53 protein-coding genes and 2 pseudogenes are annotated in these 56,758 nt (G+C 66.8%); 38 read left to right on the top strand and 17 right to left on the bottom strand.

Going from position 1 to position 56,758, the window contains the following annotated elements; genetic code table 11:
• A pseudogene (locus ON44_RS10650) lies at positions 1–340 on the top strand (LLM class flavin-dependent oxidoreductase); the annotation flags it as partial.
• 112 nt (positions 341–452) lie between these two features.
• On the opposite strand, the gene ON44_RS10645 reads toward ON44_RS10650, so the two are convergent.
• On the bottom strand, positions 453–1,514 hold the full coding sequence (locus ON44_RS10645) for a methylenetetrahydrofolate reductase (RefSeq protein ID WP_051181860.1): 1,062 nt from the start codon (positions 1,512–1,514) through the stop codon (positions 453–455).
• A gap of 175 nt (positions 1,515–1,689) precedes the next feature.
• Between ON44_RS10645 and ON44_RS10640 the strand changes: the two genes are divergently transcribed.
• From ON44_RS10640 to ON44_RS10625, 4 genes are all read left to right on the top strand, one after another.
• Positions 1,690–2,832, top strand: a complete 1,143-nt coding sequence (locus tag ON44_RS10640; protein ID WP_040688582.1) for a polyprenyl synthetase family protein — start codon at positions 1,690–1,692, stop codon at positions 2,830–2,832.
• A gap of 24 nt (positions 2,833–2,856) precedes the next feature.
• Positions 2,857–4,440 carry a phytoene desaturase family protein gene (gene crtI / locus ON44_RS10635; RefSeq protein ID WP_040688581.1) on the top strand — a complete coding sequence of 528 codons (1,584 nt, stop codon included), beginning with the start codon at positions 2,857–2,859 and terminating at the stop codon, positions 4,438–4,440.
• Between the two features lie 79 nt (positions 4,441–4,519).
• Complete coding sequence (locus ON44_RS10630) at positions 4,520–6,223, top strand: alpha-(1->6)-mannopyranosyltransferase A (RefSeq protein WP_051181859.1); 1,704 nt, start codon at positions 4,520–4,522, stop codon at positions 6,221–6,223.
• A complete protein-coding gene (locus ON44_RS10625; protein ID WP_040688579.1) occupies positions 6,220–7,161 on the top strand; it encodes a phytoene/squalene synthase family protein in 942 nt (313 codons plus the stop codon). Before ON44_RS10630 ends, ON44_RS10625 begins: the two co-directional genes overlap by 4 nt.
• Before the next feature lies 1 nt (position 7,162).
• On the opposite strand, the gene ON44_RS10620 is transcribed toward ON44_RS10625, so the two are convergent.
• Positions 7,163–7,531, bottom strand: coding sequence for an Rv2175c family DNA-binding protein (locus ON44_RS10620; protein WP_040688576.1), 369 nt, complete (start codon positions 7,529–7,531; stop codon positions 7,163–7,165).
• A 501-nt stretch (positions 7,532–8,032) separates the two neighbouring features.
• On the opposite strand from ON44_RS10620, the gene pknB reads away from it, so the two are divergent.
• Complete coding sequence (gene pknB / locus ON44_RS10615) at positions 8,033–9,991, top strand: Stk1 family PASTA domain-containing Ser/Thr kinase (protein ID WP_245567097.1); 1,959 nt, start codon at positions 8,033–8,035, stop codon at positions 9,989–9,991.
• A gap of 48 nt (positions 9,992–10,039) precedes the next feature.
• Here the strand turns inward: pknB and ON44_RS10610 are convergent, their stop codons facing one another.
• A complete protein-coding gene (locus ON44_RS10610) occupies positions 10,040–11,425 on the bottom strand; it encodes a class II 3-deoxy-7-phosphoheptulonate synthase (protein WP_040688572.1) in 1,386 nt (461 codons plus the stop codon).
• 107 nt (positions 11,426–11,532) lie between these two features.
• Here ON44_RS10610 and ON44_RS10605 point away from each other — a divergent pair, with 107 nt between their 5' ends.
• Positions 11,533–12,051, top strand: coding sequence for a polyadenylate-specific 3'-exoribonuclease AS (locus ON44_RS10605; RefSeq protein ID WP_245567096.1), 519 nt, complete (start codon positions 11,533–11,535; stop codon positions 12,049–12,051).
• A gap of 48 nt (positions 12,052–12,099) precedes the next feature.
• Here ON44_RS10605 and qcrB (ON44_RS10600) read toward each other — a convergent pair whose 3' ends face one another.
• From qcrB (ON44_RS10600) to ctaE, 4 genes are all read right to left on the bottom strand, one after another.
• Positions 12,100–13,725, bottom strand: coding sequence for a cytochrome bc1 complex cytochrome b subunit (gene qcrB, locus ON44_RS10600; protein WP_040688569.1), 1,626 nt, complete (start codon positions 13,723–13,725; stop codon positions 12,100–12,102).
• A gap of 73 nt (positions 13,726–13,798) precedes the next feature.
• Positions 13,799–14,974 carry a cytochrome bc1 complex Rieske iron-sulfur subunit gene (qcrA, locus tag ON44_RS10595; protein WP_051181858.1) on the bottom strand — a complete coding sequence of 392 codons (1,176 nt, stop codon included), beginning with the start codon at positions 14,972–14,974 and terminating at the stop codon, positions 13,799–13,801.
• A gap of 103 nt (positions 14,975–15,077) precedes the next feature.
• Positions 15,078–15,941 carry a cytochrome bc1 complex diheme cytochrome c subunit gene (gene qcrC / locus ON44_RS10590; protein ID WP_040688566.1) on the bottom strand — a complete coding sequence of 288 codons (864 nt, stop codon included), beginning with the start codon at positions 15,939–15,941 and terminating at the stop codon, positions 15,078–15,080.
• A gap of 61 nt (positions 15,942–16,002) precedes the next feature.
• Positions 16,003–16,614, bottom strand: a complete 612-nt coding sequence (ctaE, locus tag ON44_RS10585; protein ID WP_040688563.1) for an aa3-type cytochrome oxidase subunit III — start codon at positions 16,612–16,614, stop codon at positions 16,003–16,005.
• Positions 16,615–16,965: 351 nt separating this feature from the next.
• Between ctaE and ON44_RS10580 the strand changes: the two genes are divergently transcribed.
• The 3 genes from ON44_RS10580 to ON44_RS10570 all read left to right on the top strand — a co-directional run bounded on the left by ON44_RS10580 (position 16,966) and on the right by ON44_RS10570 (position 18,981).
• On the top strand, positions 16,966–17,385 hold the full coding sequence (locus ON44_RS10580; RefSeq protein ID WP_040688560.1) for a membrane protein: 420 nt from the start codon (positions 16,966–16,968) through the stop codon (positions 17,383–17,385).
• A gap of 70 nt (positions 17,386–17,455) precedes the next feature.
• On the top strand, positions 17,456–18,511 hold the full coding sequence (gene trpD / locus ON44_RS10575; RefSeq protein WP_051181864.1) for an anthranilate phosphoribosyltransferase: 1,056 nt from the start codon (positions 17,456–17,458) through the stop codon (positions 18,509–18,511).
• 206 nt (positions 18,512–18,717) lie between these two features.
• The gene (locus ON44_RS10570) at positions 18,718–18,981 is read left to right on the top strand and encodes a hypothetical protein (protein WP_051181856.1); all 264 of its coding nucleotides are present in this window, start codon (positions 18,718–18,720) and stop codon (positions 18,979–18,981) included.
• Positions 18,982–18,988: 7 nt separating this feature from the next.
• Here the strand turns inward: ON44_RS10570 and ON44_RS10565 are convergent, their stop codons facing one another.
• Both ON44_RS10565 and ON44_RS10560 read right to left on the bottom strand, forming a co-directional pair.
• The gene (locus ON44_RS10565; protein WP_040688558.1) at positions 18,989–19,264 is read right to left on the bottom strand and encodes an Lrp/AsnC family transcriptional regulator; all 276 of its coding nucleotides are present in this window, start codon (positions 19,262–19,264) and stop codon (positions 18,989–18,991) included.
• Between the two features lie 5 nt (positions 19,265–19,269).
• Complete coding sequence (locus tag ON44_RS10560) at positions 19,270–21,039, bottom strand: DEDD exonuclease domain-containing protein (RefSeq protein WP_040688556.1); 1,770 nt, start codon at positions 21,037–21,039, stop codon at positions 19,270–19,272.
• Between the two features lie 607 nt (positions 21,040–21,646).
• Between ON44_RS10560 and ON44_RS10555 the strand changes: the two genes are divergently transcribed.
• From ON44_RS10555 to ON44_RS10470, 18 genes are all read left to right on the top strand, one after another.
• Entirely contained in the window at positions 21,647–22,216 is a 570-nt protein-coding gene (locus tag ON44_RS10555; protein ID WP_040688554.1) for a C40 family peptidase, read from the top strand.
• 279 nt (positions 22,217–22,495) lie between these two features.
• Positions 22,496–23,521, top strand: coding sequence for an NlpC/P60 family protein (locus ON44_RS10550; RefSeq protein WP_051181855.1), 1,026 nt, complete (start codon positions 22,496–22,498; stop codon positions 23,519–23,521).
• 6 nt (positions 23,522–23,527) lie between these two features.
• The gene (locus tag ON44_RS10545) at positions 23,528–24,526 is read left to right on the top strand and encodes a hypothetical protein (RefSeq protein ID WP_040688551.1); all 999 of its coding nucleotides are present in this window, start codon (positions 23,528–23,530) and stop codon (positions 24,524–24,526) included.
• A 303-nt stretch (positions 24,527–24,829) separates the two neighbouring features.
• Positions 24,830–25,957, top strand: coding sequence for a glycosyltransferase family 4 protein (locus ON44_RS10540; protein WP_040688549.1), 1,128 nt, complete (start codon positions 24,830–24,832; stop codon positions 25,955–25,957).
• Positions 25,958–26,074: 117 nt separating this feature from the next.
• Entirely contained in the window at positions 26,075–26,464 is a 390-nt protein-coding gene (locus ON44_RS10535; protein WP_040688547.1) for a hypothetical protein, read from the top strand.
• Positions 26,465–26,509: 45 nt separating this feature from the next.
• Positions 26,510–26,947, top strand: coding sequence for an SRPBCC family protein (locus tag ON44_RS10530; RefSeq protein ID WP_040688545.1), 438 nt, complete (start codon positions 26,510–26,512; stop codon positions 26,945–26,947).
• A 2-nt stretch (positions 26,948–26,949) separates the two neighbouring features.
• Positions 26,950–28,239, top strand: a complete 1,290-nt coding sequence (locus ON44_RS10525; protein WP_040688543.1) for an ArsA family ATPase — start codon at positions 26,950–26,952, stop codon at positions 28,237–28,239.
• Positions 28,240–28,303: 64 nt separating this feature from the next.
• Positions 28,304–28,768, top strand: a complete 465-nt coding sequence (locus ON44_RS51640; protein ID WP_174415035.1) for a hypothetical protein — start codon at positions 28,304–28,306, stop codon at positions 28,766–28,768.
• Complete coding sequence (locus ON44_RS10515; protein ID WP_040688542.1) at positions 28,765–29,778, top strand: ROK family protein; 1,014 nt, start codon at positions 28,765–28,767, stop codon at positions 29,776–29,778. The genes ON44_RS51640 and ON44_RS10515 overlap by 4 nt, the downstream gene beginning before the upstream one ends.
• 134 nt (positions 29,779–29,912) lie before the next feature.
• Complete coding sequence (locus tag ON44_RS10510; RefSeq protein WP_040688540.1) at positions 29,913–30,638, top strand: lysophospholipid acyltransferase family protein; 726 nt, start codon at positions 29,913–29,915, stop codon at positions 30,636–30,638.
• A gap of 87 nt (positions 30,639–30,725) precedes the next feature.
• On the top strand, positions 30,726–31,406 hold the full coding sequence (locus tag ON44_RS10505) for a phosphoribosylanthranilate isomerase (RefSeq protein ID WP_083897778.1): 681 nt from the start codon (positions 30,726–30,728) through the stop codon (positions 31,404–31,406).
• Between the two features lie 287 nt (positions 31,407–31,693).
• Positions 31,694–32,569 carry a hypothetical protein gene (locus tag ON44_RS10500; protein WP_157187102.1) on the top strand — a complete coding sequence of 292 codons (876 nt, stop codon included), beginning with the start codon at positions 31,694–31,696 and terminating at the stop codon, positions 32,567–32,569.
• 164 nt (positions 32,570–32,733) lie between these two features.
• Complete coding sequence (gene qcrB, locus ON44_RS10495; protein WP_040688538.1) at positions 32,734–34,356, top strand: cytochrome bc1 complex cytochrome b subunit; 1,623 nt, start codon at positions 32,734–32,736, stop codon at positions 34,354–34,356.
• Entirely contained in the window at positions 34,353–34,580 is a 228-nt protein-coding gene (locus ON44_RS10490; protein WP_245567095.1) for a hypothetical protein, read from the top strand. The genes qcrB (ON44_RS10495) and ON44_RS10490 overlap by 4 nt, the downstream gene beginning before the upstream one ends.
• A 128-nt stretch (positions 34,581–34,708) precedes the next feature.
• The gene (locus ON44_RS10485; protein ID WP_245567094.1) at positions 34,709–35,173 is read left to right on the top strand and encodes a nitroreductase/quinone reductase family protein; all 465 of its coding nucleotides are present in this window, start codon (positions 34,709–34,711) and stop codon (positions 35,171–35,173) included.
• Between the two features lie 73 nt (positions 35,174–35,246).
• Positions 35,247–36,806, top strand: a complete 1,560-nt coding sequence (locus ON44_RS10480) for an alkaline phosphatase D family protein (protein ID WP_040688601.1) — start codon at positions 35,247–35,249, stop codon at positions 36,804–36,806.
• Between the two features lie 52 nt (positions 36,807–36,858).
• Entirely contained in the window at positions 36,859–38,136 is a 1,278-nt protein-coding gene (locus ON44_RS10475) for an FAD-binding oxidoreductase (protein ID WP_040688534.1), read from the top strand.
• 147 nt (positions 38,137–38,283) lie between these two features.
• Positions 38,284–39,108, top strand: coding sequence for an SDR family NAD(P)-dependent oxidoreductase (locus tag ON44_RS10470; protein WP_063721544.1), 825 nt, complete (start codon positions 38,284–38,286; stop codon positions 39,106–39,108).
• Positions 39,109–39,194: 86 nt separating this feature from the next.
• Here the strand turns inward: ON44_RS10470 and ON44_RS10465 are convergent, their stop codons facing one another.
• Together ON44_RS10465 and ctaC are read right to left on the bottom strand one after the other, a co-directional pair.
• A complete protein-coding gene (locus ON44_RS10465) occupies positions 39,195–39,611 on the bottom strand; it encodes a cytochrome c oxidase subunit 4 (protein ID WP_040688533.1) in 417 nt (138 codons plus the stop codon).
• 13 nt (positions 39,612–39,624) lie between these two features.
• A complete protein-coding gene (gene ctaC, locus ON44_RS10460; protein WP_245567093.1) occupies positions 39,625–40,611 on the bottom strand; it encodes an aa3-type cytochrome oxidase subunit II in 987 nt (328 codons plus the stop codon).
• Between the two features lie 602 nt (positions 40,612–41,213).
• On the opposite strand from ctaC, the gene asnB reads away from it, so the two are divergent.
• Together asnB and ON44_RS50080 are read left to right on the top strand one after the other, a co-directional pair.
• Positions 41,214–43,199, top strand: a complete 1,986-nt coding sequence (gene asnB, locus ON44_RS10450) for an asparagine synthase (glutamine-hydrolyzing) (protein ID WP_040688529.1) — start codon at positions 41,214–41,216, stop codon at positions 43,197–43,199.
• Positions 43,200–43,264: 65 nt separating this feature from the next.
• The gene (locus ON44_RS50080) at positions 43,265–43,579 is read left to right on the top strand and encodes a hypothetical protein (protein ID WP_157187101.1); all 315 of its coding nucleotides are present in this window, start codon (positions 43,265–43,267) and stop codon (positions 43,577–43,579) included.
• 83 nt (positions 43,580–43,662) lie between these two features.
• On the opposite strand, the gene ON44_RS10445 is transcribed toward ON44_RS50080, so the two are convergent.
• Together ON44_RS10445 and ON44_RS10440 are read right to left on the bottom strand one after the other, a co-directional pair.
• Positions 43,663–44,631, bottom strand: coding sequence for a carbohydrate kinase family protein (locus tag ON44_RS10445; RefSeq protein WP_040688527.1), 969 nt, complete (start codon positions 44,629–44,631; stop codon positions 43,663–43,665).
• A 260-nt stretch (positions 44,632–44,891) separates the two neighbouring features.
• A complete protein-coding gene (locus tag ON44_RS10440) occupies positions 44,892–45,242 on the bottom strand; it encodes a HesB/IscA family protein (RefSeq protein ID WP_040688522.1) in 351 nt (116 codons plus the stop codon).
• A 173-nt stretch (positions 45,243–45,415) separates the two neighbouring features.
• On the opposite strand from ON44_RS10440, the gene ON44_RS10435 reads away from it, so the two are divergent.
• Complete coding sequence (locus tag ON44_RS10435; protein WP_040688519.1) at positions 45,416–46,087, top strand: DUF3043 domain-containing protein; 672 nt, start codon at positions 45,416–45,418, stop codon at positions 46,085–46,087.
• A gap of 190 nt (positions 46,088–46,277) precedes the next feature.
• On the opposite strand, the gene ON44_RS50075 is transcribed toward ON44_RS10435, so the two are convergent.
• Positions 46,278–46,436, bottom strand: coding sequence for a hypothetical protein (locus ON44_RS50075; RefSeq protein WP_157187100.1), 159 nt, complete (start codon positions 46,434–46,436; stop codon positions 46,278–46,280).
• 86 nt (positions 46,437–46,522) lie between these two features.
• On the opposite strand from ON44_RS50075, the gene ON44_RS10430 reads away from it, so the two are divergent.
• The 5 genes and pseudogenes from ON44_RS10430 to ON44_RS10410 all read left to right on the top strand — a co-directional run bounded on the left by ON44_RS10430 (position 46,523) and on the right by ON44_RS10410 (position 51,778).
• Positions 46,523–47,497: a helix-turn-helix domain-containing protein gene (locus ON44_RS10430; protein WP_040688517.1), complete on the top strand. Its 975-nt coding sequence runs from the start codon at positions 46,523–46,525 to the stop codon at positions 47,495–47,497.
• 12 nt (positions 47,498–47,509) lie between these two features.
• The gene (cobU, locus tag ON44_RS10425; protein ID WP_051181853.1) at positions 47,510–48,064 is read left to right on the top strand and encodes a bifunctional adenosylcobinamide kinase/adenosylcobinamide-phosphate guanylyltransferase; all 555 of its coding nucleotides are present in this window, start codon (positions 47,510–47,512) and stop codon (positions 48,062–48,064) included.
• Positions 48,065–48,523: 459 nt separating this feature from the next.
• Positions 48,524–49,600 (top strand): annotated as a pseudogene (gene cobT, locus ON44_RS10420) (nicotinate-nucleotide--dimethylbenzimidazole phosphoribosyltransferase); the annotation flags it as partial.
• A gap of 374 nt (positions 49,601–49,974) precedes the next feature.
• A complete protein-coding gene (locus ON44_RS10415; protein WP_040688516.1) occupies positions 49,975–50,724 on the top strand; it encodes an adenosylcobinamide-GDP ribazoletransferase in 750 nt (249 codons plus the stop codon).
• Positions 50,725–51,064: 340 nt separating this feature from the next.
• Complete coding sequence (locus ON44_RS10410) at positions 51,065–51,778, top strand: MBL fold metallo-hydrolase (RefSeq protein WP_040688590.1); 714 nt, start codon at positions 51,065–51,067, stop codon at positions 51,776–51,778.
• Positions 51,779–51,823: 45 nt separating this feature from the next.
• On the opposite strand, the gene ON44_RS10405 is transcribed toward ON44_RS10410, so the two are convergent.
• On the bottom strand, positions 51,824–52,924 hold the full coding sequence (locus tag ON44_RS10405; RefSeq protein ID WP_040688588.1) for a branched-chain amino acid aminotransferase: 1,101 nt from the start codon (positions 52,922–52,924) through the stop codon (positions 51,824–51,826).
• Between the two features lie 105 nt (positions 52,925–53,029).
• Positions 53,030–54,130 carry a glycine cleavage system aminomethyltransferase GcvT gene (gene gcvT / locus ON44_RS10400; protein ID WP_040688514.1) on the bottom strand — a complete coding sequence of 367 codons (1,101 nt, stop codon included), beginning with the start codon at positions 54,128–54,130 and terminating at the stop codon, positions 53,030–53,032.
• A 67-nt stretch (positions 54,131–54,197) separates the two neighbouring features.
• Between gcvT and ON44_RS10395 the strand changes: the two genes are divergently transcribed.
• Positions 54,198–55,733, top strand: coding sequence for a leucyl aminopeptidase (locus tag ON44_RS10395; RefSeq protein ID WP_040688512.1), 1,536 nt, complete (start codon positions 54,198–54,200; stop codon positions 55,731–55,733).
• A gap of 77 nt (positions 55,734–55,810) precedes the next feature.
• Here the strand turns inward: ON44_RS10395 and ON44_RS10390 are convergent, their stop codons facing one another.
• A complete protein-coding gene (locus ON44_RS10390; RefSeq protein ID WP_040688509.1) occupies positions 55,811–56,173 on the bottom strand; it encodes a hypothetical protein in 363 nt (120 codons plus the stop codon).
• 259 nt (positions 56,174–56,432) lie between these two features.
• On the opposite strand from ON44_RS10390, the gene ON44_RS10385 reads away from it, so the two are divergent.
• Positions 56,433–56,758 (top strand): biotin/lipoyl-containing protein (locus ON44_RS10385; RefSeq protein ID WP_040688505.1); only part of this gene is annotated, 326 nt, incomplete at its 3' end.

The following is a 56,758-nucleotide window of genomic DNA, read 5'->3' as shown; positions in this document are numbered from 1 at the left end:
CGTGGTCGTCGCTCCCGACGACGGGCGCGCCCAACATCTGGCCGCCACCTACGGTCACTGGGTGCACAGCATTCGCAGCGGTGCGGGCGCCGCCGACTACCTCGATCCGGATACCGCCACCCCGCTGACACCGGAGCAGCGCCGACTGGTCGACGACCGCCTCGCCACCCAATTCGTCGGCAGCCCGCGCACGGTCGTCGAACGCCTGCAGGCCCTGCAGCGAGTTACCGGCGCGAACGAACTCCTCGTCACCAGCATCACGCATCGTCACGAGGACCGTCTCGAATCGCATCGACTTCTCGCCGATGCCTGGGGTCTGCGGACAGCGCGCGCCGCGTAGCCGGCATGCTGCCCCCGTCTACCGATGTCGGGGGCAGCTGGGGATTCCGCGCAACAACTGATTTCGCAAGAACATCGGTAACTCGCCGGGTACGCCCAGCACCCGACCCCGACTAACCGTCGGCCCGCGACGCCACCGGTGTGGCACCCACGACCGGCAGAAGACTCGGGGAGCCATGGGAGCTGGGTGCGGCGGTTACGCCGTAGCCGAGGTTGGTGAGGACCTCACCGGTGGCCTTGGCGAAGTTCAGCGTGATGAAGTGCAGGCAGGGCGCGCCCTCATCGATGAGGCGCTGGCCCATTTCGGTGGCGATTTCGATGCCGACCTCGCGGACCGCGGCATTGTTCTCCTCCGGCCCGTCCCCGGCGGCCTTGCGCAAGCGCTCCATGACCGCGGGCGGCAGGGAACGTCCGCACAGTTCCTCGGCGCGCGCCACCGTGCGCAGCGAGGTGATGGGCATCAGCTCCGGAATGATCGGCTTCGCGCCCTCGATCGGGTCGAAGGCTGCGATGCGGTCGCGCAGCCGCAGATAGTGCTCGACGTCGAAGAACATCTGGGTGATCGAATACTCCGCGCCCGCACGCAGTTTCGCGGCCAGGTACGCGGTGTCATGCTCCAGATCGGGAGACCGGTGGTGGCCCTGTGGGAACGAGGCGACGCCGACATGGAAGTCACCGAGGTCGCGCACGATGCGCACCAGTTCCTCGGCGTAGGCGACCCCCTCGGGATGTTTGCGCCATTCGCCGAGCGGATCACCGGGCGGGTCGCCGCGCAGCACGAGGATATTGCGGATGCCCGAATCGGCGTACGCGCCGACCAGTGAGCGCAGTTCGGCGACGCTGTGCTCGACGGCGGTCAGATGCGCGACCGGCAGCAGCGTCGTCTCCTCGGCCAGCGCGCCGGTGATCCGCACGGTGCGGTCACGAGTGGTACCGCCCGCGCCGTAGGTCATCGAGACGAAGGCCGGATGCATGCGCTCGAAGGTGCGTGCCGCACGCCACAGCCGCGCCTCGCCCGCGGCGTCACGCGGCGGATTGAACTCCACCGAGAAAGGCACCGAACCCCCGGAATGGGTCCGCAGACTCTGTACAACCGAGGGTGTTCCAGAGACGATCGGTGGCGTCGGGGACGGCCGGCCAGGGGTCGAACGTCCCCGCACGTTATCGAAAGTCACCGGTCCAGTGTAGTGGTGGGCCGTAACCGGGCCGTCGGGTCGTCGCAACCGTACGCGTATTCTGCGAGCAAGCGACACGCTCGCGATCGCCGGAACGACACGCGCGACGGTCACCGTCCGGCACCGAAGTACCTATAGCGCACACGATCCACCGCGCACCAGCACCCGCACGACCTTGGAGGCTCCCCTGTCCGCCGGAACCGGTATCCAGACGCCTCACCCCACCCCGCCCGCGAATCACACGCCGGGTACCCCCGGATTCGTCGCGGCGGTCGAGGACGCGCTCAAAGCGTTCTTCCTGACCCGACGCCCGATCGTCGAACCGCTCGGTCCGGTTTTCGTCCAGGCCGCGGACGCGCTCGAACTCTTCGTGCTGCGCGGCGGTAAGCGCACTCGCCCTGCCTTCGCCTGGACCGGCTGGCTCGGCGCGGGCGGCGATCCCACCGGCCCGCACGCCGCCGCGGTCCTGAACGCGTGTGCCGCACTGGAATTGGTGCAGGCCTGCGCACTGGTCCACGACGACATCATCGACTCCTCGCGTACCCGACGCCGCTTCCCCACCGTGCACGTCGACTTCGAACAGCGCCACCGCGACCACGGCTGGGCCGGTGATGCCGAACACTTCGGCACCTCGGTCGCCATCCTGGTCGGCGATCTGGCGCTGGCCTGGGCCGATGACATGGTGCATACCGCCGGACTGGACGCCGCCGCCCTCGGCCGCTTCGCACCGGTCTGGGCGCTGATGCGCACCGAGGTACTCGGCGGGCAACTGCTCGATATCCACGGCGAATCGGCAGGTGACGAATCCGTCGCCGCGGCGCTGCGCATCAACCGCTACAAGACCGCGGCCTACACCGTGGAGCGCCCGCTGCACCTGGGTGCGGCACTCGCCGACGCCGATCCGCACCTGATCGAGGCCTACCGGACCTTCGGTACCGATATCGGCATCGCCTTCCAGCTGCGCGACGATCTGCTCGGCGTCTTCGGTGACCCGGCGGTCACCGGAAAGCCCTCCGGCGACGACCTACGCGAGGGCAAGCGCACCGTCCTGGTCGCCGAGGCGCTGCAGCGCGCCGACGCCACCGACCCGGCCACCGCCGACCTGCTGCGCACCAGCATCGGCACCGATCTGACTACAGACCAGGTCGAGCGGTTGCGCGCAGTGATCACCGGACTCGGCGCGGTCGACGAGGTGGAGCGCCGCATCACCGAACTCACCGAACAGGGCCTGGCCGCACTGGCGTCGAGTACCGCAACGCCCGATGCCAAGGAACGGTTGCGCGCCATGGCCCTGGCCGCGACGAGTCGCACGCATTAGCCGCGGCCGCGCGAGGAGATCCACATGAAAACCGTTGCGGGACCGACCGATCGCGTCGTGGTGGTGGGCGCGGGCCTATCCGGCCTCGCCGCCGCCCTGTATCTGACCGGGGCCGGGCGCACCGTCACCCTGCTGGAACGCGCCGATCATCCCGGCGGCCGAGTCGGCATGTACCGCGGCCCCGATTACGAAATCGACTCCGGCGCAACGGTACTCACCTTGCCGGAGCTGATCGCCGATGCCCTCGCCGCCGTCGGCGCAACCCCCGAAACCTGCACTCCGCCACTGCGCATCCACCAACTCGCCCCCAGCTATCACGCCCGCTTCGCCGACGACTCCACCATTCGCGTCTACGCCGATCCCGAGGCGATGGCGATCGAAGTGGCCCGTGTCTGCGGCGCGGACGAGGCCCTGCGCTACCGACGGCTGCGCAACTGGCTCGCGGAGATCTACCAGGCCGAATTCACCGAGTTCATGGATACGAACTTCGATTCGCCGGTCGATATGGTCCGCTATCCGGCCAAGCGCCGCGCACTGGCCACCCTCGTGCGTCTGGGCGGATTCGGCAGGCTCGGCCCGCGCGTCTCCCACTTCCTGCACGATCCCCGCCTGGCCCGACTGTTCACCTTCCAGGCGCTCTACGCGGGCATGGCCCCGGCGAAGGCACTCGCTGTATACGGCGCGATCCCGCATATGGACACCTCACTGGGCGTCTACTTCCCCGAGGGCGGTATGCGCGCCATCACCGCCGCACTCGCCGATGCCTTCACCGCGGCGGGCGGCGCCCTCGAGTTGAACACCGAGGTCACCGGGATCGAATACGCGGGCGGCCGGGCCAGGCAGGTCCGCACCGCGAACGGTCGCACCTTCGACTGCGACGCCGTGGTGCTCACCACCGACCTCGGCGCTCTCGCGCGCTTCGGCGTGCGCCGCCGCCGTCGCCTGCGCGCCGCACCGTCCGCCGTCGTCGCACACGGCACCATCCCCGCCGCGATCGCCCAGACCTGGCCGATCCAGGCCCACCACACCATCGATTTCGGCGAGGCCTGGAACCGGACCTTCGACGAGATCGCCGCGCGCCCCGGCCGCGGTCGTTTGATGAGTGACCCGTCATTGCTGCTCACCCGGCCCGCGTTGACCGATCCCGCGCTCTACATCGACCGTGCCGACGGCAGGCACGAGCCGTTCTCGCTGCTCGCCCCCTGCCCCAACCTCGACGCAGCACCGTTGGACTGGGACCGGCTCGGCCCCTCATACCTGCGTGAACTCCTGAATGTGTTGCAGGAGCGCGGATACCACGGCATCGCCGAACACTTCACCGTAGATCATCTCGACACACCCGGTACCTGGCACGATCAGGGCATGCTCGCGGGCACCCCCTTCTCCGCAGCCCATCTGTTCCGGCAAACCGGTCCATTTCGTCCGCGCAATTTTTCCGGTGGCAGCGACAACGTGGTTATCGCCGGTTGTGGCACCACTCCGGGTGTCGGCGTGCCGACCACCTTGCTGTCCGGAAAACTGGCGGCAAACCGAATTATCGGCACCGCGCGAGCCGCTCGGGATGAATCCTCACGCACCAGCGGGATAGTGTTCCCGGCGAGCCGATAAACTAACGGCCGACCTATTCGCCTGCGGTTGCGACCGCCGACCACTCCGGGGGGACCGACACCACATGCATCCCCCTGAGATGACGGCCCCCGCGCCCACCGACGACGCGATCACCGCGACCGAAGACGAGGCGCGTCCATCGAGCGCCCCGGCGCGCCAGGCACCGCAGGCCGGCGACGAACACGGGTTCCGGGCCTGGGTGCGGACCACCGCCGACTTCGCCCGCAGCCCCGAGGGGCATTCGGCGCTGCTCGGTTTCTTCGGTGCGCTGATGATCACCTTCGGTGGATTCGGCGCGGGCAGCGTCCGCAAGCGCGATCCGCTGCTCGAGGCGATGCATCTGTCCTGGCTGCGATTCGGGCACGGCTATGTGCTGTCCACCATGGTCATCTGGGTCGGTGTGCTGTTGATGATCACCGCGTGGGTGCGCCTGGGCCGCACCACGATCGGATTCGGTGACCGGTCCGACGCCGGGGTCACGCTGAACGAGCTGCGCGCGATCGTCGGCATCTGGATCTTCCCGCTGCTGTTCGCGGTGCCGATGTTCAGCCGGGACGCATATTCGTATCTGGCCCAGGGCGCACTGCTACGCGACGGCTTCGATCCCTACGTCTCTCCGCCGGTCGCCAATCCCGGTGTGCTGCTGGACAACGTGAGCCCGGTCTGGACCGCCACCACCGCGCCATACGGTCCGATCTTCCTGCTGCTCGGCAACGCGATCACCGCGATCACCGGCGACAACGTGGTCGCGGGCACCATCGCCCTGCGACTGGTCATGCTGCCGGGACTGGCGCTGATGATGTGGGCGGTGCCGTATCTGACCAAACATCTCGGTGGTAAGCCGACGGTCGCGTTGTGGCTGGCGGTGCTCAACCCGCTGGTGCTGATCCACCTCATCGGCGGTGTGCACAACGAAATGCTCATGGTCGGGCTCATGTGCGCGGGTATCGCACTCGTGCTGGAGCGCCATCATGTGGCGGGCATCGTGGTCGTCGCGATCGGCGTCGCCATCAAGGCGACCGCCGGTGTCGCACTGCCGTTCCTGGTGTGGATCTGGATGCTGCACGAACGTGAACGCCGGGCGCTGCAACGCGCCGCGCAATCACCGGGTGCGACCCAGCGCATCGAAAGCGAGGCCGAACCCGCGCGACCGAGTGCGGAAGTACCGCATCCGGCGCTGATGTTCGCCAAGATCGCCGGACTCGGTTTGAGCGTGTTCGCGGTGGTCTTCGTGGCCGCCTCGGCCGTCGCCGGGGTCGGCATCGGCTGGCTGACCGCGCTGTCGGGCTCGAAGAAGATCATCAACTGGCTCTCGCTGCCGACGATCATGGCGCATATGGTCCGCTGGGTGACACCGTTCCAGATGGATCCGGTGCTCGCGGTGACCCGCGCACTCTGCGCGCTGGCGCTGATCGCCGTGCTGGCGTGGACCTGGTGGCGGTTCCGGCACAGCGAGCGCGAGGCGGTCTTCGGCATCCTCATCGCCTTCGTCGCCATTGTCATCCTCTCGCCCGCGGCACTGCCCTGGTACTACTCCTGGCCGCTGGCGCTGGCCGCTGGGTTCGCACTGTCCACCACCACGCTGATGGTGCTGGTCGGGCTGTGTACCTGGTTGATGCTGGTCTTCCAGCCGGACGGCTCGATCGGGCTCTACAGCTTCGGGCATGTGGCTGCCGCGACGTTCGCCGCCGTGGTCGCGGCCCTGTCGCTGCGGCGGGTCGACCCGTTGCGATTGCGCGCCACCCCACCGGAGAGCAATCCGGTCGCCGTCACCCGGTCATGACCGAGGTCGCGCTACCCGCCCGCGGCTCGGAACTGGCCGCGGCATACCGCGTATGCCGGGCGATCGCCGCCGTACACGGACGCACCTACTTCCTCGCCACCCGACTGCTGTCGCAACCACGAAGACCCGCGGTGCACGCGCTCTACGCCTTCGCGCGCATGGTCGACGACATCGTCGATCACCCCACGTACGACGCCGAACACGGACCCGCGGGCGAACTCGATCTGATCGAGAAGCAACTGCGCGTCGCCTTGGAGCAGGCAAAACCTCCCGTCGACCGGCGCACCCAGATACTCGCCGCACTGGCCGACACCATCGAGCGCTACGACATTGCGCCCCAGCACTTCTGGATCTTCCTGGACTCCATGCGCATGGATGTGCCGGGAACCGCGCACTTCCGTGCCGTCTACGCCACCATGGCCGAGCTGCGCGACTACATGCGCGGTTCCGCGGCCGCGATCGGTCTGCAACTGCTGCCGGTACTCGGCACGGTCGTCCCGGTAGCCGAGGCCGAACCCGCCGCCGCCGCGCTCGGCGAAGCCTTTCAGCTCACCAACTTCCTGCGCGATATCGCCGAGGATCTGGACCGGGGCCGGATCTACCTCCCCACCGACGAACTCGCGGCCTTCGGCGTGGAAGCGGACCTGCTGACCCACTGCCATCGCGTCGGCCACACCGACCAGCGGGTGCGCCGCGCACTGGCCCACCTGATCGCGATCAACCGCGACCTCTACCGTTTCGCGAACCCGGGCATCGACCTACTCGACCCCCGCGTGCGCCCCGCCATCCGCACCGCGAGCACGCTCTACTCCGGCATTCTCGATGAAATCGAACACTCCGACTACGCGGTATTCGCGCGCCGCGCCGTGGTCCCCCGCCACCGACGTCTGCGAGTTGCGGCGGCGGAATTCACCACCGCCGCGCTGCGCAGGTACTAACTCAAAAGGGCTCGGCTGCCGCGCGGCGCAGGACCTCGCGCGCGAGCGGGCCGTGCAATGCGTCGACGGGCTTACCGGGCAGGCTCTCGTCGTCGGTGAAGATCCACTCCAGGATCTCCTCATCGGTGTACTTGGCGTCTTTCATGACGGTGATCAGGCCAGGCAGCGACTTCACGATCGCGCCGGTGTCGTCGAAGAATCGCTCGGGCACGCCGGCCACGCCATCGCGGCGCAGGGCGAGCAACTGGTGGTCGCGCAGCATCTGATGCACTCGGGTCACCACGAGCCCGAGCTTGTCGGCCACCTCGGGCAGCGGGATCACCGCCTCCGACTGGGGAAGAACATCGTCACTGCAAGGAAATGCACTCACCCGGATAACGGTAGACGGTCCCGCATCGCGTGGCTCGAGACACCCTGGACCGTTCCTCCACGATTCCACACCTGTGGCCACGAACCATCAGTTTGCAGATCAACCAACCACAACGGAGCGAGCCTTACGAGCAACCCGTTCGCGGCCCGTCTCGCGTCCGAGTCGTCGAAGCCCATGCGCCCTACGCGCGGGTCTCGACCATCCGACGCGCACATCGGGTGGCCGAACGATCCACCATCAGCACCCACCACGGAGCGAGTCTTACGAACGACCCGTTCGCGGCCCGTCTCGCGTCCGAGCCGTCGAAGCGCATGCGACGAAGTCGCGAGTCTCGACGGCTCGGACGCGAGACACCAGGGGCCGCGAACACGCCGCGCCCGCGCGGCCAAAAACACAGCCGATCGACACAGCTACGATCGTGAGCGGGCCGCGCGAGGCGGTCGATCGCTTGTCGCATTCGGAGCGAGGGGTGAGAACTTTGTGAAAGCCGGAGGACATCAGTTGATCGGGCAAATCCTGGAGGGGCGCTACCGCATCGACGCGCCGATCGCGCGGGGCGGGATGTCGATGGTTTTCCGAGGGGTGGATACCCGTCTGGACCGTCCGGTCGCCATCAAGGTGATGGATCCCAAGTTCGCCGCCGATCCCCAGTTCCTGTCCCGGTTCGAATTCGAGGCGCGCGCGGTCGCCAAGCTCAAGCATCCCTCCCTGGTCGCGGTCTATGACCAGGGAGTGGACGGCGAGTATCCGTTCCTGATCATGGAGTTGGTCGAGGGCGGCACGCTGCGCGAGCTGCTGCGGGAACGCGGTCCGATGCCCCCGCATGCGGTGCGCGCGGTCGCCGAGCCGGTATTGGCCGCGATCGGCGTCGCGCATTCGGCGGGCCTGATCCATCGCGATATCAAACCGGAGAATGTGCTGATCTCCGATTCCGGCGAGGTCAAGATCGCCGATTTCGGTCTGGTGCGCGCCGTCGCGGCCGCGAACACCACCTCGGCGAGCGTAATTCTCGGCACCGCCGCATATCTGTCACCCGAACAGGTGACCGCGGGCACCGCCGATTCGCGCAGCGATGTCTACTCCTTCGGCATCCTGATCTTCGAACTGCTCACCGGCCAGGTCCCGTTCACGGGCGACACTTCGCTATCGGTGGCATACCAGCGCATCGAGAACGATGTGCCCAGCCCGAGCGAATTCATCGCCGGAGTCCCGCAGGAGTTCGACGATCTGATCGCGCGGGCCACCAACCGCGAACCCGCGCATCGCTTCGCCGATGCCAACGAGATGGCGGCCGAACTGCATTCGATCGGGGTCGCGCTGAATCTGCCGCCGTATCGGGTGCCCGCACCCAAGGAGTCGGCCGAACATCTCAGCGCCAGCTTCAAGACCGCCGCGCCGCCACCGCAGCAGGCCAGGGCCGCGGCACCGCCACCGCAGTCCGAGCAGCACACCAAGGTCGTCACCGCGGCGCGCCCGCGGGTGCCCGACTACGGTCCGCCCGACAACTACGGGCCGCCGGACACCTACCGCGATCACTACGCACCATCGCATTCGCCGCAGCCGTCCCCCTTCGACGACCGGACCAAATCGCGGCGCACGGTCCTGCTCTGGGTCGCCATCGTCGCGGTTCTCACCTTGCTGGTCGGGATCGGCGGCTGGTGGTTGGGCGTCGGGCGCTACTCGGCCGTCCCATCGGTGGCCGGGAAGGATCAGGCCAGCGCGATTTCGGCGCTGGCCGATGCCGGTTTCGACACCGAGATCAGACAGAAGACCTCCGACACCATCCCGGTCGGCGGGGTGGTCGGCACCGATCCCTCGGCCGGATCCAAGGTCACCAAGGGTTCGACGGTGGCCGTGCTGATCTCCAGCGGCAAACCCCGCGTGCCGGATATCAAAGCGGGCGACGATATTTCGAAGGTCAACCAGCTCATCCGCGATGCGGGGCTGCAACCGGTGGACGCGGGCGAAACCGGCAGCACCGCGCCCAAGGGCACCTTCGCGAAGGTGGATCCGGCTCCCGGCACCGTCCTGCCGCTGGCCGCGCAGGTAAAGGTATACCGCAGCAAGGGATCTCAGCCGGTAAAGATGCCCGATGTGCGCGGTAAGACCACCGAGGAAGCGAACAAGGTGCTCACCGCGGCCGGAATCACGGTGCGCGAAACCAGAACTCAATTCGACCGCACGATCGAGGCGGATAGCGTCATCGGCACCGAACCGGCCGCGGGCACCACGATCCAGTCTGGCGACGGCATCACCCTGATCGTCTCGAATGCCGTGAAGGTGCCGCTGCTGGTGGGCTCGAGCGTCGCCGACGCCCGCTCCAAGCTGCAGGCGCTCGGCCTGGTGGTGGCGGTGCGTCAGCTCGCCCCGTCCGACAGCTCCGTGGTGATCGGCCAAGTTCCGGGCGTGGGTTCCAATGTCGAGGCGGGCAGTACCGTCTCGCTGACGGCGCTGCCCTGACGACAAAGGAGCGCCGCATGTCGCGGCGCTCCTGTCGGAAAGCCTTGGTCAGCGCAGCATTTCGGCGACCAGGAAGGCCAGTTCCAGCGACTGCTGGGTGTTCAGCCGCGGGTCACATGCGGTCTCGTAGCGACCGGACAGATCCAGATCGGAGATGTCCTGTGCGCCGCCGAGGCATTCGGTGACATCCTCACCGGTGAGTTCGATGTGCAGACCGCCGGGATGCGTGCCGAGTGCATGGTGCACCTCGAAGAAGCCCTGCACCTCGTCGATGATCCGGTCGAAGTGCCGGGTCTTGTAGCCGGTGGAGGCCTCGTGGGTGTTGCCGTGCATGGGGTCGCACTGCCAGATGACCTGGTGTCCGGTCGCCTGCACCTTCTCGATAATGGGCGGCAGCACGTCGCGAACCTTGGTATTGCCCATGCGCGAGACGATGGTCAACCGGCCCGGCTCGTTATTGGGATCGAGCCGCTCGACGTACTCCACGGCCTGATCCGGCGTGGTGGTCGGGCCGATCTTGAGCCCGATCGGATTGGCCAGCAGTTCCGCGAAGGCGATATGCGCGCCGTCGAGCTGACGGGTGCGCTCGCCGATCCATAGGAAATGCGCGGACAGGTCATAGAGCACCGGCTCGCCCGCCGGGTTCTGGCCGAGGCGCAGCATGGCGCGCTCATAGTCCAGCACCAGCGCTTCATGGCTGGCGTAGATGCGAGCCGACTGCAAGCTCGGATCGTTCACCCGACAGGCGGTCATGAAGGCCAGACCGCGGTCGATCTCCCCGGCCATCGCCTCATAGCGCGCACCCGCGGGCGACTGGGCCACGAAATCGCGGTTCCAGTCGTGCACACGATGCAGATCCGCCATGCCCGCACCGGTCAGCGCGCGCACCAGATTCATCGCCGCGCTGGCGTTGGCGTAGGCGCGCACCAGTCGCGAAGGGTCGTGTTCGCGCACCTTCGCATCGGCGACCAGCGAGTTCACCATGTCACCGCGGTAGGACTTGAGGCCGAGCGCGTCGGTATCCGAGGAGCGGGGCTTCGCGTACTGGCCCGCGATACGCGCGACCTTGACCACCGGCAGGCTGGCACCGTAGGTGAGCACGACGGCCATCTGCAGCAGGGTGCGGATATTGCCGCGGATATGCGGTTCGGTGTTGTCGGCGAAGGTCTCCGCGCAGTCACCGCCCTGCATCAGGAAGGCCTCGCCGCGCGCGACCTCCGCGAGCTGCCCGCGCAGCTCTTCTACCTCGGCGGGTACGCAGATCGGCGGCACACTCTCCAGCACGGTCCGCATCATTGCCGCCTGCTCCGGATCCCACGCCGGCTGCTGTAGCGCAGGACGCGCCAACGCGTCGTCCAGCCGCCTTCGCAGCTCTGCGGGCAGCGGCGGCAGCTCCGGCAGGCGATCGATGGGTACGTCGACGGTCCAGTTCACCCGTTCAGAATACGGATACCCCCAACTGCGCAGGTACCCGGTATTAGGGGTGGATTCTGCACACCTAGGGTGGATAGCCGGGCACTATCGCCGCACCGTACCGATCTTTGGAGGAGAGACCGATCTCGCTTCGATATTTTTATGACTGCGAATTCATCGAGGACGGGTCGACGATCGACCTCGTATCGATCGGTGTGGTCTGCGAGGACGGCCGCGAATACTACGCGGTCTCAACCGAATTCGATCCCGAACGGGCGGGCCCGTGGGTACGCAGGTACGTGCTGCCGCAGCTGCCGCCGCCCGCCTCCCCGCGCTGGCGCAGTCGCGAACAGATCCGCAAAGACCTCTACGAATTCCTGGTCCCGCGCCCCAGCATCACCCCCGAACTCTGGGCCTGGGTGGCCGCATACGACCACGTCGCCCTGTGCCAGCTCTGGGGCTCCATGACCGAGCTGCCCAACGCCCTCCCCCGCTACACCAACGAACTGCGGCAACACTGGGAGGCCCACGGTCGTCCCGAACTGCCGCCGGTCCCCCCGGACGCCCACGACGCCCTCGCCGACGCCCGCCACAACCTGGCCAAATTCGAGGCCATCGAGGCCGCCCGCCGCCGGGTATCCCGTTAAAGCAGAAGGCCCCGAGTCGAATTCGACTCGGGGCCTTCTGCTTATCCGTCAGTGCGAGTGATTACCGTTCTGACCGTTCGCCTTCTCCTGGACCTTCTGCAGTACGGCGAGCTGCTTGTGCTCTTCCGCGTGCTCGTCCTCGAAGGCCTGCTCGATCTCGTGCGGCGGGTCGGCGCGCAGGAAGCTACCGGTGCCCGGCTTACCGGCCGAACCCAGCTTGTTCATCTTCTTGGGCACCGGCGCGCCCTGGTACTCCAGCGGGACCGGGTGGCCGTGATCGTCGACCGGGCCCAGCGGCTGGTGCACCTCGATGTACTCACCGTGCGGCAGACGCTTGATCACACCGGTCTCGATGCCGTGCTCGAGCACCGCGCGGTCACTGCGCTGCAGACCGATGCAGAACCGGTAGGCGATGAAGTAAGCCACCGGCGGCACGACCAGCAGGCCGATGCGGCCCATCCAGGTGGTGGCGTTCAACGAGATGTCGAACTTCAGCGCCAGGATGTCGTTGACGCACGAGAGCGTCAACACCACGTAGAAACCGATCGACATCGCACCGATCGCCGTGCGCACCGGCACGTCGCGCGGGCGCTGCAGCAGGTTGTGGTGCACATCGTCGCCGGTCAGGCGCTTCTCGATCCACGGGTACAGGATCAGCACCGTGAACACCAGACCCATGATCAGCGCCACCCAGAACACGGCGGGCACCGTGTAGCGACCCAGGTAGAGCTCCCACGGCGGCATCAGACGCGCCAGACCGTCGGTCCACATCATGTAGAAGTCGGGCTGCGAACCCGCCGACACCTGCGAGGGGTTGTACGGACCCATGTTCCAGATCGGGTTGATCTGCAGCACACCGGCCATGATCGCCACGATGCCGAGGGTGAAGGCGAAGAACGCGCCCTGATCCGAGGCGAACACCGGCACGATGCGCGCACCGACGACATTGTTCTCGGTGCGGCCCGGGCCGGGGAACTGCGTGTGCTTCTGGTACCAGACCAGCGCGACGTGCGCGGCGATCAGCGCCAGGATGATGCCGGGGAACAGCAGCACGTGCGCGATGTACAGGCGCGGAATGATGATGTCGCCGGGGAAGTCACCGCCGAAGATCAGCCAGTGCATCCAGGTGCCGACGATCGGGATACTCATCGTGATACCGCCGAACGCGGCCCGCAGACCGGTACCCGAGAGCAGATCGTCGGGCAGCGAGTAACCGAAGAAGCCCTCGAACATGGCCAGGATCAGCAGCAGGCAGCCGATGACCCAGTTCGCCTCGCGCGGCTTGCGGAACGCACCGGTGAAGAAGATGCGGAACAGATGCACGATGATCGAGGCCGCGAAAAGCAGTGCGGCCCAGTGGTGCACCTGGCGCACGAACAGACCGCCGCGCACCTCGAAGGAGATGTTCAGCGCCGTCTCGTAGGCCCGCGACATGGTCACACCACGCAGCGGCTGGTAGGCGCCGTTGTAGACGACCTCGCTCATCGACGGATCGAAGAACAGCGTCAGATAAACACCCGACAGCAGCAGGATGATGAAGCTGTAAAGCGCGATCTCGCCGAGCAGGAACGACCAGTGGGTCGGGAAGACCTTGTTGATCGACCGCTTCACGAACGCCGCGGCGCGATACCGCTCGTCGGCCTCGTGGGCTTGGGCTGCGACTGAAGGACTCATGCCTGCACCTCGCTAGCGCTCGGTTCCGGCATGTGCCCTGCACGCTGTGACATGATTCGCTCACTTCGTTCGCTCATGAACGACGCTCCCAGTAGGCCGGACCGAGCGGCTCGATGAAGTCGCCCGCGGCGACCAGGTAGCCCTCGGAATTGACGGTGATCGGCAGCTGCGGCAGTGCGCGAGCGGCGGGACCGAAGACCGGCTTACCCCATTCGGTCGCCAGGAACTGCGACTGGTGGCAGGGGCACAGGATCTTGTTGGTCTGCTGCTCGAACAGCGACGTCGGGCAACCGAGGTGGGTGCAGATCTTCGAGTAGGCGAAGTAGTCGCCGTAGTTGAAGCTCTCCTGCCCCTTGCGCTTGATGGCCTTCTGCGCGTCTTCGGTACGCAGCCGGATCAGCATGACGGCGTTGCGGATACCGCGCAGGGACTGCAGCGTCGCGTGCTCGTCACCGCGCCACTTCTCCTTCCACGGGAACACCGTCTCCATCGCGCCCGCGTCCAGATCCTCGGGACGCACCAGCATGACGTCCTCGGGGCGACCGGTGTCGCGACGGATGTAGATGGTCTCGCCCGGGAAGTCCGGGGTCCAGCCCGAGACCCACAGCGGCGACTTGTCGCCCTTGGCCCACGGGTTCTTGATCATGCCGCCGACGAAGACCAGCAGCGCACCGATACCGAGCACGCCGACACCGGCGCCCGCGGTCCGGGTGATCATCTTGCGGCGACCCAGTGTGGAGGTGTCCAGCGCGTCCTGCAGCTCGGCGACCAGGGTGCGGCGCTCGACCTCGGGCGAGGGCCCGTCGTGGCGCACCTGGATGGACAGCTCGGCCGGGATGAACTTCTTGCGGATCAGCACGACCGCGACGCCGATGACCAGCACGGCGATACCGAGGCTGAGGCCGACCAGCGGGGTGAACAGCGAGTAGGCGGTGTGGCCTTCCTCGTTCGAGCCCTTGAACTCCCAGGGCCAGAACAGGAAGACCCCGACCAGGACCGCGGCGGCGATACCGGAGACCGCGAACCAGAACGAGACCTGCCGCTCGGCCCGCTTCTCGGCACGGGTGCCCGGCACCGGGAACCGCTGGCGCCGGTAGGCGACGTCGACGCCGTCGCGCTCGGTACCGAGCTTGACCAGCTCGTCGCGCGACATCGCGTCGAGTTCTTCCTCGGTGGGCTCAGCCGGTGTGGTGTTCACCTGCTCGTTCGACGGCTCCGCGCCGTCGTGGCCCTCATCCGGCCGACCCATGTCAGTTGGCTCCTTGCTATCGCTCATGCCTGCGCCTCGCTAGCGCTCGGCTCCGTCATGACCGATGTATCGGCTGTGTTTGTTGTTCGCTCGCTGCGCCCGCTCATGAACGTGATCCGATCCACATCGCGGCGCCGACGACCAGCGTGATGCCGACCACCCACATGGCCAGACCCTCGGTCGCGGGACCGAACCCGCCGAGATCCCAGCCGCCGGGGCTCTTCTCTTCGGTGGCGTTCTTGACGTAGGCGACGATGTCGCGCTTCTCTTCCGGGCTCAGCTGCCGATCGGAGAACTTCGGCATGTTCTCGGGGCCGGTGAGCATCGCGGCGTAGATCTGCTGCTCACTAGCGGGCTCCAGCGGCGGCGCGTACTTACCGGAGGACAGCGCGCCGCCACGGCCGGTGAAGTTGTGGCAGGACGCGCAGTTCATCCGGAACAGCTCGGAACCGCGAGCGATGTCCGGTCCGCGCAGCGATTCCTGCGCGATCTCGCCGTTGGCGTCGCGCACCACGGAGGGGCCGCCTCCGTTGGCGGCGACGTACGCGCTGAGGGCGTCGGTCTGATGGGCATCGAACTTCGGCGGCTTGCGGGTGGCCTGAGCCTGGTTGGCGGCCAGCGGCATGCGACCCGAGGAGACCTGGAAGTAGACGGCCGCCTCGCCGACGCCGATCAGGCTCGGACCGCGGTCGGGCACGCCCTGCAGGTTGGCGCCGTGGCAGGTGATGCAGGAGGTCTCGTAGAGCTGCTTACCGTCGCGGATCAGCGCGGACTGGTCCTCGTGCGCGGTCGCGACCTGCGGGTCCGGCGTGATCGCGGTGGCGAGGAATCCGGCTCCGACGAGGCCCACCAACAGCGCAAGCCCACCCGCGATGCGACGCCGCATACGGCGTTGCTTGCGCGTCTTGCTTGCCTGGCCGTTCCCGGGGCTGGCGGGCTCTGGCGCTGACGGGGGAGATGAACTCATCTGTGTCCCTTTGGAGTAGACGGAACCGACTTGTGCAAAAGATTTGGGGTACTGGCCCGACTCAGCGGACGAAGTAGATCGTGGCGAACAGCCCGATCCAGACGATGTCGACGAAGTGCCAGTAGTACGAGACGACGATCGCGGCGGTGGCCTGTGCCGGGGTGAACTTACTCACCTTGGTGCGGACCAGCAGGAACACGAAGGCGATCAGACCGCCGATGACGTGCAGACCGTGGAAACCGGTGGTGATGTAGAACACCGAGCCGTAGGCACTGCTCGAGATCGAGGTGCCTTCCTTGACCAGGTTGGTGTACTCGTAGCCCTGACCGGCCACGAACAGCGCACCCATGATCAGGGTGACGACATACCAGCGGCGCAAGCCGAACACATCGCCCTTCTCCGCCGCGAACACACCCATCTGGCAGGTGAACGACGAGGCGACCAGCACGGTGGTGACCGGCACGGCAAGCTTCAGGTTCAGCTCGGTCGGTTCCGGCGGCCAGTTGCCGTGGGCCTGGGCGCGCGCGACGAAGTACATCGCGAAGAGCCCGGCAAAGAACATCAGCTCGCTGGACAGCCAGATGATGGTACCGACGCTCACCATGTTGGGCCGGTTCAGCGAATGCACACGCTGAGTAATGGCCGATCCTGGGGTCCCTACTGCGGTCGTCACGGGGGTAAGTATGACTCGTCGTAGTACGACACAACTACCCGGGTGCGAAACTTGTCCTCCCGTGTCGGAAAACGCACGGACAGACAGCGTTTGATGGCCGCGCACGGCACGGCGTGTCGGCGGCCCCCTGGTGTCTCGCGGCCGACCCTTTCGAGCGACCTGCAAGCAGTCGCTAGCGGCGCCGTCGAGACTCGCGACTGCGGCGCATGCGCTTCGACGACTCGGCCGCGAGACGGGCCGCCGACCGTCGCTCGTAAGACTCGCTCCGTTGTGGTGACGTAGGGGTGTGAATGTCGCGCGACCACAGGATGACAGCCCAGCATTAGGAAAAGCTGAGATCAGGAGGCGGATGTGACGCGTTGGTGGCAACGGCTGTTCGGTGGGAACGAACCCGAACCGCTGGATCCGACCCGTTCCGATCTAGTAGTCGTAGCGGAGTGCTTCGATGACTCCGAGGCGTGTTCGACGACACTCGCGCGCGCTTCGGCTCTCAAAGCCGACGAGCCCGCGCTGCTGCGCCATCATTTGCGTATTCCGCCGGATCGGGTCGACGAGGTGTGTGCGATCGCGGCCCAGGACGGTTACGCCGCGGCACCCCGCGCCGAAGGTCCACACGATCTGGAATCGCTGATCCTGCAACGGGTTCAACTGCTCGACGCACTGCATTGTTCGCAGGAGCGGGCCAGGATGGTCGGTCTCGCTCAGCGCCACGACGGCGTCACGGACGGCTGGGACGCGCTGCAACCGGGTTCCGCGACCGCGCAGCGGTAATAACGTCTCGACCACTACGCTCTATCGCGACAGACTGGTGCGCGAACCAGTGGTGACAGGAGAAGTGGACATGCGCAGCTGGCCCCAAGTACTCGGGACCCTTGCCGATGGTGGCGATCTGGCAGCGGACGACACGACCTGGGTGATCGACGAGATCTTCACCGACAATGCGACGCAGGCACAGATCGCCGCATTCGGTGTCGCGATGAAGATCAAGGGCCCGACTCCTACCGAGCTGTCCGGCATGGCCGCCGGCATGCTGGGCCACGCCCGCCTGGTGCACGTCGACGGCGACGCGGTGGACATTGTCGGAACCGGCGGTGACCGGTCCGGTTCGGTGAATATCTCGACGATGTCCTCGATCGTGGTGGCCTCGGCCGGTGTGCCCGTGGTCAAGCACGGCAATCGCGCGGCCTCCTCGAAGAGCGGTGGCGCCGATGTGCTGGAGGCATTGGGCGTGAAGCTGGCCCTCGGCCCCGAATCCGTCGCTCGCTGCGTGCGCGAGGTCGGCATCGGATTCTGCTTCGCGCCGCTGTTCCACCCCGCGTTGCGCTTCGCCGGTCCGGCCCGCAAGGAAATCGGCATCCCGACCGTTTTCAATGTGCTCGGCCCGCTCACCAACCCCGCGCAACCGCGCGCCGGGCTGGTCGGCTGCGCGTTCCCCGAACTACTGCCGGTAATCGCCGGGGTCTTCGCCGAGCGCGGCGCCAGCGCCATCGTGGTGCGCGGCAATGACGGCCTGGACGAGATCACCACCTCCGACACCACCCACGCCTGGGTGGTGTCGGGCGGAAAACTGCGGGAAACCACCATCGACCCGACCCGCATCGGCATCGCGCGCGTCGAGCTGGACGCATTGCGCGGCGGCGACGCCGAGGTCAACGCGGGTGTCGCGCGCAGTGTATTCGCGGGTACCGCGGGCCCGGTGCGCGATGCGGTACTGCTGAACTCCGCCGCCGCCATCGTCGCGTACGAGTTGTCCCAGGGGGTCGGCGATCCGGATGCCGATGTACACGACGCTCTCGCCGCGGGCATCGATCGCGCCGCCGAAGCCATCGACACCGGCCGATCCGTGGCCCTGCTCGACCGCTGGGCCAAGCTCACCAACACCCTCGGCGACAACTGACTGCCGCGGCGCGAATCGTGCGCCGCATGTCGGCAGACCTCTTGTGGCGGTACAGGTTACAGTGACGCGGCAATCCGGCGTCGCCCCGTTTCGCTCCGGTGTACGCCGCCCGGCTCGACTGCTGAGGAGCAAATGATGAAGCGGGGCGTTTACGCGGCACTGTGCATACCCACCCCGCCGGCTCCGCCGGCTGCCGTCCCCTAGGCGTGCTATCGGTCGCCGCGGCGGTCGCAGGCGGACCCGCCGCCGCGTACGCGGCACAGGGCAGCCTGGTCGTCAACGGCAGCGTCTACCGCGAACCGTCCGGCTGCCTGCAGATCGGTGGCGGCGCCGCCCCCTTGGCCATCGAGAACCACACCGACGCCACCGTCGCCGTCTTCTATATGGCCGCTTGCAAGGGCGAAGCCGGCGCCGTACTCCCCTCCGGCGCCTCCCGCACCTTCTCCGGGTCCTCCATCCTCGTTCGCTGAGTACGGCTCACTCGCCGAGGGAGAAGCCCGCTTCGACGTCGGCGCTGGAGTAGGACTTGAAGGCGATGTGGGTGGTGGTGCGGGCAACGCCGGGGGTCTTGTCGATCCGGCCGGTCACCACCTCGGCGATCTCCTCGTGGTCGCGCACCCGCACGATCGCGATCAGGTCGACATCGCCCGCGCAGGAGTAGACCTCGGTGACACCCACGGTGTCGGCGACCGCCTGTGCGGTCTCCGGAATGCGGGCGTTCTCGGCCTGGATCATCACGATCGCGGTAATCATGGCTGTCAGCCTAGGCGGTCACCGCCCTTGTACTCCGCGAGTTCGGTCTCCGGCCCGTGCAGTCGGGCCCGTGCGGCCGCATCGGCGAGATCCGCCCACCCGGCCCAGCGCCCGGCACTTCGGATCGAATCGCCGTACCCCTCACTCGTGCGCACGATCCGCACCCCCGGCCGCCCCAACCATCGCGTCACCAGACCGACCTCCTCCGGCGACGCACCGCGCAACGGCGGCACCGGATCCGGCAGTACGGTCTCCGATGCCGCGACGATGCGTTCGATCACCGGCATGGGCGGCACACCCCGCGCCGAGGTGCCGGCCCCCGCCAGCCGCCCATAGCGAATCACCGCGTACTCCCAACCGCCCGCTCCGTCCGGATGCGCCGCGATCAGTTCGGCGATCCGTGCCACCGCGGCGAGTCGTTGGGTGCGGTGCACTGCCCGCACCACCGCGACGGTCCGGTCGCGCAATCGGGCGGCGGCCTCGAAATGTTCGGCGTGCGAATGGGTTTCGATGCGGTCGAGCATGGCTCGCAACGCCGCGTCGGAGTGCCCCGCGAACAGCGCCCGGACGGCCGCGGCAGCGGGTTCGTATTCCTCCCTATATATAGGAGTGCCGCTGACGGCCGCCGGACATCCGCCGACCACCGCGGGCGGACAGTCGTGGCGACCGTCGCGCGGCAGTCGCGTGGTGCAGGTGCGCAGGCCGCTGTGCTCCGCAATGGTCAGCGCGATGTCGTTCGCGTCCATCCGAGAAGGGAAGGGCCCCAACGCATCCGCGGTCGGTGTGCGTGCGATCGCGAATCGGGGAAACGGTTCGTCGGTCAGCGTTATCCACCAACCGCGCTTCGGGAATTTCGAGCGCCGGTTATAGGGCGGGGTATGCGCGACGATCAGTCGCAGCTCGCGCACCCCGGCCTCCAGACCGTGCGCGCACACCACGTGGTCGACCCGGATGGCAAGGGAGACCATCTCTTTCATCCGGCCGCGGGTCTCGGATCCGGTGAAGTAATTGCGCACGCGTCGACGCAGGTTCACGGCCGTCCCTATATAGAGGACTTCGTCGGAGGGTCCACGGAAGAGATAGACGCCCGGACTCGACGGCAGATCGTTGGCGAGAACGCGCTTGGCGCGTTGGCGCGGTGTGACATTCGGCAGATAGTCGAGCAGTTCGGTCAGGCTGTGCACGCCCAGATTGCCGACCCGACCGATGAGGGCGTGCAGCACGTCCACTGTCGCCCTTGCGTCGTCTAGTGCACGGTGGTTCGGCTGGGTGCTCGCACCGAGCAGCGGCGCGAGCACCCCGAGCCGGACCGAGGGGGCCTCGTCGCGGGCGAGGACGCGCCGCGCCAGCTTTACCGTGCACACCACCGGCCCGCTCGGCCAGGGCGCATCCATGCGGGCCGCAGCCGCGCGCAGGAAGGCCATATCGAACCGGGCGTTGTGCGCGACCAGCACAGCACCCTTGGCGAATTCGAGAAAACCCGGCAGCACCGCCTCGATCCGGGGCGCCTCGTAGACCATCGCGGTGGTGATCCCGGTGATCTGCACGATCGCGGGCGGTATGGCCCGTCCCGGATTCACCAGGGTCGCGAACTCCCCCAGCACCTCACCGCCGCGCACCTTCACCGCACCGATCTCGGTGATGGCGTCGCCCTCGGGGCTGGTTCCCGTGGTCTCCAGGTCGACGACCACGAAGGTGGTGTCGTAGAGCGGCGTCTCGAGCTCGTCGAAGGCCAACTGCAGTGCGGCGGCCTGGCGCGGCGTCGGATCGGGCACGGCGTGCAGCGTAGGGCGTCGGTACGACAGGAACCGCCGGAAAAGCCACCTGGGATTTCAGCAGAGAAATGTCCGAATTACACGGCGAGGATTTCGCTCCAATTCCCACGAAATGATCTAGAACACCAAAAAGTGGCGCACATCACATTGCTCGGAAAATTGCATCAAACGGGCGGACACGCCCGGGCGCCAGGAGGCGGTGCCGTCGGCGCGCTGCCCGCGCCCCGGGCGCCGAGACCGATCGGTTCGACTCGCCCGGCCGAGCACGCGCCAAGATGCCGTCACTACCTGGGGAAATTCCGAGAAACCCCGCGTCTGAGACACACCGGCGCCGGACGCCTTCCAGCTCGGCCCACGATGCCGAGATCCCCGGAAAATCACCCGTTGTTATCGTTTCGTGATTGGTGTGACATAAGTCGCACATATTCGGTGCCAAATTTGTTGAGCAGCGCCATTTCGGATGCCTCCAGCTTTACAAAACACCGTGATGTGTTCGTAACCTTTTCGAGACCTCACGGAGTTCGGCGCACCACCCGACGGTGCTTCGACACGCAGTCCGCTGTACCACCGGGTGCGGCGTCGTGGGGCAGATTGGAAGTACCGCATCATGGCGACCAACACCGTCAAGCGACATGCCAAGCGTGCCGTCGCGGCCGGAGCCGTCGGAGCTGCCTCGCTCGGCGTCTTCCTGTTGCCCGCCGCGCCCGCCTCGGCCCAGCCGGTCACGATCCCCGGCATCGGCACCTTCGACGTGCCCAACGAGATCCCGATCCCGCAGGGCATCCCGGGCATCGAGGTGCCCAACGCCCCGCTGCCGTTCATGGCCCCCAAGAAGTCCGTCGGCGATATCGCGCTCGACGCCGCGATGAGCAAGGTCGGCTCGCCGTACGTCTACGGCGCCGCGGGCCCGAACGCCTTCGACTGCTCGGGTCTGGTCAAGTGGTCCTACCAGCAGGCCGGCCTGGAACTGCCGCGCACCAGCGGTGAGCAGCTGAACGCGGGCACCCCGGTCTCGCTCGACGACCTGCAGCCGGGCGATCTGGTCTCGTTCTACGGTGGCAGCCACTCCGGCCTGTACGCCGGTGACGGCAACGTCGTCCACGCCTCCACCTCCGGCACCCCGGTGAAGCTCGCGCCGATCTCCTCCATGCCGGTCGCCGGCGCGCGCCGCTTCTGAGCTATTTCGATCACCGCGCCCGGCCTTACGAGACGGCCGGGCGGCGGGATGGCATAGCGTAGCGATCGCTTGCGGGTCGCTCGAAAGGGCCAGTGATCATTTTGTGGCCCACTGGACACAGACCTACGCCGTTCCGTAACCTAATCGAGACCTTCCCGGCTTGCGGAGTTCGCCGCAGAAGTCCCGCAGCTTACGGAGGCGACAAGATCGCTTCACGAGAGAAACGGGGCCTGGCGCGCTGTGACAGCACAACACCGGAGACATCGCAGGAAACGTCTGGTGGGAGGGGCATTAGCGGCTGTAGTCCTGGCCGCCGCACTCTCCAGTGGCAGTCCAGCCGGAGCCGATCCGGCCGCCATGCCGACAACTGCCGGTGAGGCCGTACAGCGGATGATCGACCTGTCTCGCGAATCCGAGCAGCTCAATCAACAGGCACTGGGCGCGCAGGCCGATCTCGACACCAAACTCGCCGCCCTGCACGATGCCGACGCCAAACTCGACGCGGCCACGCAGACCGCCGATGCGGCCCGCGAGGAGGTCCGCAGGTTCCAGCCGATCATCGATCGCACCGTGATCGCCGCCTATCAGGGCGCGCGCACGAGCAGGCTCTCCGCTGTCCTGTTGAGCGATTCGCCGCAGCGTCTGCTGGACCAGATGTCCACCATCGACGTGATCTCGGCCAAGAACTCCGAGCAGCTCAATCTCTACAGGCAGGCGACCGCCGCCGCGACCGAGGCGGAAAAGGCCGCACGTGCCGCCGCCGACATCGCCCGCGCCGCCTCCGATAAGGCCGACCAGGTGCGCACCGACCTCGAACGCAAGCGGGCCGGTCTGTCCGGATCCATCGCGCAGGTGGTCGAGGCGTGGGGTCAGTTGTCCACCAAGGACAAATCGGCATTGGCCGGATCGCCGTTCCCACCCGGTTTCGATACCGACACCCTGCTGCGCGGGCTGGTTCCCGGCAGCGGCACCAGCGCATTGGCCGCCGGACTCACCCGCATCGGCGACCCGTATGTCTGGGGCGCGACCGGACCGCACCAGTTCGACTGCTCCGGTCTGGTGCAGTGGGCCTTCAAACAGGTCGGCAAGGATGTGCCGCGGACCAGTTCGCAGCAGGCCTCCTACGGCACCCCGGTGGATCAGAAGGATCTGCAACCCGGCGATGTCGTGTTCTTCTATTCCGATATCTCCCATGTCGGCATCTATGCGGGCAATGGATTGATGCTGCACGCCTCCACATTCGGGGTTCCGGTAGCCGTTGCGCCGATGGGGTCGACGCCCTATCACTCGGCTCGGCGATACTGATCAGCTATGAGTAGCTTTCGGCGGGCCCGCGCCTGGTTGTTCGCGCGGCGCCGCTTCCAGTTCGTCGCCACCGTCGTGATGGTGACCGTCCTGACGGGAACCTGCGGTGCACTGCTGATGGTGCCGAATTCGGTACTGCCGAAACTGCATGCGGCCCAGCCGACTTCGATCGGCAGCCTGCGCGCCGCCGATAACGATCCACGCCTGGGCGCGGTGCGGCGCACGCTCGAACCCTTCGGGCAGCTCGTCACGGAGCAGGTGCCGACCGGGAACGGCCAGGAGTCCCTGGTCGTCGGTCATCCGGCGCAGCGGGACGAAATCGATACGCTCGCGGGCGAACTCGCCGCCGCGACCACGGCCGTCACCGGTGTGTGGGGGCCGGGCTGGGCCCAGTCCGCGATGGTGGTGGTCGCATCGAATCCGTCGGAGTTCGCCGCGCTTGTGCGCTCGGGTGCGAGCCTGCCCGCCGATGTCGCCGCGGCCTCGGTCGCCGATCCGTTCGTGCCCGGCACCCAGCCGACCGGCCAGCGCGTGGTCTTCAGCTCCGATGCCGGACGCCGTCTCGACGCCGACGGTCTGCGCACCCTGCTGCGCCATGAACTCACCCATATCGCCACGCGGGCCCAAACCGTCGACGGCGCACCGCAGTGGATGCTCGAGGGTTTCGCCGAATTCGTGGCCCACCTCGGCGCCGGACATCATTTCGCCGATATCGCGCCGACGGTGGCCACCAGCATTCGCGCCGGAGATGTCCCACGCGATCTCCCGTCCGCCGCCGACTTCGCGGGCAGCGGTGCCGTCGCCGCCTATGAACAGGCGTGGTCGGTCTGCGCATTCGTCGCCGATAAGTTCGACCAGCCGCGCCTGGTCGAGCTGTACCGCCGCATCGCCGCGGGTAAACAGGACTCCGCCAGCGAGGATCGCATCATGCGCGATGTGCTCGGCACCAGCCGTGACCATCTGGTCGCCGATTGGCGCAGTTGGTTGTCTGCCCGCACCGCTTGATCTCGGACCGCTCCCGCCCTCCCAATCACCACGGAGCGAACCGTCTCGCGCCCGAGCCGGCCAAACGCATCGCCGCACACGCCGGACTCGACCATCCGACACACAACGGTGGCCGAACGATCCGCCATCAGCGACCACCACGGAGCGAGTCTTACGAGCGACCCGTTCGCGGCCCGTCTCACGTCCGCGCCGAAGGCGCGGCCATCGAACACAGCCGAGCCGTCGAAGCGCGTGCGCCGCAGGCGCGGCAATCAGACCGAGCCGCGCCGAAGGCGCGCAAATCCAACACAGTAGTTTGTTCGCATGGCCCGAACTCTGCTGGTTACCAATGATTTCCCGCCGCGGCCGGGCGGTATCCAGTCGTATCTGCAGGCGTTGGCCGGTGAGCTGCCGCCCGATGATCTGGTCGTTTACGCTCCGCGGTGGCGTGGCGACAGTCATCTGAAATTCGATGCGAAGCAGAAGTTCCAGGTGGTGCGCCACCCGACCACGCTGATGCTGCCGACCCCGCTGGTGTTGCGGCGGGCCGCGCGCCTGCTGCGCAGCGAGAACTGCGACACGGTGTGGTTCGGTGCGGCGGCGCCGCTGGCACTGCTGTCACCGATGCTGCGGCGCGCGGGCGCCACCCGGATTCTGGCGAGTACGCACGGTCACGAGGTCGGCTGGTCCATGCTGCCGGGTGCGCGGCAGGCGCTGCGCGCCATCGGTGAGCACACCGATGTCGTCACCTATGTCAGCAGATATACGCGCCGCCGATTCGCCTCGGCGTTCGGGCCGAATGCCGCACTCGAATATCTGCCGCCGGGGGTCGATACCGAGGTGTTCCGGCCGGATCCGGCCGCGCGCGCAGAATTGCGCGCGCGCTACGGGCTCGGCGATCGCCCGACCATCCTGTGCCTGTCCCGACTAGTTCCGCGCAAGGGCCAGGACGCGTTGATCATCGCGATGCTCGAGATCCGCGCGCGGATTCCCGGTGCGGTGTTGGTGGTCGCGGGCGGCGGACCGTACGAGGACAAGTTGCACGGGCTCGCGGCAGCCCTCGGCGTCAGCGATGACGTGGTCTTCACCGGCCGGGTCCCCTCCAGCGAACTCGCCGCCCACCACACCCTTGCCGATGTATTCGCCATGCCGAGCCGCACCCGCGGGGCCGGCCTCGATGTCGAAGGTCTGGGCATCGTGTACCTGGAGGCCTCGGCGTCCGGAGTGCCGGTGGTCGCCGGACGTTCGGGCGGTGCACCGGAAACCGTGCTGGAGGGCAAGTCCGGCCGCGTCGTCGACGGACGCAAGACCACCGAGATCGCCGACGCCATCGTCGAGATCCTGTCCGATCGCGATGCCGCCGCCGCGATGGGCGCTACGGGACGCGCGTGGGTCGAGGAACAGTGGCGCTGGGACAGTCTGGGCGCGCGACTGCGTCAGCTGCTGCAATAAAGGCGACGGCGGCTCACAGGTTGGGACTGTGATCTACTACGCTCGGGCTGTGAACGAGCGAACCATGTGCCAGCGCGCTCTGCGCACGGCGGAGCCGAGCGTCAGCGAGGCGCAGCCGTGAGCAGCATTCAGGTCGCTGATCAGACGTTTGTCGCCGCTCCCGGGGCCGCGGTCGCCGAGATCCTGGCCGGAGAGAACAACTGGCGCCGCTGGTGGCCGGATCTGACCCTCGGCGTCCGGGAAGACCGGGCCGACAAGGGTATTCGCTGGTCGGTCACCGGTGGGCTGACCGGAACCATGGAGGTATGGCTGGAGCCCGCGCTCGACGGGGTGATCCTGCACTACTTCCTGCACGCCGAACCGAAGGCGCCGACTCGGGATCTGGCCGCCGCCAATCGGGCGCGCCGAGTGGCGGGCAAGAATATGTCGTTCGAGATCAAAGCCAGGCTGGAGGCGGGCCGCGCGGCCGGTGTCGCACCGGCACACGCCGCACCGACCGCCCGCTGACGCACACGAGCACAGCACAGCAGCTGAAAGGAATCGTTGTCCGCCATGGCCGACAGGACCCAGAGGTCGATCATCATCGATGCACCGTCGCAGCGGGTGATGTCCGTCATTGCCGATCTGGAGTCCTACCCGGAGTGGGTCTCGGCGGCGAAAACCGTTGAGGTGCTGGAGAAGAGCGCCGACGGCCGGGCCCGGACCGCGCGCTTCGTGCTGGATGCCGGAGTCGTCAAGGACACCTATGTGCTGTCCTACACTTGGCGGCCCGACGATAAATCGGTCAGCTGGACGCTGATCAGCGGCGAACTGCAGAAGGCACAGGACGGCACCTATGAACTCGTCGACCAGCCCGACGGCACCACCGAGGTGACCTATGAGCTGACCGTCGACCTGAATATCCCGATGATCGGCATGTTCAAGCGCAAGGCCGAGAAGGTGATCACCGATACCGCGCTCAAGGAACTGAAGAAACGGGTCGAAGGCTGATCGTGCACAAGCCCGAGGCGGCCGGTACTCGGGTCGAACTATTCATCGGCAAAGGCGGCGTCGGCAAGACGACATTGGCCTGCGCTACCGCGATGGCCTATGCCAGGGCGGGGCAGCGGGTGCTGGTGGCCTCGCTGGATCAGGCGCATTCGCTCGGCGACGCGCTCGGCTTCCGATTTCCGCACGATCCCGGCACCGTGCCCGGGATCGCGAGCGTACTGTCGGGACTCGATGTGATCGAGGTCGATTCCCTTGCGCTGCTGGAGGATCGGTTCCGCGAGGTGGTGCGCGTGCTCGCCACCGGAACCGACCACGATCACGGCATCGACCTGGCCGCAATGGATCCGGCCGAGCTGACCGGACTGCCCGGCGTGCAGGAATTACTGATGCTGGTGGAGATCACCCAGTTCGCCGCCGAGGACGACTGGGATGTGATCGTCGTGGACTGCCCGCCCTCGGCGGATATGTTGCGCATCATCACCGCGCCGGAAACCCTGCTCGGATATGTGGAGCGGATGTGGCCGCCGCATGCGCGGGCGATGAGCATGGTCGGCACCGATCTGCGGCGCGCGGTGCTGGCCACCACGGTCGAGCGGATCGTCAAGGCGGTCACCGAAGTGCACGATCTGCTCGCCGATCACGGCCGAACCGGTGCGCGGCTGATCACCGTCGCCGAACAGGTCGCCATCGCCGAATCGGAGCGGGTGCGTTCGGCGGCGGCGCTGCTCGGTCTGCGGTTGGACGCGGTGGTGGTGAACAAGGTTCTGCCCGCCGTGCCTCCGCCGACCGCACTCGAGGTGGCCGCCCATCCAGCCGTGCAGTGGTATGTGAATCGACGCGCCGAACAATTGGATGTGGTGAACCGGCTGCAACGGGGTATGAACGGGACACGGGTGCTGATCGCTCAGCACACTGGGTCCGAGCCGGTCGGGCTCACGTCCCTGTCCGCGCTGTCGTATGCGATGGATTCGGGTGAGCGGTTGAATGCCGACTCGAAGCTGAGCGACAATCCGGCGGAGGTTCGCACAAGTTCCGGCGAGCCGGTGGTTCGATTGGAATCGGGCACCGGTCTGCATTCGGTGTACGCGTTGCGGATGCATCTGCCCGTCGTCGATCCGGCGACGCTGCGACTGGGACGAGTGGAGGACGATTTGATCGTGGGAGCGGACGGGGTCCGACGCCGGGTGCGCCTGGCGCCGGTATTGCGACGGTGCACGGTCGACGGCGCCGAACTCGACAACGGCTATCTGATCGTGCGCTTCCACCCGGACCCGGAAGCGTGGCCGGTATGAGCGAGCGAATCATGTCACAGCGTGCATCGCGCATGCCGGAGCCGAGCGCTGGCGAGGCGCAGGCATGAGTGATTCGAACGACTGGCCCGGCGCGGCCGACCCCGATGACGGCCTCGGCGAATTCGCCGCGGAATTGAAGCTGCTGGCCGAGGCGGTGCTCGAACGGGTCGAACCCGTGCTGCGGCGCGCCGCCGACGGACAGCCGGACTGGTCGAGTTGCAGTTGGTGCCCGGTCTGCGCGGCCGCGGCGCTGATGCGCGGTGAGCATCACGATGTGCTCGCTTTGGTGGCCGATCACGGGACCGCGATCGTCACGGTGCTGCGCGAAGCGCTCGCCGGAGTGCCGGTCGAACCGGTGATGCCCGAAGATGGTGTCCCGCACGATCATTCGTTCGCCCCCGACCAGCACGACGACCCACCGGGCCCGGAACCCACACCCGCCGACGCGGATACCCGCTCACGGCAGTCGAACTCGTCCGGGCGCAAGCGATCCCGCTATGTCGGCATCCCCGTGACGATCAAGGCATGACGGCGCGAGTAGCAGATGCGCGCCCGCTGACCGTCGGAATCGACGTCGGCGGCACCAATATTCGCGCATCGGTGGTCGACGGCGACGGCGAGGTGCTCGACACCGTGGTCGCGCCGACACCGCATTCGGCGCGCGCCCTGGAGAACGCGCTGGACCGTACGGTCCGCGAGCTGTGCCGCAGACATCCGATCGGCGCGGTCGGCCTTGCCGTGGCCGGATTCATCAACGCCGATCGCTCTACGGTGCGTTTCGCACCGCACCTACCCTGGCAGGACACCCCGGTCGCACAGCGGCTCACCGAACGCCTCGAACTGCCGGTGATCCTCGAACACGACGCCAATGCCGCCATGTGGGCCGAGTACCGCTTCGGCGCGGCGGCGGGCGGACACAATTCGGTACTCGTCGCGATCGGCACCGGCATCGGCGCGGCACTGCTCATCGACGGCGAACTGTATCGGGGCACGCACGGCGTCGCACCGGAGCTGGGGCATCTGCAGGTGGTGCCGCAGGGCCGGTCCTGTCCGTGCGGTAAGCGCGGGTGCTGGGAAAGGTATTGCAGCGGAACGGCTCTGGTCGATACCGCGATCGAGATGCTGGCCACCGATCCGGTGCATTCGACGGTGCTGGCGCGCGAGGTGCTGCGCGATCCCGGTTCGCTGACCGGACGCCGGGTGGCCGGGGCCGCCCAGGACGGCGATCCGTTGGCGGTGGCGGTCATGGCCGATTTCGCCCGCTGGCTCGGGCTCGGACTGGCATTCGTCAGCGATATCTTCGATCCCGGGCTGATCGTGATCGCCGGTGGCGTAAGCAGTTCGGCGCCGCAGTTCCTGGACGAGGCGCGCGAGGAATACGCGCGGGCGATCACCGGTGCCGGGCATCGGCCGCTCGCCCGGATCCGGACCACACAGCTCGGTGAGGCGGCGGGAATGATCGGCGCGGCGGAGCTCGCCAGGGCCACCCTCGCCGAGACCGGCCGTGGCCGTTCCTGGGCAGCTCGTTCCACCCACTGAGCGGTCGGTTATCAGTACTCGAGAACATGTGGTGAGATACGCCGCTCGGCTTGGATGTGATCTATACCCAGCGGTAAAGTCGGCAACTGACGGTTGTACGCGTAAACGATCCCGGCCGCGGGGGTTAGGACGCCATGCTCTACTGGATGCTGAAGTACCTGTTCCCGGGACCGTTCATGCACCTCTACAACCGTCCGACGGTCGAAGGCGTGGAGCATATCCCCGCCGACGGACCGGCCATCCTGGCCGGGAACCACCTTTCCTTCTCGGACTGGTTGTTCGCTCCCCTGATGAGCCCGCGTCGGATCAGCTATCTCGCCAAGGCCGAGTACTTCACCGCCCCCGGCTTCAAGGGTCGGCTGCAGAAGTTCTTCTTCAGCGCCACCGGGCAGTACCCGATCGACCGCAGCGGCGCCTCCGCGGCCGAGGACGCGCTCACTGCCGCACGCAAACTGCTCGACAAGGGTCACCTCGTCGGCCTCTACCCGGAGGGCACCCGCTCCCCCGACGGTCGCCTGTACAAGGGCAAGACCGGCTTGGCCCGCCTCGCGCTCGAGACCGGCGTCCCCGTCATCCCGGTCGCCGTCATCGGCACCTTCGAGGTCAGCCCGCCCGGCCCGTTCCGCTGGCGCCGCCACAAGGTGACCGTCAAATTCGGTGCCCCCATCGACTTCTCCCGCTACGAAGGCATGGGCGGCAACCGATTCGTCGAGCGTGCCGTCACCGATGAGGTCATGTACGAACTCATGCAGCTCGGCGGCCAGGAATACGTCGACGTCTACGCCGCCAGCCTGAAGAAGGGCGTCCCCAGCGGTTCCGCCCCCGAAGCCACCCGCATCCCGGAGACGGCAGCCAGCTAGCCCCTTCCACCTCCACGAGCCCGGTGCCCGACGCACCGGGCTCGTTCGGTTTCGGCGGCTCCACAGCCCGGCGCATATCGTTGAGTCGTGACGGTGCGCGCAAAGATTTGCGGGATCAGGTCCGAAGACGATCTGCGGATCGCGCTGGCCGCCGGTGCCGACGCCATCGGATTGATCTCCGGGATCACCCATTTCAGCGAAGATGCCCTCGATGCCGAGCGCGCGGCGGCGCTGTCGCGCCTGGCTCCGCCGTTCGTCACCCGTGTCCTGGTCACCCATCTCGAGGACGCGGCCGCGATCGTGGACCTGGCCGACCGAGTCGGGGTGGATGCGATCCAGGTTCACGGGCTCGTCACCATCGACACCGTTCGTGAAGTCCACAAGACCGCCGGTGGCCGGAAGGTCATCAAGGCGGTGCACGTCACGGGACCGGAGGCCGTCGATACCGCGCGTCAGGCCGCCGCGGATTGCGATGCGGTACTGCTCGATTCACGCACCGCGGACCGCTTGGGCGGCACCGGCCGCACCCACGACTGGTCGGTTGGTGCGACCGTCGTGACAGCGCTGCACGAACTGGGCTGCCCGGTGATCCTCGCCGGTGGTCTCGGTCCGGACAATATCGCCGACGCCATCGCACGGGTGCGTCCGTTCGCGGTAGACGTCAATAGCGGAGTCGAAACTGCCACCGGGGATAAAGATCCCGACGCATGTGCGGCGTTCGCGGCAGCGGCGCACGGGGCAGTCGTACCTCGCGTCGCACGGTCATGAGCCACCCTGGTCCGGCGAGCAGCGTCGCCGCGGTGACATGGCTACCCGCAATCACAGTGTCGACAATGGCCTCGTTGCGGCCGATGATCCCAGCGGTCGTGGCATCCGATCGCCGCAACGCCCGCCACTAACCGCGTGCCTGTGGCGTCTCGCGGATAGGCGATCTCGGCAACACCCGGGTGTGGGTCTCACCGGGGAGGCACAATCACGGGGTACGTGTTCCGAGTGCGGTAACTGCGGGCGTGTGGTGAAAGCTGGTGCACCGCAAGACGAGCGAGGGAGTCACGGTGTCGGAGGTAGCGCCGGATCTGTTGTTGTCTCTCGCCGTGGCGGCGGCGCATCAGTTGGGGTATTCGTGCCGGGTTGCGGCGGCCGATGACGTGATGTTGTCCGGGCCCGCGGGGGATGTGATGGTCGGGTTGACGAATTTGCGGCGGATGGCCGCGGATGAGCCGCCGGATCAGTGGCCGGCATTGGTGGCGGACTATCTGAGCACCGGGCTGGTCGATCTGGAGGTCGACAGCGATCCGCTCGATACCGACGACTTCGCGATGATGCAGGGGCTCATACGGACTCGGCTCTACTCCGGGCACGGCGGTGCGCCGGATGTGGTGCGTCGCCAGGTCGCGCCCGGGCTGATCCAGCGGGTACTGATCGATCAGGTGCACACCATGGCTCCGGTCACCTATCCGATGCTGCGGCAGTGGCCGATCGACGAATACGACCTGTTCGCCCTCGCCGAGCAGAACACCCGCAGCGACGGTCCATTGGATGTGCTCACTCACCAGATCGATACGCCGAGCGCCGACGGCGTCGAAATCACGATGCTGTGCGGCATCTCCGACTACATCACCGCGCACGCGTGCTGGCTCGACGTGTATCCGGTGGTCGGACCGGCGGGGGCGGTATTCGTGGTGCCGTCGCAGCGCCATATCTACGCGCACCCGGTGGCGAATCTCGAGGTGGTCCAGGCCACCACGGTGCTGGCCCAGGTCGCGGTGCTCGATTACACGCAGCGCCCGTGGCCCGTCAGTCAGGATGTCTATTGGTGGCACGGTGGCACCATCGAGCTGGCCGCCGCCACGCAGCACACCGGTGAATCGCTCTGCATCTATCCGACGGACGACTTCCTCGCCGCATTGAACGAACTCCCCGAGCCCTGACGAGATCTACGTCACACGGTAGTACCTCTCGCATCCAGGCCGTCACGTTTCGGACCGCTCGACCGTCTTATGCGTAGCCGGCTGTCGATCGAGAAGGAGATGACAATGCCTGTGCTGTTCATTCGCTACGAGGTGGCACCACTCGGCTCGGACGGGAGCCCGCGATGAGCTCGAAGGCGGCGCAGCATGCCGACGCCGCGGACGAGCGGTACCGCGCCGCGGCCTTCGTGAAACGTTCGATCAACAAGGTCTTCCCGACGCACTGGGCCTTCCTGCTCGGCGAGATCGCCTTGTACAGCTTCATCATTCTGCTGATCTCGGGCATCTACCTGACGCTGTACTTCGATCCGTCGATGACGGAAGTGGTCTACGACGGTGCGTACCAACCGCTGCGCGGCGTGCACATGTCGGCGGCTTATGCCAGCTCCCTGGACATTTCGTTCGAGGTGCGCGGCGGTCTGTTCGTCCGGCAGGTACACCATTGGGCCGCACTGATGTTCCTGGCCGCGATCATCGTGCACTGCCTGCGGATCTTCTTCACCGGCGCGTTCCGCAAACCGCGCGAAGCGAATTGGGTGATCGGCTCGACCCTGTTGGTCCTGGCCATGTTCGAGGGTTACTTCGGCTACAGCCTGCCCGACGATCTGCTGTCGGGCACCGGCCTGCGTTCACCGCTCGGCGGGATCACGATGAGCATCCCGATCGTCGGAACCTGGATCCACTTCGCCCTTTTCGGCGGCGAATTTCCGGGTGAGGTGCTGATTCCGCGCCTGTTCATCACACATGTGCTGCTGTTCCCCGGCATCATGCTCGCGCTGATCGCCGCGCATATCGCGCTGGTCTGGTATCAGAAGCACACGCAATTCCCGGGACCGGGGCGCACCGAGCACAATGTCATCGGTGCGCGCATCGTGCCGGTCTTCGCCGCGGACCAGGGCGCGTTCTTCATGTTCACCCTCGCGACGGTGTCGATCATGGGCGGGGTATTCCAGATCAATCCGATCTGGGAACTCGGCCCCTACAACCCGGCGCAGGTGTCAGCGGGTTCACAACCGGACTTCTACATGATGTGGACCGACGGCCTGGCCCGGCTCATGCCGCCGTGGGAGATATACCTCGGCAACTACACCATCCCGGCGGCATTCTGGGTTGCCCTGGTGATGGGCCTGGTGCTCGTGATCCTGCCCGCCTACCCGTGGATCGAGAAGCGGCTCACCAAGGATTACGCGGCCCACAATCTGTTGCAGCGGCCGCGAGATGTGCCGGTGCGCAGCGGAATCGGCGCGATGGCGATCACCTTCTATCTGGTGCTGACGCTCAGCTGTGTCAATGACATCATCGCGTTGAAGTTCGACATCTCGCTCAATGCCACCACCTGGATGGGCCGCATCGGCCTGTTGATCGCACCGCCGATCGCGTACTTCATCACCTATAGGTTCTGCATCGGTCTGCAGCGCAGCGACCGGGCGGTGCTGGAGCACGGCATCGAGACGGGCATAATCAAGCGACTGCCGCACGGTGAGTACGTCGAGGTGCACCAGGCGCTCGGACCGGTCGACGAGCACGGCCATCCGGTGCCGCTGGTCTACCAGGGCGCGGCGATCCCGAAGAAGATGAACAAACTCGGTTCGGCGGGCAAACCGGGCACCGGCAGCTTCCTGCGACCCGATCCCGTGGCGGAATCCGAGCGATACTTCGAGATCGAGCACGCCGAGGAACGCAAACAGCTCGCCGTGCTGCAGCAGTACCAGGACCGAATCACCGACGGCGAAAGGCACACCCCATGATGTGGCTCACGCGCTCGCATGAGCCGGCTACCGAGGACTACGGCCTGCTCGTCGCGGCCGCGACGGTGGCCGCCGAAGCCACCGCCCGCACGGTCCGCGACCTGTTGCGCGACAACGGGATCCGCGCCACCATCGGCCCGGCTCAGCCCGCCCGACACCGGGTACTGGTCTTCCCGGAAGACGCCGTCCGCGCATTCGAAATCCTCTGCGACAACACCATCTGAGGGTTCGCACCAGAAGGCCCCGAACCATCCGGGTTCGGGGTCTTCGGTCATCTGGCGTCCGGCCACGAAATGATCACCGAAGTGGAATGCTGTCAGGCAGACAGTTCCGAGCGGTATGGGAGCGAATCATGAGTTTTCAGAAGATTCCACCGGGGACCCGGGGATCCCGACCGCCGTCACCCAATCCGGTGTTCCGTTTCCTCATCCGGGCGATGGAGCGATATCACCGATTCCGCCACGACCGATTCATGGGGATGGACCTGGTCTATCTGACCACCGTCGGCGCTAAGAGCGGTCAGGAACGTCGGGTGACGGTGAGCCGGTTTGCGGCCGATGACGGCGGCTGGCTGATCGTCGCCTCCATGGGCGGCGCGATCCAACATCCGGGCTGGTATCACAATATCGCCGCGCATCCGGATCAGGTGTGGGCCGAGGTGGGCGGTACGAAGTACCACGTCACGGCCGAGCAGCTGGACGAGGAACGGCGTGCGCAGGCATGGAAGCAGATCACCGCTGTGCAACCGCGCTATCTCGGCTACCAGAAGAAGACCGACCGGCTCATCCCGATCATCGAACTCCGACCGCGCAGCTGATACCGGGCGCCTGTTGGCCGAGCCGACGATGGGAGTTCACATGGTGTTGGACTCCCTGCGCCAAGGTGGGCCAATGACTGGTTCGGACTTCGGCATCTCCCGGCGCACGCTGCTGCGCACCTCCGCCCTCGGTCTCGTCGCTGTCCCCGCACTCGCCGGCTGCTCGAACGACGGGCCCACACTGGTCCGTCCGCGCCCGAAACTCACCCACGGCGTCGCGGTGGGCGATCCGCGCACCGACGGCGCGCTGATCTGGGCGCGTTCCGATCAGCCCGCGAAGCTGATCGTGGAGACCGCGGCCACCGAATCCTTCACCGATGCCAAACGATTCACCGGTCCGATGCTGACCCCGGCCTCCGACGGCACCGGACGCGTGCGCGTCAACGGTCTGCCCGCCGGCCAGCAGGTGCATTACCGGGTCACCCTCGAAGGCGAGGACGGCGCCGCCTCCGAACCGATTACCGGTGTGTTCCGCACCGTGCCCACCGGCGCGTCCGATATCAAGCTGCAGTGGTCCGGTGATGTGGCCGGCCAGGGCTACGGCATCAACCCCGAACTCGGCGGTATGAGGATCTTCTCCGCCATGGCCGCGCGCGACCCGCACCTGTTCATCCACTCCGGCGATTCGATCTACGCCGACGGCCCGCTGCAGGAATCGGTGACGCTGCCCGACGGCCGGATCTGGCGCAATACCGTCTCCGAGGCGAAAAGCGCTGTCGCGCAGACCCTGGACCAGTTCCGCGGCAACTATGCCTACAACCTGTCCGACCAGAACTACCGCCGCTTCAATACCTCGGTCGCCCAGGTGGTCCAGTGGGACGACCACGAAACCGTCAACAACTGGTATCACGGCGGCCTGGTCGCCGAGACCAAGGGCTACAGCGAGCGCAGCATGGACGCCCTCGCGACGCGCTCCTGGCAGGCCTTCCACGAGTGGATGCCATTGGAGCCCAAGGAGGCGGTCGACAGCCGCCTCTACCGCAAGATCTCTTACGGCCCGCTGCTGGACATCTTCGTCCTGGATATGCGGACCTATAAGGACACCAACGACATCGACAACGGACCCAGCGGTCGCATTTTCGGTCCGGAGCAGACGAAGTGGCTCATCGAGGGTCTGCGCGATTCCAAGGCCACCTGGAAAATTGTCGCCAACGACCTACCGCTCGGCCTTGTCGTCAAGGACGGTGAACAAAAAGTCACGGCATACGAGGGCCCCGCCAATGGCGACAACGGCGCCCCGTCCGGCCGGGAAACCGAAATCGCTCGAGTACTCTCGGCGATCAAGGCGAACAAGGTGGGCGGCGTGGTCTGGCTGACCGCGGACGTGCACTACACCGCGGCCCACCACTATTCGCCCGAGCGCGCCGCCTTCACCGACTTCGACGAGTTCTGGGAGTTCGTGTCCGGACCGCTGAACGCCGGTGCGTTCGGCCCGAATCCGCTCGACGGCACCTTCGGTCCGGAGGCGGTCTTCGTGCACGCGCCTGCCGTTCAGAACGCCTCACCGCTGGACAGCTTCCAACATTTCGGTGAGGTGCTGATCGATGGCAAGTCAAGGGAACTGACGGTCAACCTGTGCGATGCGACCGGATCCGTCCTGTTCAGCCAGCGGCTGGCGCCGCCGGTCCGGTAACCGTAGAGATCGAACGAGCATCGGAGGCCGCGCTGTGGTTAGCTTTCGGTCCATGAGCACGCCGCACACTGTCGCCGCCGAAGAATATCTACCTCGTGACACCGCGGATGTCGTTCGTACGGTGCGGAATTCACGCGGTCGCGCGGAAAACCTCACGGTGCGTGGCGGCGAACCGATCGACGATGGTCTGTCGTTACCCGATCCGCGCGCGGTGGTCTCGCTGCGAAAGATGAATGCGGTGCTCGATATCAACCTCGGCAGACGCACCGTGCGCGTGCAGGCGGGCGCCAAACTCTCCGATATCGATCGGCGCCTCGGCGCACACGGCCTCGGTCTGCCGATCGTCGGCGACCACCGCGATATCACCGCGGGCGGTTTCGCCTCCGTCGGCGGTGTCAGCACGGCATCGCACAAGTACGGCATGTTCATCGATCAGATCGTGGACCTGGAGTACGTCGATCCGGACGGACGCATCGGCACCTGCGGTCGCAACCACCACACCGAGCGCTTCCACCGGATCCTCGGCGCGGGCGGACGCGCGGGCATCATCACCGCGCTCACCCTCGATGCGGTCGATATCGACAAGGATCACACCTGGCTCACCACCGACGCCGACCGCTTCCTGGACTTCGACTCCTTCGTCGAACACGCATACGCCGAAATCGCCCGGCCCGGCAATGTCGCACTGCAGGTCGGTCGTTGGGTCGATACCGCGCCGCTGAAGGTTTCGCGCCCGGTCGGCACCGGCCATGTGCAGTTGGGGACCGTGCGGTTCGGTCAGTGGTCGAGCCTCTACCCCACCACGCCCACCCGCTCACTGCGGGCGCGCCGTGAGGTCGGCACCAAGACGAGGAAGTCGTTGGGCGTCATCGCCTCTGCCGCGGGCGGCCGCGCGGGTGCGCCGGTGCGCAATGCCGCGGCGGGCGCGCTCATGTTCGCCCCGAAAGTGCTGACACTGCGCGATGCGGAATATCTGGCCGACACGGTCATCAGCTCCTCCGAACGCGGACCCGCTTACCGTGTCGCGATTTTCGCGCCGCTGTCGACCTATGCCTCGGTTTTCTACAGACTGCACGATTTGTTTGCTGGACACCGGGAGCGGACCGGATGCTTCACCGTCATCTCCGCGATGACCTACGGCGTGCGCTCGAAGTACCTGCGTGAGGAGGCGCAAGCGCGCGGACTCGCGGTCGAGGACCACGGACTGATCACCTTCACCTGCCGTTTGCGGCCCTCGGCGCTGCCCTCAGAACTGTTGCGCGACATCGTTACCGGAATCGATGAGATCTGCGCATCCGAACACGCCCTGCGGTACGACTCCACGGATTAGACTATGTCGCGCCGCATATAGTCGCCAGCAAATAGCTTCACCGCCATCCGGCGGTTCGGCCATCTGTTGGCGACGGCGGTCGACTTCGGCACTGTCGGCGGGGTGTCGATGCGTTGGTTCAGCCCATCTACGGTGAAGGTTGCTCTGATGCTCGAATTCCGCACTGCCCCGCCCCATTTGCCGGACCGTAAGCGTCAGCGGCCCGAATCCGTCGAGGGGCTGCGGATTCTCGTGACGGACGCGTGTTCCGAGATCGGTCGCGCCACAGCCACGCTGCTTGCCGCACAGGGCGCGCAGTTGCTGCTGGTCGCCCGGCGCGGCGATCAACTCGTCGCCAGTTGCAATCAGATCGTCGATGCGGGCGGTGCGGCGAATTGGTTCCGCTGTGATATCTCCGCACTCGGTGATGTCGATCAACTCGTCGACTGGGTGCTCAGCGATTTCGGCCGCGTCGACGTGCTGATCAACAATGCGGGCCGCCCGCTGCGCCGGCCCGTCTCACAATCCCTGGACCGCTTCCGCGACTACCAGCGCATGATGGCGACCAACTACTTCGGTCCGCTGCGCCTGACACTCGGCCTGCTGCCCGCCATGCTGGAATCCGGCTCCGGCCATGTGATCAATGTGGGCCCGTGGAGCCTGAAGACCGGCGCCACACCGAATTTCGCCTCCTACGCCAGCTCCCAGGCCGCTTGGACCACCTTCGGTCAATGCGCGGACGCCGAACTCTCGCCGCGCGGCATCCAGGTGACCGCCGTCCAATATCCAGCCGTCCAATCGGATACCGGAACAATCGCGCACTACGTCACCGAGCCCGCACTGGAACCGATCGACGCCGCCCGGCTGATCGAAACGGCCATCCGCACCCGCCCGGCCCGCCTCCAACCCCGCTTCGCGCGCACCCTGCGCGGACTGGCCGGTGTCGCACCCCGCTCCACCAACCGCATCCTGTCCCGCCTCGCCTCGCTCTAGACCGGCGCCGCAGACAGCTGTCGAGCCCCGAAACGCCGAAGCGCCTCACCGGAATCCGGTGAGGCGCTTCGGAAAGAGCTATTCGCTCAGTGCTTTTCGGGGCCGAGGTAGTACTCGAACACCAGACCGGCGGCCGCACCGAGGATGCACACCACACCGATGCCGATCAGCCAGAACTGGAAGAACGCCAGGCCAAGAGCGGTGATGGAGCCCGCGCCGGCCAGCGTGATGGGCCAGAAGCTGCCGGGCGAGAAGAAGCCCAGATCGCCCGCGCCGTCCACGATCTCGGCATCCTCGTAGTCCTCCGGGCGCAGGTCGAGGCGACGTGCGACGAAACGGAAGTAGGTGCCGATGATCAGCGACAGACCGGCGGTCAGCACCGTCGCGGTGGTGCCCGCCCACTCGACACCGGTCCGCGACTGGCCGGTGAAGTAGCCGTACACGACTGCCACGATGATGAAGAACACCGTGAGCAGTTCGAAAATCCGCGCTTCGATCTTCATTTCAGATCAGTCCTCACTTGCTCTCTACCGCGGACGCGCTCTTGGTGTCGCGCTTGGTGTTGAACGGCTGGGTGGAGGTCGCGACCGGGGATTCACCGATGGACTCGAGCGCCTCGGCGTTGGTCTTACCCGCCTTGCGCGCATCGACGTACTTGGTGAACTTCTCCGGCGATACCGCGCGGACCTCGAAGTTCATCATCGAGTGGAAGGTGCCGCACATCTCGGCGCAGCGGCCGACGAACGCGCCTTCCTTCTCGATCTTGGTGATCTGGAAGACGTTATCCGAGTGGTTTTCCTTCGGGTTCGGCATCACGTCGCGCTTGAACAGGAACTCCGGCACCCAGAAGGCGTGCACCACATCGGCGGCGGCTATCTGGAACTCGATGACCTTGTTGGTCGGCAACACGAGCACCGGGATCTCGCTGCTGGAGCCGACCGTCTCGATCTTGTCGTAGTGCAGGTAGGACAGGATGTCGTTCTCCGGCTTGCCGTGCACCGGGCCCGGCTGCGGGTGACCGTCCTTGGTCCGCTCCTTGTACTCCTCGAGCTGTTCCTGGTTGGCGTCCTCGCGGGCCTTATCGATGCCGTCGAAGCGGTAGCCGTCCTTGAAGTCGATATCGCGGTAGCCGAACTTCCAGTTCCACTGGAAGGCGGTCACGTCGACGGTCACATCCGGATCGGCGACCTTCTCGTGCACGTAGTTCTGCACGACCACGGTGAAGTAGAACAGCACCGCGATGATGACGAACGGCACGGCCGTGTAGGTCAGCTCCAGCGGCACGTTGTAACCGGTCTGGCGCGGGAACTCCGGAGAGTCCTTCTTCTTGCGGTGGAAGATGACGGTCCAGAAGGTCAGACCCCACACCAGCACACCCATCGCCAATGCCGCGATGACCGACCAGGTCCACAGTTCCCGCATCCGGGTGGCCTGCGGCGTGATGCCCGAGGGCCAGCCGAATCGCAGCCAAACATTGTCGATCGAGCAGCCCGAGACGAGCATCGCGGTGATCCCCAAGGACACCGCCAGCCCGGCCCGCCGAAGGATGCGGCTTGGGGGATGGTTGGCCGACGAAGTCGGCGGGGCGGGTAAGCACCGCCGACCCTTCACGGGTCGTGCCCCGATCTCTTCGCTCGCCTTGTGCGCCACGCTCACGCCTTCCTGGTCGCCACACATTCCGACAGTGCACCGCTCGGGTTGCGATCGCCCGGCGGTACGTCCTAAGCACGTTTCAGGGCATTCCGTCGGCTGCTTGCTTCGCGCGCGATCCAACTGAGAATGTCCTGAGTACTACGCAGCGTAGACCAAACCGGCGCCCCGTTTGACGTCGGGTCGCATTCGACACTCCGCCGACGCGGGGGTTGATCCGGTCACCCGGACATCGTCGCAGTACAAGGCGTGCGACGCGACCGGATCGGGCAGGTGCGATGCAGGCGGACACAACATTTCGCAGCGCAGCGGTCCGGTGGGCGCGACACACGAATCCGCCCGGTGCGGCATACTCGGACACGAGATTTCGTCCTGTGCGCCCAGCCTATCGGGCGCAGCCACCCAGTGAATCGGGCCAGCGCCCGTACCGAAGAGGAAACGAGGTTGCCGACGCCGTGTGTGGACTGCTCGGATTTCTGACATCTGATGCGGCAACCGACGACCGTCGGGGACGGCAGCCAGCGGAGCTGGCGGGGTGGGTGAACACAGTGGAGCGGGTGTACGACGCCTTGCACTGCGTACGCCATCGCGGCCCGGACGAGCGCGGCACCTGGCACGACGATCATGTGATCTACGGCTTCAACCGGCTGTCGATCATCGATATCGAGCATTCGCACCAGCCGCTGCGCTGGGGTCCGGCCGAAAACCGGGAGCGCTACGCGCTGACCTTCAACGGTGAGATCTACAACTACATCGAGATCCGCGAGGAACTCGCGAAGGCGCATGCCGAGGAGTATCCGGACGACAGGATCTTCGAGACCGAGGGCGACAGCGAGGCGATCGTCGCGGCCTTCCACTACTGGGGTCCGGATGCGGTGCGCAAGCTGCGCGGCATGTTCGCGTTCGCGATCTGGGATACCGAAACCCAGGAGCTGTTCCTGGCGCGCGATCCGTTCGGGATCAAACCGTTGTTCCTGGCCACGGGTCCGGGCGGGACCGCGTTCGGCAGTGAGAAGAAGAGCCTGCTGGAGCTGCTGCCCGCACTCGGGCTGTCCGATGCGCTGGATCCGCGAGCTTTGGAGCACTACACGGTGCTGCAGTACGTGCCGGAGCCGGAGACCCTGCACAAGGACATCCGTCGCCTGGAATCCGGGCACTACGCGACCGTGCGGGCGGGCGAGGCACCGCAGATCACCCGCTACTTCAACCCGCAGTTCAAGGTGCGGGCCTTCGCACCCGGTTCGGCGGCCGCCCGCTATCGCGATATCGCCGAGGCCCTGGAGGACTCGGTCGCCAAGCATATGCGCGCGGATGTGACGGTCGGATCGTTCCTGTCCGGCGGCATCGACTCCACCGCGGTCGCGGCGCTGGCCATGCGGCACAACCCGAAGCTGATCACCTTCACCACCGGCTTCGAACGCGAGGGCTACTCCGAGGTCGATGTGGCCGCCGAGAGCGCGGAGGCGATCGGCGCGCGGCACATCGTGAAGGTGGTCTCCCCCACCGAATTCGCGGCCGCGATCCCCGAAATCGTCTGGTACCTGGACGATCCCGTGGCCGACCCGGCGCTCGTCCCGCTGTACTTCGTCGCCAAGGAGGCGCGCAAGCACGTCAAGGTGGTGCTCTCCGGTGAGGGCGCGGACGAGCTGTTCGGCGGATACACGATCTACCGGGAACCGTTGTCGCTCAAGCCCTTCGAGTACCTGCCGCGTGGCGTGCGCAAGCTGGCGGGCAAGCTCTCGGAGCGGATTCCGGACGGCACCCGCGGTAAGAGCCTGCTGCACCGCGGTTCGCTCCCCCTGGAGGAGCGCTACTACGGCAATGCGCGCAGCTTCAGCGATGCGCAGTTGCGTGCGGTGCTGCGCGAATTCCGGCCGGAATGGACCCACCAGGACGTCACCGCGCCGATCTACGCGCAGTCGCGCGGCTGGGATCCGGTGGCGCGCATGCAGCATCTGGATCTCTACACCTGGCTGCGCGGCGACATCCTGGTCAAGGCCGACAAGATGACCATGGCGAATTCGCTGGAGCTGCGCGTGCCGTTCCTGGACTCCGAGGTGCTGAAGGTCGCCGAGAAACTGCCCTACGAGCAGAAGATCACCAAGGAGACCACGAAGTACGCGCTGCGCCAGGCACTCGAGGGCATCGTCCCGCCGCATGTGCTGCACCGAGCGAAGCTGGGTTTCCCTGTGCCGCTGCGGCATTGGTTGCGCGGCACCGAACTCTACGACTGGGCGCACCTGCAGATCGCCGAATCGCAGACCGATCACCTGCTGGACAAGGGCGCGATCAAGGGCATGCTCGAAGACCACCGCGCGGGCCGCGGCGACCACAGCCGCCGATTGTGGACGTTGCTGGTCTTCATGGTCTGGCATGGGATCTTCGTCGAAAAGCGCATCACCCCCGACATCCAGGAGCCGGCCTACCCCGTCTCGCTGTAGCCACTCGCGCCGCGCACATTGTGTTGCGCGGCACGGTGGCACCGTCGTCTCCGCACAATGCGACTGTGCCGCGCATTTTTCGCACGCCGCGCATGGATTCGCGTGCAATTTTGTGCGCGGCGCAAGAGACGTGCGCAGCGCGGAACCAGGGTGCCGAGCCATCGTCTCGACGCAATGCGCTGTGCGGCGCATCTTTTCGCACGCCGCGCAGGGATGTGCCCAGCGAATTCGTGCGCGGCGCAACAAGACGCGCGCAGCACGCGAACCAGAGTGACGCGCCGCCGTCATCTCGGTGCGACGCGACTGTGCCGCGCATTTTTTCGCACGCCGCGCAGGGATTTGCCGGCGAATTCGTGCGCGGCGCGCTGAAGCGCGTGTAGCGCGGGCGTTGCCGAGCGTGGCGCGGTGGGCAGATGCGAACGGCCGCACCGGGATACGGTGCGGCCGTCGGGATCGGCGTCGGTCAGAGCAGGGGTTTGATGTCGGCGGCGGCCTCGGGACCGTAAGCCTTGGTGAGGCGCTCGAGGGCGTCGTCCTTGTTGAGGGTCCACTCCTGGGTGCCCATGGTCTCGAGTACGAGAACCGCGATGAGCGAACCCAGTTGGGCGGAGCGCTCCAGCGAGAGTCCGGCGGTGTGGCCGGTGAGGAAGCCCGCGCGGAAGGCGTCGCCGACGCCGGTGGGCTCGACCTTGTTTACCTCGGGGACCACGCCGACGGTCACCTCGGTGCCGTCGCGGTCGACGATCTGCACGCCGTCCTTGCCGAGCGTGGTGACCCGGATGCCGACCTTGCGCGCGACCTCTTCCTCGCTCAGACCGGTCTTCTGCAGCAGCAACGCCCACTCGTACTTATTGGTGAAAAGGTATGCGGCGCCGTCGATCAGCTGCACGGCCTGATCGCCGTCGAGGCGGGCCAGTTGCTGGGACGGGTCGGCGGCGAACGGAATGCCGAGCTCGCGGCATTCGGCGGTGTGGCGCAGCATCGCCTCGGGATCGTTGGCGCCGATGAGCACCAGGTCGAGGGTGTGCTGCTCGGCGAGTTCGCCGATCGAGATGTCACGGGCCTCGCTCATCGCACCCGGGTAGAACGAGGCGATCTGGGCCATGTCGTCATCGGTGGTGCAAACGAAGCGCGCGGTGTGCGCCCGGTCCGAGATCTTGACCGTGGAGCAGTCGACGCCGTGCTTCTCCAGCCAGCCGCGGTACTCCGTGAAATCGGCACCGACCGCGCCGACGAGCAGCGGCGTGCGGTTCAAAACGCCCATGGCGAAGGCGATGTTGCCCGCGACACCGCCCTTGCGGATCTGCAGATCATCGACGAGAAAGCTCACCGAGACGTGGTCGAGCTGATCGGCCAGCAGCGCGTCGGCGAACCGTCCGGGGAAACGCATGAGGTGGTCGGTTGCAATGGACGCGGACACGGCGATAGACACGAGGCTGAGCCCCTTCGAGTAGGCGGCAGACGACGAAAGGCGCGGGGATGAACCCGCGCCTTCACCGTAGCTCACCCGCCCTCTCCGAGTCTCTTGCCGATCGGTGAGCGCCCTTGGGCTTTCGTCGCGGACCAGCGGTCGGTCCCCAACTAAGTTCTGGACGTCCCCGACGAGTTACCCATGTTCTGGCGAAATCAGCTGTCGCGTCAGAACCAGGGGTAACCGTGCCCCGATGGCGACCGGAGAGTCGGGTCGAGGTGTCAGTTGAAGGAGTCGCCGCAGGCGCAGGAACCCGTCGCGTTCGGGTTGTCGATCGTGAAGCCCTGCTTCTCGATGGTGTCGACGAAGTCGATCGAGGCGCCCTGTACGTACGGCGCGCTCATCCGGTCGACGGCCAGCTTGACGCCGCCGAAGTCGACGGTCAGGTCGCCGTCGAGCGAGCGGTCGTCGAAGAAGAGCTGGTAGCGCAGGCCCGCACAGCCGCCCGGCTGCACGGCGATACGCAGGGCGAGGTCGTCGCGACCCTCCTGGTCGAGCAGCGCCTTCGCCTTGCTGGCGGCGGCGTCGGTCAGAGTCACACCGTGGGTGGTCGTCTCGTCTTGCACAGTCATGAACTCTCCTCAAGACAGCTGTGTTCAACCCGTGAACAGCGCACGGCTCGTGGCTGTCAACACCACTCAGCGGGCTGTTATTCCCCCATCTTGCCACCACCGGGTGCCGCGGTGGACACAACCTCCCACCGACCTCATTTCCTGCGGGCTACCGCATCGAATAGCCTGGTCGCGTGAAATTGTTCCGTCGCGGCGAGTCCAGCACCACCGACGAGAGCGCCGACCAGACGGCGGGCTCGGAGGGCGGCTCGACCGCAGTCTCCATCACGAAAGCGGCCACCGCCACCGAGGGCAAGGGCCGACCGACTCCGAAACGGCGTGACGCCCAAGGCAAGCGGCGCGGCCCGGTGGCTCCGGCCCCGCTCACCGCGAAGGAGGCGCGCGCCCGACGCAAGGCCACCCGCGGTAGCCGCGCGGACCGCAAGACGGCCTCGGCCGAGCGTCGACTGGCGGCCCAGGACCGGCGTGCCAGGATGCTGGCCGGTGAGGACAAATACCTGCTGCCCCGCGATCAGGGTCCGGTGCGGGCGTTCGTGCGCGACATCGTCGATGCGCGCCGCAACCTGGTCGGGCTGTTCATGCCGATGGCGCTGGTCCTGATCCTGTCGATGTTCGTCGCGCCAGCGCTGCAGACGATTGTGACGCTGGCCATGCTGGTGATGATGTTCTTCATGATCGCCGAGGGCTTCCTGCTCGGCCGGATCGTCAATGGACGAGTGCGTGAGCGCTTCCCGGAGAGCGCTGATACCGGCTACAAGCTGGGGTGGTACGCCTTCGTCCGCGCCTCGCAGATCCGCAAGATGCGGGCGCCGAAGCCGCGAGTCGGCCCAGGCGACGCTGTGTGATTTGCAGCGCCTTCGGCGCTGCGTGTTCGCGGCCCCCGGATGTCTCGCGTCCGAGCCGTCGAGACTCGCGACTACGTCGCATGCGCTTCGACGACTCGGACGCGAGACGGGCCGCGAACTCCTCGCTCGTAAGACTCGCTCCGTCGTGGTCGGGAGAGCGGCAATGGAACCTAGAGCCCATTGTGAGCCCTCAATGGTGATGTGAGTGGGCGATGATGGCGGACAGATCGGACTGCAGGCGCTGGGCGTCGCGATCGGTGACATTCGCTGATCCGGCGTGACCGCCGCCTCGTGTGATGAGGACCGCGAAGCCCACCACGACCGCCATGCTTACGAGAAAAGTAATCATGGCAGTAATTTTGCGCTCGATGATTTACCGCCGAAAGTGGCTGTTCTGACATTGTTCGTAAAGATCCAGCCAGGTACGCTGTCTGCATGCTGTCCAAGGTCGCGGTGGTGCTGTCGGAGCGCCTGGCCATGTTCGAATTCGGCGTGGTCTGTGAGGTTTTCGGGCTCGATCGGACCGCGGACGGACTGCCCGGATTCGATTTCAAGGTGTGCGGAGCCGAGCCGGGGAAGCCGCTGCCGTCCACGACTCCCGGTATCACTGTCACACCGGAATTCGGGCTGGAGGAGTTGGCGAAGGCCGATCTGGTGGCGATTCCGGCCTTTCCCGCATCGGCCCTCGAGCAGGGGCTCGACCCGCGGGTGGTCGGCGCGATACGGGACGCGTCGGATGGTGGGGCGATCGTGCTCACCGTATGTTCGGGTGCGTTCCTGGCCGGGGCGGCCGGTCTGCTCGACGGTCGCAAGTGCACCACGCATTGGCGCTATGTCGACCAGTTGGCCGCGCAGTTTCCGCAGGCCACGGTCGATCCCGATGTGTTGTTCGTCGATGAGGGCAATCTGATCACCTCGGCGGGCACGGCCGCGGGTATCGATGCCTGCCTGCATCTGGTGCGCCGGGAGATCGGCAGTTCCGTCGCGAATGCGATCGCCCGCCGGATGGTAGTGCCGCCGCAGCGTGACGGCGGACAGCGCCAATTCATCGAACGTCCGGTGCCCGAATGCACCTCCGACAGTCTCAGCTCCACGCTGCAGTGGATGAACGAAAATCTCGACCTGCCGCACACCATCGATGACCTGGCCGCCCGCTCGATGATGTCCACCCGCACCTTCGCCCGCCGCTTCGCCGCCGAAACCGGAACCACACCGGTGAAATGGCTGACCAATCAACGAGTGCTGTACGCCAAGCATCTGCTCGAGGACACCGACGAGGGACTGGAGCAGATTGCCGCACAAGCCGGTTTCGGATCCGGTGCGCTGCTGCGGCATCACTTCCAGAAGGTCGTCGGTATCGCGCCGACCGAGTATCGCCGCCGCTTCGGCGGCGCGGAGGTGGCGGATTGATACGGTGCTGCCGTGTCGGATCGCTCATTTACCAGCAACCGCGCGCACCGCATCCTCGTGCTCGGCGGCGCGCGATCGGGTAAGTCGGCATTCGCGGAGGTGTTGGCGGCCGAGGGCGGCCCGGTGCGCTATATCGCCACCGCGATTCCCGATCCCGCCGATCTCGACTTCGCCGAGCGCATCGCCCGCCACCGCGACCGCAGGCCCGCGGACTGGACGGTCCTCGAAAGCGCTGATCCGGCAACGGTTCTCACCACCGCTCCCCCGGCCGGAACCACACTGATCGACGATATCGGCACCTGGCTCACCGCCCGTATCGACGCGCGCGAGGCCTGGGATGCCCCACGCGGCACCATCGCCCCAGACACGGACGCCTTGGTTGCCGCCGTCACTGCCTACCCCGGCCGCTTGGTGATCGTGACCCCCGAGGTAGGTATGGGCGTCATCCCCGCCACCCGCTCCGGCCGCCTTTTCCGCGACGAGATCGGGACCCTCAACCAGCGCCTCGCGCAAACCTGCGATGAAGCCTTCTTAATTGTCGCCGGGCTTCCCCTCCGCTTGAAATAGGACCGCACGGCAGCCGCTATGACGTCGCGACCTCGGCCAACTGCAGGGCAACGCGGTCCAATGCCGCGGCGCAGGCACCTGTCGCGGCGACCACGCACCGCGGATCACTCGCGAGAGCCGAGCCCTACCGGGTGTCGCATGCGTCATGCGGAGGCCGAGTGGAGCCGCAAGCACGCGGGACAAGGCATCGAGTAGGGCGTGGGTGGTGCGGTCCGCCTGAAATACGAGCGCACGGCTGCGGCGATCATGTCGCGTCACTAGCGGGAGCCGCGCCCATGGGGTGTCGTGCCAGCCGTGCAGGATGCGCCGTGCGGACCGTCGGGTCGGACCGCGAGCGCGCGGGACGAGGCATCAGGTGCGGGGTGGGTGGTGCGGACCGGCGGGTGTGGCGGCAAGATTGGGCCCGGTATGGACTGCGCGGTGTAGGAATGAACTGCCCCGACCCGGAAAGGCTCGATAGTGACAGACGGATTCGGACCGGTTGTGCCACCCGATGCGGGGGTTCGGGCAGCGGCGGAGCAGCGGCAGGCGCAGCTGACCAAACCCGGTGGGGCGCTCGGGCGGCTCGAAACACTTGGGAACTGGGTGTCGGCATGTCAGGGCGTGTGCCCGCCGAAGCAGTTCGAGCGGGCGCGGGTGGTGGTGTTCGCGGGAGATCACGGCATTGCGCGCCACGGCGTTTCGGCATATCCGAGTGAGGTGACCGCGCAGATGGTCGCCAATTTCCTCGGCGGCGGCGCGGCGGTGAATACGCTGGCCGCAGTGGCGGGTGCGACCGTGCGGGTCGTCGATATTTCCGTCGACGCCGATACCGATCCGCAGGTCGCCAAGTACAAGGTGCGGCGCTCGAGCGGGGCGATCGATCGCGAAGACGCGCTCGGCGAGGACGAGATCCATGCCGCGCTCGCCGCGGGCAAGGCGATCGCCGACGAAGAGATTGATGCGGGCGCCGACCTGCTCATCGCGGGCGATATGGGCATCGGCAATACGACACCCGCCACCGTCCTCATCGCGACCCTTACCGACACCGAACCCATCGCCGCTGTCGGCCGGGGTACCGGCGTGGACGATGCGGGCTGGATCCGCAAGGTCGCCGCGATCCGCGATGCCATGCGCCGCGCCCGCCCGGTCGCCAAGGACCCGGCCGAATTGCTGCGCGTAGCCGCAGGCGCCGACTTCGCCGCCCTGGCGGGCTTCCTCGCCCAGGCCGCGACCCGACGGACTCCGGTCATCCTCGACGGCGTGGTCGTCACGGCGGCCGCCCTGGTCGCCGAGGATCTGGCCGCGGGTGCCAGCGCCTGGTGGCTCGCGGGCCACCGCTCCACCGAACCCGCGCACACCCTCGCCCTGCGCCACCTCCGCCTCGAGCCCCTGCTCGACCTGGACATGCGCCTCGGCGAAGGATCCGGCGCCCTGACCGCCCTCCCCGTCCTCCGCGCCGCCGTGGCCACCCTCGCCGAAATGGCCACGTTCGCGGAAGCCGGTGTGAGCACAGCCGATTCGGCCGCCGAAGCCGAAGCCGAAGCCGAAGCCGAAGCCGAAGCCGAAGCCGAAGCCGAAGCCGAAGCCGGGACCAGCATCGCCGCCGAAGCGCCCGCGCAACCGGACTTGCGGAAATAGACGGTGACCGCACGCGCCTTCCGCAACGAGCGAGCCTTGCGCTCCGGGCAAGCGGACCGCGCTCTCGGTCCGAAGCGCCGCGACAACCGCCATCGGCAGCCGAAGGTCCCGACTCGCCGGGCGATCCCAACCACCAGCGGCAACACACGCCTCCAGCGACAGGCGGGCCTGGCACTCCGAGCCGACGGAACGCTCGGTGTGAACGGTGCACGGCGTAGGGCGTGCGCGACGGCGGTTTCGCTGCCCGGATCAGACGATCGCGATGGTCGAGCGATTACAGGTCGGCCAATATGAACGGTGTGCGGCTTGCGGTGTCGTGGCTGACGGTGCTGCCGGTGCGGGGGTCGGCGAGTGTCGATCGGAGCGCGGCGGGGCGGGCGATTGCGTTGGCACCCTTGGTGGGGGTGGGGCTCGGCGCGGCCGGGGTCGGGATGCTGTGGGTGTTGGTGTGGGGTGGGTCGAGTGCGGCGGTCGCGGGGCTGGTGGTGGTTGCCGGGTTGGCGCTCATCACTCGGGGGATGCACCTGGATGGGTTGGCCGACACGCTGGACGGGTTGGGGTCCTACGGTTCGCCCGAGCGGGCCAGGGAGATATTGAAGCGCGGTGACACGGGGCCGTTCGGGGTGGCGGCAATTGTGTTCGCCGTTGGGATCCAAGCGTTTTCGTTCGCCGCGCTGGCCCAGGCCGAGCGTTGGTTCGCGGTGCTGCTCGCGGTGGCCGTCGGTCGAGTGGTCGTGGTCCTCGCATGTCGGCGCGGCATCGCCGCCGCCCCCGGCACCGGCTTCGGCGCTTTGGTCGCCGGGACCCAGCACCCGATCACCATCGCACTCTGGTCCGCACTCGCCGTAGCCGCGGGCATACTCGCCGTCCCGGACCACCGCTGGCTCGGTCCCGCCGTTGTCCTTGTCGCCCTGGGTATTTCAGCTCTATTGGCCCGACACTGCACCCACCGCTTCGGCGGCCTCTCCGGTGACATCCTCGGCGCAACACTCGAGATATCCGTCGCCGTCACCGCCGCCGGACTGACCCTGGGCACCTGACTCACGACAGCGTCGCCAGCAACGCGTTGCCATGCCGCCCTTGATATTTCGGGTCTCATGCCCCACATCGGTCCCCGCACCGGGATAGCGGATCGGGCCTGAGCGTGCATTCTCGCGTGGACTACGCGGGAAAGTGCACGCTAGAGACCCACTTCGACCATCAGCTGGACAGCGCAGCGGCGGTATTCACTCGCGTCGGGCCGGCGCCTGCCGACACGGCGGCTTCGTCGGTCCGGTAACCAGGTACACGAGCACGCCCACGTATCCGGACGACACTGCCCGCCATGAGATAGCTGGCACGGTGCGCGCATTGTCTGGGTCAGGCAATACAGTGGACGGTATGTCTTCCGAGCGTCTGTATTTTCGTCAACTGCTGTCCGGTCGAGATTTTGCCGTGGGTGATCCGATCGCGACACAGATGCGAAATTTCGCGTATCTGATCGGCGATCGGGAGACCGGCGAGTGTGTGGTGGTGGATCCGGCGTATGCGGCGGGCGATCTGGTGGACATCGCCGAGGCTGACGGGCTGCGGCTGACCGGGGTGCTCGCCACCCATCACCATCCGGACCATGTCGGCGGCACCATGCTGGGATTCACCCTGCGCGGGGTGCGGGAGTTGCTGGAGAAGACCAGCGTTCCGGTGCACGTCAATGCCGAGGAACTGTCCTGGGTCGCCAACGTCACCGGCATCGCGCCGAGCGAACTCACCGGACACGAGCACTGCGACAAGGTCAGCGTCGGCGCCTTCGATATCGAGCTGCTGCACACACCCGGCCACACACCCGGCAGCCAGTGCTTCCTGTTCGACAATCGCCTCATCGCGGGCGACACCCTCTTCATCGACGGCTGCGGCCGCACCGACTTCCCCGGCGGCGATTCCGACGCCATGTTCCGTAGCCTGCGCTACCTAGCCGACCTATCCGGCGACCCGGTCGTCTACCCCGGTCACTGGTATTCGCAGGACCCCTCCGCCGCGCTCTCCACGGTCAAGGACGCCAACTATGTCATGCGCCCGCAAACCCTGGAGGAATGGCGCACCTTCATGCCCAGCTGATCCGCGAACGGCACACGGCTGCGGCACTTCGCGAGACTGCCGCAGTCACATGCCGCGCATCCACCCGTGGATATCCTCGAAGGTGCCGCGCTGGATCCCGGTGAGGGTGTCACGCAGCGCCATGGTGACCTCGCCCGGTTCACCACCGCCGACGGCGAACTCACCGTCGGCTGAGCGAACCCAGCCGACCGGCGTGATCACAGCGGCGGTGCCGCAGGCGAAAACCTCGGTGATCTCACCGGATTCGGCGCCCTTGCGCCACTCGTCCACCGAAACCTTGCGCTCCTCAACCACATAGCCCGAATCGGCGGCAAGGGTGAGCAGCGAATCCCGGGTGATGCCGGGCAACAGCGATCCGGACAGTTCCGGAGTGACCAGCCGCGCCTCGGAACCGGAACCGAAGACGAAGAACAGGTTGTTGGTACCCATCTCCTCGACATAGCGACGCTCACAGGCATCGAGCCAGACGACCTGATCGCAGCCCTTCTCGGAGGCCTGCGCCTGCGCGAGCAGCGAGGCCGCGTAGTTGCCTGCGACCTTCGCCTCACCGGTACCGCCCGGTGCCGCCCGCACGTATTCGGTCGACAGCCAGACCCGCACCGGCTTCACACCGCGCGGGAAGTACGCGCCCGCAGGCGATCCCAGCAGCAGGTATTTGTAGGCGGAGGCGGGCTTCACGCCGAGCCCGGCCTCGGTGGCGAACATGAACGGCCGCAGGTACAGCGACTCCTCACCACCGGCCGCGGGCACCCAGCCGCTGTCGACCTCGAGCAGTTGACGCACGGATTCGATGAATAGTTCCTCGGGCAGTTCCGCCATCGCCATCCGGCGCGCAGACTTGCGGAAGCGCGTCGCATTCGCGTCGATGCGGAAGCAGGAGATGCTGCCGTCGTTCTGCCGATAGGCCTTCAGACCCTCGAAGATGGCCTGGCCGTAGTGGAACACCATCGTCGCCGGATCCAACGCCAACGGCCCGTACGGCTCGACCCTGGCATTGCCCCAGCCCTCGCCCTCGGTGTAGTCGATGGAGACCATGTGGTCGGTGAAGAAGCGTCCGAAGCCCGGTGCCGCCAGAATCTCCTGTACCCGCTGCGCCGGGGTGGGCGCGGGATGCGGAACATGGGTGAACTGTGCGGCAACGGTCATGAAGCAGATCCTATCGGTCGCGGTTTTGCCGCGGTGCGAGTGTCGGCGCGCCGCGAATGTGCCCGCGGCACCTGCCGACATCCGCAGTGCACAGCGAGACGCCGACTATTTGGTCTTCGTGTCGACGAACGGCGGACGCACGACCTCGCAGCGCAGGCGGCGGCCACGCACGTCGACCTCGACCTCCGCGCCGGGTTCGAGGCCCGCCGCAGTATCGAGCAGGGCGAGGGCGATACCGATCTGCAGCGACGGCGAGAAGGTGCCGGAGGTGGTTTCGCCGACGGGCGCACCGTCACGCAGCACGGCCTGTCCCTGGCGCAGCACACCTCGATCAAGTGCCTTCAGCCCCAACAGGATTCGACGCGGACCGGCCGACTTCTCCTGCTCGAGTGCGGCTTTACCCCAGAACTCGGCCTTCTTCCAGCCGATCGCCCACCCGCAGCGCGCCTGCACGGGCGAAATCTCCAGCGACAGTTCATGTCCGTGCAGCGGATAACCCATTTCGGTGCGCAACGTATCGCGGGCGCCGAGCCCGGCGGGCTGCCCACCGTGCGCGCGAACCTGCTCGGCGAGTGCGCGGAACAGCGGCTCGGCATCGGCCCACCGCGGCAACAGTTCGTAGCCGTGTTCGCCGGTGTATCCGGTGCGGCAGACCCGAATCCGGCGGCCGTCCCATTCGGCGTCGGCATAGGCCATGTATTCCATATCGGTCGGCAGCCCGAGCGCGGTGAGCACCTCCGTCGAACGCGGTCCCTGCACCGCGAACACCCCGTACTCGCGGTGCTCGTCGGTCACCGTGATGCCCTCCGGCGCGACCTTCTGCAGTTCCGCGACCACCGCGGCGGTGTTGGCGGCATTGGGCACCAGGAAGATCTCGTCATCGCCGACGTAATAGGCGATCAGATCGTCGATCACACCACCGTCGGGCGCACAGCACAGCGTGTACTGCGCCTTGCCCGGCCGGATCCGACCGAGGTCGTTGGTGAGCGCCGAGTTCACGAAATCCGCGGCACCCGCGCCGCGGACGGTGGCCTTGCCGAGGTGACTCACATCGAACAGGCCAACGGTCGTGCGAACTGCCTGATGTTCGCCGACCGTCCCCGCATATGACACCGGCATTTCCCATCCGCCGAACGGCGCGAACTTCGCCCCGAGTTCGACGTGGACAGCATGGATCGGGCCTTGCAGCAGGTTCGCATCGGTCACCGGCCGAGCTTAGCCCGGTGGTGGCGTCGCGATGCGCCACCCGGAGCAGACCGAATAGCCTGTTGCCATGACCGCTGTTGCAGATCGCTCGCTCGGACCGGACCTGGACCTGGTCGACACCATCAGCGCCGACACCGATGTGTTGGTGATCGGCCTGGTGTCCGGTGACGACGGCCCGACGATCGCCACACTGGAGGACGAATTCGTCGACAACATCCTCGCCCCGGATGTCCGCGCGGCGCTGCAGGAACAGCTGCGCGCCGTCGGCGCGAAGGGCAAGGCCGAGGAACTCACCCGGATTCCCGCCCCCACCGGCCTCGATGTGAAGAGCGTGCTCGCCGTCGGACTCGGTGCCGCGGACAAGATCGATGCCGAACAGATCCGCCGCTCGGCCGGTGTCGCCGGACGTGCGCTGACCGGTGTCGGCCTGGCCGTGACCACTCTGTCGGGTCTCGAAGGCGGCATCGGCCCGACCGCTGAAGGGTTCTTCCTCGGCGCGTACACCTTCACCGCGTTCAAATCCGAGAGTGCCAACGGCAAGCCGGACGAGCAGCCGGTGCGCAAGGTCGGACTCCTGGTCGGCGACCCGAGCGTGTCCTACCGCAAGGGCTTCAACCACGACTGGGTGATCGCCGAATCCATCGCCACCGCACGCGATTTCGTCAACACTCCGCCGAGTCACCTGTACCCGGCCGAATTCGCTACCCGCGCAAAGGCTTTGGCCGAGGCGGCAGGTCTGCAGGTCGAGGTGCTCGACGAGCAGGCGCTGGCCGACGGCGGCTACGGCGGCGTGCTCGGCGTCGGCAAGGGCTCCTCGCGCCAGCCGCGCCTGGTGCGCCTGACCTACAGCGGCGGCACCAAGAAGATCGCGCTCATCGGCAAGGGCATCACCTTCGACACCGGCGGCATCTCCATCAAGCCCGCCGCGAATATGGAAAATATGACCTCCGATATGGCGGGCGCCGCCGCGGTCATCGCCGCGACCATCGCCGCCGCCAAGCTGGAGCTACCGGTCACCGTGATCGCGACCGTGCCGATGGCCGAGAACATGCCGTCGGCCACCGCGCAGCGCCCCGGCGATGTGCTCACCCAGTACGGCGGTAAGACCGTCGAGGTACTGAACACCGATGCCGAGGGCCGCCTGATCCTGGCCGACGCGATCGTGCGCGCGAGCGAGGACGATCCGGAGTACCTCATCGACGTCGCCACCCTCACCGGCGCGCAGATGGTCGCGCTCGGCACCCGCACCCCCGGCGTGATGGGCACCGACGATTTCCGCGACCGCGTCGCGCGGCTGTCGCGGCTGGCCGGTGAAAACGGCTGGGCCATGCCGCTGCCCACCGAACTGCGCGCCGATCTGAACTCCAAGGTCGCCGATCTGGCGAATGTCGCATCGCACCGCTGGGGCGGCATGCTCTCGGCCGCGATTTTCCTCAAGGAGTTCGTCCCGGAGGGTGTGCAGTGGGCGCACCTGGACGTCGCGGGTCCGGCTTACAACACCGGCGGCCCGTTCGGCTACATCGGCAAGGGCGGCACCGGGGTTCCGGTCCGCACCCTCGTCTCGGTGATCGAGGACATCGCGCACGAGGACGCGGCGGAGTAGCCGAATGCCGGTGCGGCGTCCGGGATTCCCGGGCGTCGCACCGCGGGCCGCGAACAAATTGAACGAAAAGAACAGCCCTACAAGTCGCCCAATTCGCGTTCCAGCGCTCGTTGGCGCTCGATCCGCTTGCGGGCGTCATAGTCGCGCATCCGTTGCGGATAACCGGTCTTGTGGACGTCGTAAACGGGAATCCGCAAATCTCCGGCTAGCCGTCGCGCGCCGCGCTCGCCGACCACGCGACGGGTCCATTCACCGTCGGCCGCGACCAACACGACAGTGACATCCGTCACGGTCGTCTTCGGCTCCACGTAGCCCTCCACCCCGGTATGGGTGCGCACCCACTCGGCGAGATAGCGCGCATCGTCGCGACTACCCGAACCCCCACGTAAAGCGCTGCCACCCCGGGCCGCGCCGCCTCGGAAACGATCCAGCAAACCCAACGACGCCGACCTCCTTCCACCGGTTACCGAGTGCTCGACACCGGTCATTCCATCTTGCCAGCACCGTGTAGTTCACTGCCCTGTGCTACACGTCTCGCGGTCGAGTGCAAGGATGGATCGCGGTACAAGAACCACACAGATCTCCGGTGCCACGCACAATGATCGGTGGCTTTCGGACACCCATCGCGACCCGCGGTGGGTGTTCGCAGTGAGATCAACTGTTGTAGAACCCGTCGAGCAGTCAGAGGAGTCAACGGACATGGCCTTCTCCGTCCAGATGCCGGCTCTTGGTGAGAGCGTCACCGAGGGAACGGTGACCAGGTGGCTGAAGCAGGAAGGAGACACGGTCGAGGTCGACGAGCCACTGCTCGAGGTCTCCACCGATAAGGTCGACACCGAGATCCCGTCGCCGGCGGCGGGTGTGTTGTCGAAGATCGTCGCCGCCGAGGATGACGTCGTCGAGGTCGGCGGTGAGCTCGGTGTGATCAGCGAAGCCGGCGAAGCGCCCGCGCCCGCCGCCGCACCCGCACCTGAAGCCGCGCCTGCACCAGAGCCGGAACCGGCCCCAGCGCCGGCCGCCGCCGC

It is taken from the genome of Nocardia vinacea NBRC 16497 (assembly GCF_000308835.1).
Taxonomy (GTDB): domain Bacteria; phylum Actinomycetota; class Actinomycetes; order Mycobacteriales; family Mycobacteriaceae; genus Nocardia; species Nocardia vinacea.
This window is presented reverse-complemented; position numbering and strand designations above follow the sequence as displayed.

Bases quoted from the DNA above. Each gene is read 5' to 3' on its own strand.
- crtI (WP_040688581.1), top strand. From the start codon at position 2,857: ATGAAAACCGTTGCGGGACCGACCGATCGCGTCGTGGTGGTGGGCGCG.
- ON44_RS10630 (WP_051181859.1), top strand. From the start codon at position 4,520: ATGACGGCCCCCGCGCCCACCGACGACGCGATCACCGCGACCGAAGAC.
- ON44_RS10625 (WP_040688579.1), top strand. From the start codon at position 6,220: ATGACCGAGGTCGCGCTACCCGCCCGCGGCTCGGAACTGGCCGCGGCA.
- qcrB (WP_040688569.1), bottom strand. From the start codon at position 13,725: ATGAGTCCTTCAGTCGCAGCCCAAGCCCACGAGGCCGACGAGCGGTAT.
- qcrA (WP_051181858.1), bottom strand. From the start codon at position 14,974: ATGGGTCGGCCGGATGAGGGCCACGACGGCGCGGAGCCGTCGAACGAG.
- qcrC (WP_040688566.1), bottom strand. From the start codon at position 15,941: ATGAGTTCATCTCCCCCGTCAGCGCCAGAGCCCGCCAGCCCCGGGAAC.
- trpD (WP_051181864.1), top strand. From the start codon at position 17,456: ATGCGCAGCTGGCCCCAAGTACTCGGGACCCTTGCCGATGGTGGCGAT.
- ON44_RS10565 (WP_040688558.1), bottom strand. From the start codon at position 19,264: ATGATTACCGCGATCGTGATGATCCAGGCCGAGAACGCCCGCATTCCG.
- ON44_RS10555 (WP_040688554.1), top strand. From the start codon at position 21,647: ATGGCGACCAACACCGTCAAGCGACATGCCAAGCGTGCCGTCGCGGCC.
- ON44_RS10545 (WP_040688551.1), top strand. From the start codon at position 23,528: ATGAGTAGCTTTCGGCGGGCCCGCGCCTGGTTGTTCGCGCGGCGCCGC.
- ON44_RS10540 (WP_040688549.1), top strand. From the start codon at position 24,830: ATGGCCCGAACTCTGCTGGTTACCAATGATTTCCCGCCGCGGCCGGGC.
- ON44_RS10530 (WP_040688545.1), top strand. From the start codon at position 26,510: ATGGCCGACAGGACCCAGAGGTCGATCATCATCGATGCACCGTCGCAG.
- ON44_RS51640 (WP_174415035.1), top strand. From the start codon at position 28,304: ATGAGTGATTCGAACGACTGGCCCGGCGCGGCCGACCCCGATGACGGC.
- ON44_RS10515 (WP_040688542.1), top strand. From the start codon at position 28,765: ATGACGGCGCGAGTAGCAGATGCGCGCCCGCTGACCGTCGGAATCGAC.
- ON44_RS10510 (WP_040688540.1), top strand. From the start codon at position 29,913: ATGCTCTACTGGATGCTGAAGTACCTGTTCCCGGGACCGTTCATGCAC.
- qcrB (WP_040688538.1), top strand. From the start codon at position 32,734: ATGAGCTCGAAGGCGGCGCAGCATGCCGACGCCGCGGACGAGCGGTAC.
- ON44_RS10490 (WP_245567095.1), top strand. From the start codon at position 34,353: ATGATGTGGCTCACGCGCTCGCATGAGCCGGCTACCGAGGACTACGGC.
- ON44_RS10485 (WP_245567094.1), top strand. From the start codon at position 34,709: ATGAGTTTTCAGAAGATTCCACCGGGGACCCGGGGATCCCGACCGCCG.
- ON44_RS10480 (WP_040688601.1), top strand. From the start codon at position 35,247: ATGACTGGTTCGGACTTCGGCATCTCCCGGCGCACGCTGCTGCGCACC.
- ON44_RS10475 (WP_040688534.1), top strand. From the start codon at position 36,859: ATGAGCACGCCGCACACTGTCGCCGCCGAAGAATATCTACCTCGTGAC.
- ON44_RS10470 (WP_063721544.1), top strand. From the start codon at position 38,284: ATGCTCGAATTCCGCACTGCCCCGCCCCATTTGCCGGACCGTAAGCGT.
- ON44_RS10465 (WP_040688533.1), bottom strand. From the start codon at position 39,611: ATGAAGATCGAAGCGCGGATTTTCGAACTGCTCACGGTGTTCTTCATC.
- ctaC (WP_245567093.1), bottom strand. From the start codon at position 40,611: ATGCTCGTCTCGGGCTGCTCGATCGACAATGTTTGGCTGCGATTCGGC.
- ON44_RS10440 (WP_040688522.1), bottom strand. From the start codon at position 45,242: ATGACTGTGCAAGACGAGACGACCACCCACGGTGTGACTCTGACCGAC.
- ON44_RS50075 (WP_157187100.1), bottom strand. From the start codon at position 46,436: ATGATTACTTTTCTCGTAAGCATGGCGGTCGTGGTGGGCTTCGCGGTC.
- ON44_RS10430 (WP_040688517.1), top strand. From the start codon at position 46,523: ATGCTGTCCAAGGTCGCGGTGGTGCTGTCGGAGCGCCTGGCCATGTTC.
- ON44_RS10415 (WP_040688516.1), top strand. From the start codon at position 49,975: ATGAACGGTGTGCGGCTTGCGGTGTCGTGGCTGACGGTGCTGCCGGTG.
- ON44_RS10410 (WP_040688590.1), top strand. From the start codon at position 51,065: ATGTCTTCCGAGCGTCTGTATTTTCGTCAACTGCTGTCCGGTCGAGAT.
- ON44_RS10405 (WP_040688588.1), bottom strand. From the start codon at position 52,924: ATGACCGTTGCCGCACAGTTCACCCATGTTCCGCATCCCGCGCCCACC.
- ON44_RS10395 (WP_040688512.1), top strand. From the start codon at position 54,198: ATGACCGCTGTTGCAGATCGCTCGCTCGGACCGGACCTGGACCTGGTC.